Origin of the sequence: Nocardia flavorosea, from assembly GCF_015477805.1 — a bacterium.
Classification (GTDB): Bacteria; Actinomycetota; Actinomycetes; order Mycobacteriales; family Mycobacteriaceae; genus Nocardia; species Nocardia flavorosea_A.
Genome location: NZ_JADLQL010000002.1, coordinates 632,909 through 688,038 on the forward strand (window position 1 = coordinate 632,909; position 55,130 = coordinate 688,038).

Annotated in this window: 64 protein-coding genes (1 of these 64 cut by a window edge); 38 read left to right on the forward strand and 26 right to left on the reverse strand. The window is 65.9% G+C overall.

Going from position 1 to position 55,130, the window contains the following annotated elements; translation table 11 throughout:
- Positions 1-92: 92 nt before the first annotated feature.
- Both IU448_RS11785 and IU448_RS11790 read right to left on the reverse strand, forming a co-directional pair.
- The gene (locus IU448_RS11785; RefSeq protein ID WP_195055599.1) at positions 93-1,004 is read right to left on the reverse strand and encodes an SDR family oxidoreductase; all 912 of its coding nucleotides are present in this window, start codon (positions 1,002-1,004) and stop codon (positions 93-95) included.
- 58 nt (positions 1,005-1,062) lie between these two features.
- Entirely contained in the window at positions 1,063-1,854 is a 792-nt protein-coding gene (locus IU448_RS11790; protein ID WP_195055600.1) for an SDR family oxidoreductase, read from the reverse strand.
- 66 nt (positions 1,855-1,920) lie between these two features.
- Here IU448_RS11790 and IU448_RS11795 point away from each other — a divergent pair, with 66 nt between their 5' ends.
- The 8 genes from IU448_RS11795 to IU448_RS11830 all read left to right on the forward strand — a co-directional run bounded on the left by IU448_RS11795 (position 1,921) and on the right by IU448_RS11830 (position 8,188).
- Positions 1,921-2,685 carry an enoyl-CoA hydratase family protein gene (locus IU448_RS11795; protein ID WP_195056242.1) on the forward strand — a complete coding sequence of 255 codons (765 nt, stop codon included), beginning with the start codon at positions 1,921-1,923 and terminating at the stop codon, positions 2,683-2,685.
- A 16-nt stretch (positions 2,686-2,701) separates the two neighbouring features.
- The gene (locus IU448_RS11800) at positions 2,702-3,583 is read left to right on the forward strand and encodes a CoA transferase subunit A (RefSeq protein ID WP_195056243.1); all 882 of its coding nucleotides are present in this window, start codon (positions 2,702-2,704) and stop codon (positions 3,581-3,583) included.
- Positions 3,580-4,338 (forward strand): CoA-transferase subunit beta, encoded by a 759-nt coding sequence (locus tag IU448_RS11805; RefSeq protein WP_195055601.1) that lies wholly within the window; start codon positions 3,580-3,582, stop codon positions 4,336-4,338. The genes IU448_RS11800 and IU448_RS11805 overlap by 4 nt, the downstream gene beginning before the upstream one ends.
- On the forward strand, positions 4,335-5,417 hold the full coding sequence (locus IU448_RS11810) for an NAD(P)H-dependent flavin oxidoreductase (protein ID WP_195055602.1): 1,083 nt from the start codon (positions 4,335-4,337) through the stop codon (positions 5,415-5,417). The genes IU448_RS11805 and IU448_RS11810 overlap by 4 nt, the downstream gene beginning before the upstream one ends.
- Before the next feature lie 79 nt (positions 5,418-5,496).
- Positions 5,497-6,387, forward strand: a complete 891-nt coding sequence (locus IU448_RS11815) for a hypothetical protein (RefSeq protein WP_195055603.1) — start codon at positions 5,497-5,499, stop codon at positions 6,385-6,387.
- A 109-nt stretch (positions 6,388-6,496) separates the two neighbouring features.
- Positions 6,497-6,916, forward strand: a complete 420-nt coding sequence (locus IU448_RS11820; protein WP_228812631.1) for a hypothetical protein — start codon at positions 6,497-6,499, stop codon at positions 6,914-6,916.
- Positions 6,917-7,014: 98 nt separating this feature from the next.
- Positions 7,015-7,659: a maleylpyruvate isomerase family mycothiol-dependent enzyme gene (locus tag IU448_RS11825; protein ID WP_280459198.1), complete on the forward strand. Its 645-nt coding sequence runs from the start codon at positions 7,015-7,017 to the stop codon at positions 7,657-7,659.
- A gap of 133 nt (positions 7,660-7,792) precedes the next feature.
- Positions 7,793-8,188: a VOC family protein gene (locus IU448_RS11830; protein WP_195055605.1), complete on the forward strand. Its 396-nt coding sequence runs from the start codon at positions 7,793-7,795 to the stop codon at positions 8,186-8,188.
- Positions 8,189-8,251: 63 nt separating this feature from the next.
- Here the strand turns inward: IU448_RS11830 and ampC are convergent, their stop codons facing one another.
- Entirely contained in the window at positions 8,252-9,427 is a 1,176-nt protein-coding gene (gene ampC, locus IU448_RS11835) for a class C beta-lactamase (RefSeq protein WP_416383004.1), read from the reverse strand.
- Positions 9,428-9,617: 190 nt separating this feature from the next.
- On the reverse strand, positions 9,618-10,358 hold the full coding sequence (locus tag IU448_RS11840) for a group II truncated hemoglobin (RefSeq protein WP_195055607.1): 741 nt from the start codon (positions 10,356-10,358) through the stop codon (positions 9,618-9,620).
- Between the two features lie 53 nt (positions 10,359-10,411).
- On the opposite strand from IU448_RS11840, the gene IU448_RS11845 reads away from it, so the two are divergent.
- Positions 10,412-10,774, forward strand: a complete 363-nt coding sequence (locus tag IU448_RS11845) for a winged helix-turn-helix transcriptional regulator (protein WP_280459196.1) — start codon at positions 10,412-10,414, stop codon at positions 10,772-10,774.
- Between the two features lie 110 nt (positions 10,775-10,884).
- Here the strand turns inward: IU448_RS11845 and IU448_RS11850 are convergent, their stop codons facing one another.
- The 7 genes from IU448_RS11850 to IU448_RS11880 all read right to left on the reverse strand — a co-directional run bounded on the left by IU448_RS11850 (position 10,885) and on the right by IU448_RS11880 (position 18,140).
- Positions 10,885-11,826 (reverse strand): esterase/lipase family protein, encoded by a 942-nt coding sequence (locus IU448_RS11850; RefSeq protein ID WP_195055608.1) that lies wholly within the window; start codon positions 11,824-11,826, stop codon positions 10,885-10,887.
- Between the two features lie 101 nt (positions 11,827-11,927).
- Positions 11,928-13,238 carry an MFS transporter gene (locus tag IU448_RS11855; protein ID WP_195055609.1) on the reverse strand — a complete coding sequence of 437 codons (1,311 nt, stop codon included), beginning with the start codon at positions 13,236-13,238 and terminating at the stop codon, positions 11,928-11,930.
- Positions 13,235-13,705: a MarR family winged helix-turn-helix transcriptional regulator gene (locus tag IU448_RS11860; RefSeq protein WP_324188573.1), complete on the reverse strand. Its 471-nt coding sequence runs from the start codon at positions 13,703-13,705 to the stop codon at positions 13,235-13,237. Before IU448_RS11860 ends, IU448_RS11855 begins: the two co-directional genes overlap by 4 nt.
- Before the next feature lie 315 nt (positions 13,706-14,020).
- On the reverse strand, positions 14,021-15,175 hold the full coding sequence (locus tag IU448_RS11865) for an acetyl-CoA C-acetyltransferase (protein WP_195056247.1): 1,155 nt from the start codon (positions 15,173-15,175) through the stop codon (positions 14,021-14,023).
- A 43-nt stretch (positions 15,176-15,218) separates the two neighbouring features.
- On the reverse strand, positions 15,219-15,779 hold the full coding sequence (locus IU448_RS11870) for a TetR/AcrR family transcriptional regulator (RefSeq protein ID WP_228812970.1): 561 nt from the start codon (positions 15,777-15,779) through the stop codon (positions 15,219-15,221).
- Between the two features lie 406 nt (positions 15,780-16,185).
- Positions 16,186-16,983, reverse strand: a complete 798-nt coding sequence (locus IU448_RS11875) for an SDR family oxidoreductase (RefSeq protein ID WP_280459193.1) — start codon at positions 16,981-16,983, stop codon at positions 16,186-16,188.
- Complete coding sequence (locus IU448_RS11880) at positions 16,980-18,140, reverse strand: acyl-CoA dehydrogenase family protein (protein ID WP_195056248.1); 1,161 nt, start codon at positions 18,138-18,140, stop codon at positions 16,980-16,982. The genes IU448_RS11875 and IU448_RS11880 overlap by 4 nt, the downstream gene beginning before the upstream one ends.
- Before the next feature lie 180 nt (positions 18,141-18,320).
- Here IU448_RS11880 and IU448_RS11885 point away from each other — a divergent pair, with 180 nt between their 5' ends.
- From IU448_RS11885 to IU448_RS11905, 5 genes are all read left to right on the forward strand, one after another.
- Positions 18,321-19,901 carry a FadD3 family acyl-CoA ligase gene (locus IU448_RS11885; RefSeq protein ID WP_195055612.1) on the forward strand — a complete coding sequence of 527 codons (1,581 nt, stop codon included), beginning with the start codon at positions 18,321-18,323 and terminating at the stop codon, positions 19,899-19,901.
- Complete coding sequence (locus IU448_RS11890) at positions 19,901-20,812, forward strand: enoyl-CoA hydratase (protein WP_195055613.1); 912 nt, start codon at positions 19,901-19,903, stop codon at positions 20,810-20,812. Before IU448_RS11885 ends, IU448_RS11890 begins: the two co-directional genes overlap by 1 nt.
- Positions 20,813-21,952 (forward strand): acyl-CoA dehydrogenase family protein, encoded by a 1,140-nt coding sequence (locus tag IU448_RS11895; RefSeq protein WP_195055614.1) that lies wholly within the window; start codon positions 20,813-20,815, stop codon positions 21,950-21,952.
- Complete coding sequence (locus IU448_RS11900) at positions 21,949-22,983, forward strand: acyl-CoA dehydrogenase family protein (protein ID WP_195055615.1); 1,035 nt, start codon at positions 21,949-21,951, stop codon at positions 22,981-22,983. The genes IU448_RS11895 and IU448_RS11900 overlap by 4 nt, the downstream gene beginning before the upstream one ends.
- 143 nt (positions 22,984-23,126) lie before the next feature.
- A complete protein-coding gene (locus IU448_RS11905) occupies positions 23,127-24,179 on the forward strand; it encodes an acyl-CoA dehydrogenase family protein (RefSeq protein ID WP_195055616.1) in 1,053 nt (350 codons plus the stop codon).
- A 7-nt stretch (positions 24,180-24,186) separates the two neighbouring features.
- On the opposite strand, the gene IU448_RS11910 is transcribed toward IU448_RS11905, so the two are convergent.
- Together IU448_RS11910 and IU448_RS11915 are read right to left on the reverse strand one after the other, a co-directional pair.
- Positions 24,187-24,561 (reverse strand): type II toxin-antitoxin system VapC family toxin, encoded by a 375-nt coding sequence (locus tag IU448_RS11910; protein WP_195055617.1) that lies wholly within the window; start codon positions 24,559-24,561, stop codon positions 24,187-24,189.
- Complete coding sequence (locus IU448_RS11915; protein ID WP_195055618.1) at positions 24,558-24,812, reverse strand: type II toxin-antitoxin system Phd/YefM family antitoxin; 255 nt, start codon at positions 24,810-24,812, stop codon at positions 24,558-24,560. Before IU448_RS11915 ends, IU448_RS11910 begins: the two co-directional genes overlap by 4 nt.
- A 153-nt stretch (positions 24,813-24,965) precedes the next feature.
- On the opposite strand from IU448_RS11915, the gene IU448_RS11920 reads away from it, so the two are divergent.
- Positions 24,966-25,250 (forward strand): hypothetical protein, encoded by a 285-nt coding sequence (locus IU448_RS11920; protein ID WP_195055619.1) that lies wholly within the window; start codon positions 24,966-24,968, stop codon positions 25,248-25,250.
- A complete protein-coding gene (locus tag IU448_RS11925; protein ID WP_195055620.1) occupies positions 25,247-25,627 on the forward strand; it encodes a hypothetical protein in 381 nt (126 codons plus the stop codon). The genes IU448_RS11920 and IU448_RS11925 overlap by 4 nt, the downstream gene beginning before the upstream one ends.
- Positions 25,628-25,639: 12 nt before the next feature.
- Here IU448_RS11925 and IU448_RS11930 read toward each other — a convergent pair whose 3' ends face one another.
- The 3 genes from IU448_RS11930 to IU448_RS11940 all read right to left on the reverse strand — a co-directional run bounded on the left by IU448_RS11930 (position 25,640) and on the right by IU448_RS11940 (position 28,706).
- Entirely contained in the window at positions 25,640-27,061 is a 1,422-nt protein-coding gene (locus tag IU448_RS11930; RefSeq protein ID WP_195055621.1) for a hypothetical protein, read from the reverse strand.
- Between the two features lie 72 nt (positions 27,062-27,133).
- Complete coding sequence (locus IU448_RS11935; RefSeq protein WP_195055622.1) at positions 27,134-27,463, reverse strand: hypothetical protein; 330 nt, start codon at positions 27,461-27,463, stop codon at positions 27,134-27,136.
- 1 nt (position 27,464) lies between these two features.
- Positions 27,465-28,706, reverse strand: coding sequence for a Rieske 2Fe-2S domain-containing protein (locus IU448_RS11940; RefSeq protein WP_280459187.1), 1,242 nt, complete (start codon positions 28,704-28,706; stop codon positions 27,465-27,467).
- Between the two features lie 262 nt (positions 28,707-28,968).
- Here IU448_RS11940 and hsaA point away from each other — a divergent pair, with 262 nt between their 5' ends.
- The 4 genes from hsaA (at position 28,969) to hsaB (ending at position 32,624) form a co-directional block, all read left to right on the forward strand.
- Positions 28,969-30,132, forward strand: coding sequence for a 3-hydroxy-9,10-secoandrosta-1,3,5(10)-triene-9,17-dione monooxygenase oxygenase subunit (gene hsaA, locus IU448_RS11945; RefSeq protein WP_195055624.1), 1,164 nt, complete (start codon positions 28,969-28,971; stop codon positions 30,130-30,132).
- On the forward strand, positions 30,132-31,010 hold the full coding sequence (hsaD, locus tag IU448_RS11950; protein ID WP_195055625.1) for a 4,5:9,10-diseco-3-hydroxy-5,9,17-trioxoandrosta-1(10),2-diene-4-oate hydrolase: 879 nt from the start codon (positions 30,132-30,134) through the stop codon (positions 31,008-31,010). Before hsaA ends, hsaD begins: the two co-directional genes overlap by 1 nt.
- A 2-nt stretch (positions 31,011-31,012) precedes the next feature.
- Positions 31,013-31,912: an iron-dependent extradiol dioxygenase HsaC gene (hsaC, locus tag IU448_RS11955; protein WP_195055626.1), complete on the forward strand. Its 900-nt coding sequence runs from the start codon at positions 31,013-31,015 to the stop codon at positions 31,910-31,912.
- Positions 31,913-32,009: 97 nt separating this feature from the next.
- Entirely contained in the window at positions 32,010-32,624 is a 615-nt protein-coding gene (gene hsaB / locus IU448_RS11960; RefSeq protein ID WP_280458754.1) for a 3-hydroxy-9,10-secoandrosta-1,3,5(10)-triene-9,17-dione monooxygenase reductase subunit, read from the forward strand.
- A 79-nt stretch (positions 32,625-32,703) separates the two neighbouring features.
- On the opposite strand, the gene IU448_RS11965 is transcribed toward hsaB, so the two are convergent.
- The 3 genes from IU448_RS11965 to IU448_RS11975 all read right to left on the reverse strand — a co-directional run bounded on the left by IU448_RS11965 (position 32,704) and on the right by IU448_RS11975 (position 33,859).
- Complete coding sequence (locus tag IU448_RS11965; RefSeq protein ID WP_195055628.1) at positions 32,704-32,871, reverse strand: hypothetical protein; 168 nt, start codon at positions 32,869-32,871, stop codon at positions 32,704-32,706.
- Positions 32,868-33,059, reverse strand: a complete 192-nt coding sequence (locus tag IU448_RS11970; RefSeq protein ID WP_195055629.1) for a hypothetical protein — start codon at positions 33,057-33,059, stop codon at positions 32,868-32,870. Before IU448_RS11970 ends, IU448_RS11965 begins: the two co-directional genes overlap by 4 nt.
- A 380-nt stretch (positions 33,060-33,439) precedes the next feature.
- Positions 33,440-33,859: an Hsp20/alpha crystallin family protein gene (locus tag IU448_RS11975; RefSeq protein WP_195055630.1), complete on the reverse strand. Its 420-nt coding sequence runs from the start codon at positions 33,857-33,859 to the stop codon at positions 33,440-33,442.
- A 156-nt stretch (positions 33,860-34,015) separates the two neighbouring features.
- Here IU448_RS11975 and IU448_RS11980 point away from each other — a divergent pair, with 156 nt between their 5' ends.
- Positions 34,016-34,330 carry a MerR family transcriptional regulator gene (locus IU448_RS11980; RefSeq protein ID WP_195055631.1) on the forward strand — a complete coding sequence of 105 codons (315 nt, stop codon included), beginning with the start codon at positions 34,016-34,018 and terminating at the stop codon, positions 34,328-34,330.
- Between the two features lie 141 nt (positions 34,331-34,471).
- Here IU448_RS11980 and IU448_RS11985 read toward each other — a convergent pair whose 3' ends face one another.
- Positions 34,472-35,047, reverse strand: a complete 576-nt coding sequence (locus IU448_RS11985; protein ID WP_195055632.1) for a TetR/AcrR family transcriptional regulator — start codon at positions 35,045-35,047, stop codon at positions 34,472-34,474.
- Between the two features lie 93 nt (positions 35,048-35,140).
- On the opposite strand from IU448_RS11985, the gene IU448_RS11990 reads away from it, so the two are divergent.
- The 3 genes from IU448_RS11990 to IU448_RS12000 are packed head-to-tail and all read left to right on the forward strand — an operon-like array spanning position 35,141 to position 36,630.
- Positions 35,141-35,530, forward strand: coding sequence for a hypothetical protein (locus tag IU448_RS11990; protein WP_195055633.1), 390 nt, complete (start codon positions 35,141-35,143; stop codon positions 35,528-35,530).
- Positions 35,531-35,532: 2 nt separating this feature from the next.
- Entirely contained in the window at positions 35,533-36,147 is a 615-nt protein-coding gene (locus tag IU448_RS11995; RefSeq protein WP_195055634.1) for a pyridoxamine 5'-phosphate oxidase family protein, read from the forward strand.
- Between the two features lie 27 nt (positions 36,148-36,174).
- A complete protein-coding gene (locus tag IU448_RS12000) occupies positions 36,175-36,630 on the forward strand; it encodes a nuclear transport factor 2 family protein (protein ID WP_195055635.1) in 456 nt (151 codons plus the stop codon).
- A gap of 110 nt (positions 36,631-36,740) precedes the next feature.
- Here IU448_RS12000 and IU448_RS12005 read toward each other — a convergent pair whose 3' ends face one another.
- Positions 36,741-37,616, reverse strand: a complete 876-nt coding sequence (locus IU448_RS12005; protein WP_195055636.1) for an NAD(P)-dependent oxidoreductase — start codon at positions 37,614-37,616, stop codon at positions 36,741-36,743.
- Positions 37,617-38,033: 417 nt separating this feature from the next.
- Here IU448_RS12005 and rsgA point away from each other — a divergent pair, with 417 nt between their 5' ends.
- The 3 genes from rsgA to IU448_RS12020 all read left to right on the forward strand — a co-directional run bounded on the left by rsgA (position 38,034) and on the right by IU448_RS12020 (position 40,418).
- The gene (gene rsgA, locus IU448_RS12010) at positions 38,034-39,116 is read left to right on the forward strand and encodes a ribosome small subunit-dependent GTPase A (RefSeq protein ID WP_195055637.1); all 1,083 of its coding nucleotides are present in this window, start codon (positions 38,034-38,036) and stop codon (positions 39,114-39,116) included.
- A gap of 131 nt (positions 39,117-39,247) precedes the next feature.
- On the forward strand, positions 39,248-39,760 hold the full coding sequence (locus tag IU448_RS12015) for a GNAT family N-acetyltransferase (RefSeq protein WP_195055638.1): 513 nt from the start codon (positions 39,248-39,250) through the stop codon (positions 39,758-39,760).
- A 244-nt stretch (positions 39,761-40,004) separates the two neighbouring features.
- A complete protein-coding gene (locus IU448_RS12020) occupies positions 40,005-40,418 on the forward strand; it encodes a winged helix-turn-helix transcriptional regulator (RefSeq protein WP_195055639.1) in 414 nt (137 codons plus the stop codon).
- 36 nt (positions 40,419-40,454) lie between these two features.
- On the opposite strand, the gene IU448_RS12025 is transcribed toward IU448_RS12020, so the two are convergent.
- Positions 40,455-40,832, reverse strand: a complete 378-nt coding sequence (locus IU448_RS12025; protein WP_195056249.1) for a MerR family transcriptional regulator — start codon at positions 40,830-40,832, stop codon at positions 40,455-40,457.
- 65 nt (positions 40,833-40,897) lie between these two features.
- On the opposite strand from IU448_RS12025, the gene IU448_RS12030 reads away from it, so the two are divergent.
- Positions 40,898-42,001, forward strand: a complete 1,104-nt coding sequence (locus IU448_RS12030) for an alkene reductase (RefSeq protein ID WP_195055640.1) — start codon at positions 40,898-40,900, stop codon at positions 41,999-42,001.
- A gap of 86 nt (positions 42,002-42,087) precedes the next feature.
- Here IU448_RS12030 and IU448_RS12035 read toward each other — a convergent pair whose 3' ends face one another.
- Positions 42,088-42,768 (reverse strand): GyrI-like domain-containing protein, encoded by a 681-nt coding sequence (locus IU448_RS12035; protein ID WP_195055641.1) that lies wholly within the window; start codon positions 42,766-42,768, stop codon positions 42,088-42,090.
- On the opposite strand from IU448_RS12035, the gene IU448_RS28895 reads away from it, so the two are divergent.
- From IU448_RS28895 to IU448_RS12060, 6 genes are all read left to right on the forward strand, one after another.
- Entirely contained in the window at positions 42,658-43,227 is a 570-nt protein-coding gene (locus IU448_RS28895) for a Scr1 family TA system antitoxin-like transcriptional regulator (protein WP_324188575.1), read from the forward strand. The two genes, IU448_RS12035 and IU448_RS28895, sit on opposite strands and share 111 nt — an antisense overlap.
- A gap of 110 nt (positions 43,228-43,337) precedes the next feature.
- Positions 43,338-43,655 carry a WXG100 family type VII secretion target gene (locus IU448_RS12040; RefSeq protein ID WP_195055642.1) on the forward strand — a complete coding sequence of 106 codons (318 nt, stop codon included), beginning with the start codon at positions 43,338-43,340 and terminating at the stop codon, positions 43,653-43,655.
- 23 nt (positions 43,656-43,678) lie between these two features.
- Entirely contained in the window at positions 43,679-43,984 is a 306-nt protein-coding gene (locus IU448_RS12045; protein ID WP_195055643.1) for a WXG100 family type VII secretion target, read from the forward strand.
- Between the two features lie 6 nt (positions 43,985-43,990).
- Positions 43,991-45,394: a hypothetical protein gene (locus IU448_RS12050; RefSeq protein WP_195055644.1), complete on the forward strand. Its 1,404-nt coding sequence runs from the start codon at positions 43,991-43,993 to the stop codon at positions 45,392-45,394.
- Positions 45,394-45,747 (forward strand): DUF6086 family protein, encoded by a 354-nt coding sequence (locus IU448_RS12055; protein ID WP_195055645.1) that lies wholly within the window; start codon positions 45,394-45,396, stop codon positions 45,745-45,747. The genes IU448_RS12050 and IU448_RS12055 overlap by 1 nt, the downstream gene beginning before the upstream one ends.
- Before the next feature lie 442 nt (positions 45,748-46,189).
- Complete coding sequence (locus tag IU448_RS12060; RefSeq protein ID WP_195055646.1) at positions 46,190-46,663, forward strand: DUF4351 domain-containing protein; 474 nt, start codon at positions 46,190-46,192, stop codon at positions 46,661-46,663.
- Here IU448_RS12060 and IU448_RS12065 read toward each other — a convergent pair.
- The gene (locus IU448_RS12065; RefSeq protein WP_195055647.1) at positions 46,638-48,269 is read right to left on the reverse strand and encodes an FAD-binding protein; all 1,632 of its coding nucleotides are present in this window, start codon (positions 48,267-48,269) and stop codon (positions 46,638-46,640) included. The two genes, IU448_RS12060 and IU448_RS12065, sit on opposite strands and share 26 nt — an antisense overlap.
- A gap of 102 nt (positions 48,270-48,371) precedes the next feature.
- Between IU448_RS12065 and kstD the strand changes: the two genes are divergently transcribed.
- The 4 genes from kstD to IU448_RS12085 all read left to right on the forward strand — a co-directional run bounded on the left by kstD (position 48,372) and on the right by IU448_RS12085 (position 53,505).
- Entirely contained in the window at positions 48,372-50,081 is a 1,710-nt protein-coding gene (gene kstD / locus IU448_RS12070) for a 3-oxosteroid 1-dehydrogenase (protein WP_195055648.1), read from the forward strand.
- A gap of 14 nt (positions 50,082-50,095) precedes the next feature.
- On the forward strand, positions 50,096-50,959 hold the full coding sequence (locus tag IU448_RS12075) for a MaoC family dehydratase (RefSeq protein WP_195055649.1): 864 nt from the start codon (positions 50,096-50,098) through the stop codon (positions 50,957-50,959).
- 280 nt (positions 50,960-51,239) lie between these two features.
- Complete coding sequence (locus IU448_RS29575; RefSeq protein WP_195055650.1) at positions 51,240-52,460, forward strand: cytochrome P450 family protein; 1,221 nt, start codon at positions 51,240-51,242, stop codon at positions 52,458-52,460.
- Positions 52,461-52,512: 52 nt separating this feature from the next.
- Positions 52,513-53,505, forward strand: coding sequence for a helix-turn-helix domain-containing protein (locus IU448_RS12085; RefSeq protein ID WP_195055651.1), 993 nt, complete (start codon positions 52,513-52,515; stop codon positions 53,503-53,505).
- Positions 53,506-53,582: 77 nt separating this feature from the next.
- Here the strand turns inward: IU448_RS12085 and IU448_RS12090 are convergent, their stop codons facing one another.
- A complete protein-coding gene (locus IU448_RS12090) occupies positions 53,583-54,332 on the reverse strand; it encodes an esterase/lipase family protein (protein WP_228812637.1) in 750 nt (249 codons plus the stop codon).
- Positions 54,333-54,463: 131 nt separating this feature from the next.
- Positions 54,464-55,130 carry the 3' portion of an SDR family NAD(P)-dependent oxidoreductase gene (locus IU448_RS12095; protein WP_324188576.1) on the reverse strand. 263 nt of this gene lie beyond the right edge of the window, so the window shows 667 of its 930 coding nt (coding positions 264-930); the start codon falls outside the window, past its right edge; the stop codon is at positions 54,464-54,466.

Here is a 55,130-nt window from a genome sequence, read left to right on the forward strand (position 1 = left end):
GCAGACTCGGTGAGCTGTTTGTTCACCGCGCGCGGGCGAGCCCGGCGGGCGCAGACTCGACTATGCGGCCCGCCGGGCGCTCCGGAGGGGGTCTACGCCCCGTAGACCGGTTCGGGCGGGGTGCCCTTCGAGATCAGTTCTGCGACCACGGTGCCGAGTTCTGCCGGATCCCAGCGGGTTCCGCGATCCACCGGGACACCGTGCCGCCAGCCTTCGGCGAGGGCGATCCGGCCGCCCTCGACCTCGAACATCCGGCCGGTGACCCCGGCCGATTCGGAGCTGCCCAGCCACACCACGATCGGCGAAATGTTCTCCGGCGCCATGGCGTCGAAACCTTCGTCCGGTTTGGCCATCATGTCGGCGAAAACCGTTTCGGTCATCCGAGTGCGGGCCGAGGGCGCGATCGCGTTCACGGTGACGCCGTAGCGGCCGAATTCGGCTGCCGCGGTGAGGGTCAGGCCGGCGATACCCGCTTTGGCGGCGCCGTAGTTGCCCTGGCCGACGCTGCCCTGCAGGCCGGCCCCGGAGCTGGTGTTGATGATCCGGGCGTCGACCGGGCGGCCGGCCTTGGACTCCGCGCGCCAGTACGCAGCGGCGTGCCGCATGGTGGCGAAATGCCCCTTCAGGTGGACCCGGACCACCGAATCCCATTCGTCTTCGGCGAGGTTGACGAGCATGCGGTCACGCACGAACCCGGCGTTGTTGACCAGGACATCGAGGCCGCCGAAGGTGTCCACGGCCTGCTGGATCAGCCGCTGCGAACCGTCCCAGCTCGCCACATCGTCGCCATTGGCGACCGCCTCGCCGCCGGCGGCGCGGATTTCGGAAACGACCTGTTCGGCCGGGGTTTCCGCGGTGGATTCACCGCTGAGGCTGGTGCCGATGTCGTTGACCACCACTTTCGCGCCCGCGGCCGCGAAGGCCAGTGCGTGCGCCCGGCCGATTCCCCGGCCGGCGCCGGTGATGATGACTGTCCGTCCGGCGCAGATGCCCTCGGTTGCCATATCCGTTCCTATCGTCGATGGTCGTAACTGGTGATGTCGCGTCGTGGCGCCGGCCGCGTCAGGGTTTCGTGGGGGAATGGGCGGCGTTGGCGGCCGAGAGGAACGCCGGTGGTTCGCCGCCGCCGTGGATCTGCAGGGTGGCGCCGCTGATGTAGCCGGCGAGCGGGGAAAGCAGGAACGCCACCCCGTTGCCCACGTCGCCGGGCCGGGCCATCCGGCCCATCGGAATGGTCTGCCCGACGGCGGCCACACCGTCGGCGTCGCCGTAGTGCAGTTCGGCGAGTTCGGTTTCCACCGCGCCCACGATCAGCGAATTGATCCGCACCTGCGGCGCCCATTCGGCGGCCAGCGAGACGGTGAGCGCGTCGACCCCGGCCTTCGCCGCACCGTAGGCGGCGGTACCGGGTGAGGGCCGGTGGCCGCTGAGGCTGGAGATATTGACGATCGACCCGCCGGTTTCCTGTTCGCTCATCACCGCGTGCGCCGCCTGCGCGACGTGCAGGGCGGCGAGCAAATTCAATTCGATGATCTTGGTATGGAATTTCGGGCTGGCATCGGCGGCCAGCGCGTAGGGCGCTCCCCCGGCATTGTTGACTGCCGCGTCGAGCCGCCCGTACCGGCGCACGATCTCCGCGATCATCGCCTGGACCGCGTCGGCGTCGCGCACATCGCAGGGCAGGAAGTCGATGGCGCGCCCGTCCACCTCCACCGGCGTTTCTGCCGGTCGGCGCGCGCAGGCCACCACAGTCGCGCCGGCGGTGAGCAGGACCCGGCTGATACCGGCGCCGACACCGCGGACGCCTCCGGTTACCAGAACGACGCGATCGGACAGGTCGATTTCGAGTGCCACCGTGTTAACCTACCAAGCAATTGCTTGCTTAGCCAAGATGCTCGAGAATGCGAGATGGGATACGCGATGGGGATCACCCGCCATTCGGAATCCGCCGGTATCGCCGTGGTCACGGTCGACTATCCGCCGGTCAACGCCATACCCTCGGACGGCTGGTTCGCCCTCGCCGACGAGATCCGCGCCGCCGGGCGCGACCCGCAGACCCGGGTGGTGGTACTGCGCGCGGAGAACCGGGGCTTCAACGCCGGCGTGGACATCAAGGAAATGCAGCGCACACCGGGCCACCAGGCGCTGATCGACGCCAACCACGGCTGCTTCGAAGCCTTCGCCGCCGTCTACGACTGCCCGGTCCCGGTCGTCACCGCGGTCCAGGGCTTCTGCCTCGGCGGCGGTATCGGCCTGGTCGGTAACTCCGACATCATCATCGCCTCCGAGGACGCCACCTTCGGTCTCCCCGAGGTCGACCGCGGCGCGCTCGGCGCGGCCACCCACCTTTCCCGGTTGGTGCCCCAGCACCTGATGCGCGCGCTGTTCTTCACCGCGAGCACAGCCACCGCCCAGCAGCTGCACCACTACGGCTCGGTACTGAAGGTGGTCCCCCGCGACGAACTCGACGCCGCGGCACTCGAGGTCGCCAAGGATATCGCCGCCAAGGACGGCCGCGTGATCCGCGCCGCCAAACGCGCGCTCAACGGTATCGATGTACAGGATGTGCACCGCAGCTACCGCTACGAGCAGGGGTTCACCTTCGAACTGAACCTCTCCGGCGCCTCGGACGAAATCCGGGATCGTTTCGATGAAGACCTGGCAGCGCAGAAGGACAAGAACTGACATGGAGCGGAAAACCATGCGAGACAAGCGGAAAACGCTGGACGAGATCGTCGGCGAACTGCGCAGCGGAATGACCATCGGCATCGGCGGCTGGGGCTCGCGGCGGAAACCGATGGCCCTGGTACGGGCGCTGCTGCGGTCCGATGTCACCGACCTCACCGTCGTCACCTACGGCGGCCCCGACCTCGGCCTGCTGCTGTCGGCCGGCAAGGTCCGCAAGGCCTACTACGGTTTCGTCTCCCTCGACTCGGCCCCCTTCTACGATCCCTGGTTCGCCAAGGCACGCACCTCCGGGCAGATCGTGGCCCGCGAGATGGACGAGGGCATGCTCAAATGCGGCCTGGAAGCGGCCGCGGCGCGACTGCCGTTCCTGCCGATCCGCGCGGGTCTCGGCTCGGACGTGCCGAATTTCTGGGACGGCGAACTGAAAACCGTCACCTCGCCCTACCCGGGCCCGGACGGCAAATCCGAAACCCTGCTCGCCATGCCCGCACTGAACCTGGACGCCGCGCTGGTGCACCTGAACCTCGGTGACGCGCACGGGAACGCCGCCTACCAGGGTGTCGATCCCTATATGGACGACCTGTTCTGCATGGCCGCCGAAAAGCGCTACCTGTCGGTCGAGCGCATCGTGGACACCGAGGAACTGGTGAAAACCGTTCCACCGCAATCGCTGCTACTCAACCGCATGCTCGTCGACGCGGTGGCCGAAGCGCCGGGCGGCGCGCATTTCACCCTCGGCGGAGAAAGCTACGGGCGCGACGAGAAGTTCCAGCGCCACTACGTCGAATCGGCCAAGTCGCCGGAAACCTGGCAGACCTTCGTCGACACCTACCTCAGCGGCTCCGAGGACGACTACCAGGCCGCCGTCGCGCGATTCAAGGAGGAGCAGTCGTGACCAGCACCGAAACCATCACCCGGGCCGAGGTGTGCGCGGTCGCCTGCGCCGAGATCTTCCGCGATGCCGGGGAGATCTTCGCCAGCCCGATGACGCCGATGGCCCAGTTGGGCGCCCGGCTCGCGAAACTCACCTTCGAACCCGATCTGCTGCTCTCCGACGGCGAGGCGTTCTTCCTCGCCGAAACCCCGCCCATCGGCGGTAAGGCCCCGATCGAGGGCTGGATCCCGTTCCGCCGGGTCTTCGATGTGCTGGCCTCGGGCCGCCGCCACGTAGTGATGGGCGCCAACCAGATCGACCGCTTCGGCAACCAGAACCTCTCCGCCTTCGGCCCGCTCCAGCAGCCGACCCGGCAGATGTTCGGTGTCCGCGGTGCGCCCGGGAATACGATCAACCACCCGACGAGCTACTGGGTCGCGCGGCACACCAGGCGGGTGTTCTGCGAGAAGGTAGATATCGTCGCCGGTATCGGCTACGACAAGATCGACCCCGAGAACCCCGCCTACCGGTTCATGAAGGTCCACCATGTGGTGACCAACCTGGGTGTTTTCGATTTCGGCGGACCCGGTAACACCATGCGGGCGCTGAGCCTGCACCCCGGCGTCACCGCCGAAGAAGTCGCGGAGAACACCTCGTTCGAAATCGCCGACCTGGGCACCGCCGGCGAAACCCGGTTGCCGAGCACCGAGGAACTGCGGATCATCCGCGAGGTCCTGGATCCCAAGAAGATCCGCGATAAGGAGGTCCCGCAGTGACACCCCGGCTGCGGACTCCGCTGACCGAACTCGTCGGGATCGAACATCCCGTCGTGCAGACCGGTATGGGCTGGGTGGCGGGCCCGAGCCTCGTTTCGGCCACCTCCAACGCGGGCGGTCTGGGCATTCTCGCCTCGGCCACCATGACCTACGACGAACTCGAAACGGCCATCGCCAAAACCAAGGCGCAGACCGATAAACCGTTCGGTGTGAACATCCGCGCCGACGCCTCCGACGCACCCGAGCGGATCGACCTGCTGATCCGCGAGAACGTGAAAGTTGCCTCGTTCGCGCTGGCGCCGAAGAAAGATCTCATCGCCAAGCTGAAAGATGCCGGCGTGGTGGTGATCCCGTCGATCGGCGCCGCCAAGCACGCGGTGAAGGTCGCATCGTGGGGCGCGGACGCCGTGGTCGTCCAGGGCGGTGAAGGCGGCGGGCACACCGGCCCCGTCGCAACCACCCTGCTGCTGCCGTCGGTACTGGACGCCGTCGATATCCCGGTCGTCGCGGCCGGCGGTTTCTACGACGGACGCGGCCTGGCCGCCGCCCTCGCCTACGGTGCCGCCGGCGTCGCCATGGGCACCCGGTTCCTGCTCACCCAGGAGAGCAGCGTCCCGGATTCGGTGAAACAGGAGTACCTGCGCCGACAGCTCGGCGAAACCGTGGTGTCGACGAAGGTCGACGGTATGCCGCACCGGGTGCTCAACACCGAACTCGTGCAGAAGCTGGAGGGTTCGGGCCGTATCCGCGGGCTCACCGCGGCGGTCGGCAACGCGACCAAGTTCAAGAGTATGACCGGCATGAAATGGTCGACCCTCGTCCGCGACGGCCTGGCCATGCGCAAGGCCAAGGACCTCACCTGGTCGCAGGTCATCATGGCGGCCAACACGCCGATGCTGCTGCGTGCCGGCCTGGTCGAAGGCAATACCGAAGCCGGTGTGCTCGCGGCCGGTCAGGTGAGCGGCATCCTGGACGATCTGCCGACCTGCCAGGAACTCATCGACCGGGTCGTCACGGACGCGGTCGCCCGGATCGGCACCCTCGCCGCCCTCCCTCAGAGAGCCGAATCGGCAGGCTGACCGAAGTGAACCCGTGGCCCGCCCCCGACTGTGGGGCGGGCCGCGTTTTTTGTCGGTACCGATCACTACCTTGCCTCTCATGCCCTCGACCCCGCATGAAGTGGTGATCGACATGTTCACGGAGAGACCGGATCTGGTCCCTCCGCTACTATCCGCGCTCGGCTGCGAGCTACCCGACTACGAGACCGTGAAAACCCGATCGGAGCGAGCCGCGGTCGTCGCGCCCACCGAGTACTACGCCGACGCGGTAGTGGCGTTCGAGCGCGGCGGTGCGACGGTGCTGGCAGTAGTGGTGGAGATCCAGCTACGCCGCGACCCGGACAAACTGTGGTCCTGGCCGGTGTACACGGCGTCGCTGCGGGCACGGATGAAATGCCCGGTGTTGCTGCTGATCGTCTGCCCGGACAATCGCACGGCGAAATGGGCGGCCCAGCCGCTGGCATTCGGGTACGGCAGCCCATCCACCACCTTGTGCCCGCTGGTCCTGGCCCCTTCCTCGGTTCCGGTGGTCACCGATCCGGCTGTAGCGACCGAACTGCCGGAGCTGGCCGTGTTGTCCGCGGTGGCCCACCCCCAACACCCCGACCACACCGAGATCTGGCAGGCATTGGCCGCCGGTTTCCGAACTCTCGGCGAAGACCCCGCCCTGCGATACCATGATTTCATCCTGACGATGTTGCCGCGTGCTGTTCGTCCTGCTTGGGAGGCGTTTATGTCCACCGGTCTGCGTGACTACAACTTCACCAGCGATTTCGCCCGCAAGTACCTCGCCGAAGGTCGAGCCGAAGGTCGAGCCGAAGGTCGAGCCGAGGGCGAAGCCAAATCGATCCTGACCGTCCTCGACGCCCGCGGAATCGAAGTACCGGACCAGGTGCGGAAAACGATCACCTCCTGCGACGACCTCGACCAACTGCAGAAATGGCTGCGACGAGCCCTGGAAATCAACCGCGCCGACGAACTGCTCGCATGACGATCCGAACGGAGTTTCGGTCGTTCCCGTAACTCCCATCGAGGTACATATCCACCTGCACGTTGCATAAGCAGACCAACTCAGCGATGTTCCGGCTCCCCGACATGGTGTGGTAAACCCAGGCCAGGTCGGGGAGCTCGGTGCCGCTGACCCCGATGCCCCGGTCGTCGCCATAGCCTTCGTACGGGCAGCGGGCCCCACCACTCCCACGACAGTGCACCCGGCACCGAGCCAGAACGGCAGCGAGATGCGTGACTACAACTTCACCAGCGACTTCGCCCGCAAGTACCTCGCCGAAGGCCGAGCCCAGTTTCGAGCCAAGGGCGAAGCCGAAGGTCGAGCCATATCGATCCTGACCGTCCTCGACGCCCGCGGAATCGAAGTACCGGACCAGGTGCGGGCAACGATCACCTCCTGCGACGACCTCGACCAACTGCAGAAATGGCTGCGACGAGCCCTGGAAATCAACCGCGCCGACGAACTCCTCGACGGTTCGGGCGGTGCCGCCACCGGTCGCGGCGCCGTGTGACCGGACCTCGAGCCCGGTCGATTGTTGATTCAGCGATGAGTTTCGGACTCGCTGCGCGTCCTATTCGGCAGACGCGTTGGTCGAGCGAAGGAGAGACCGTGGCGAAGGACGTTTGGTCGAGGGTGCACGCCGAGCGGGCAGCACTGATCGCCGACCTGACGAATCTCGATGACGAGCAGTGGGGAACGCCGTCGTTGTGTGACGGGTGGACGGTGCAGGATGTGGCCGCCCACCTGGTCGATAGTGCTCGGGCGACGCGCCTGGGTTTCGCGGTCGACCTCGTCCGGTCGCGGTTCGACTTCCACCGTTTGAACGCACGCGGTGTACAGCGCGAGCGCGGTGCCTCGCCGCAGGAAACGCTGGATCGGCTTCGCCAGGTCGCAATGCGGCGTTCGGCCCCTCCGACACCGCTGGACAGCAGACTCGTCGAGGAGATCGTCCACGGTGAGGACATACGCCGGCCCTTGGGACTTTCCCGCTCCTATCCACAGGACGCCGTTGCCCGAGCGCTGGGCTTGCAGGCTCGCACCCCAGTGTCCTTCGGCGGAGCCAAAGAGCTGGTGACCGGGATCCGGGTGGCATCAGCAGACGCCGACCTGTCGATCGGGGACGGTCCGGAAGTGAGTGGAACCGCACTGTCGCTGCTCCTGGCCATCTCCGGACGACGGGGAGCACTGGAGGAACTACACGGGCCCGGAGTCGCCACGTTGACCGACCGGCTACACAACGGCCGGAAACTCTGAGATTCTGTCACGGGCGAAGCCATGGCGGGCATCATAATCGAATGATATTGCTGCATAACTTTTTCTGGCCGGTCTTGTTCCGTGGTGGCGGACATGCCTTGGCCGAAAAACAGTCGATCAGTAGATTTCGGAGATGCCTCTAGGACACATCGGCGTCAACGTCACCGATCTCAATGCGGCCCGCGCGTACTACGACAAGGTCATGCCGCTGCTCGAGTACGAACCCTTCCTGGCCGACGATACGCAGTTCGCATACCGGCCCGCAGGCGGGAAGGTCGGAACGTACGTGTTCTTCTATCCGGCCTCCGGACCCGGTTACCGGCCCGGTAGCGCCGGATTGCAGCACCTGGCGTTCATGGTGCGCACCCGCGCCGAAGTCGACAGCGTGCATACCTGGGTATTATCGCGTGGCGACGAAATCATCCACGCCCCACGAGAATTTCCGCAGTACCCGCCACCCTATTACGCCACCTTCTGGACCGGGTATGACGGCATCATGCTCGAAGCGGTCTGCCACAAGGAGTTCTGACAATCGGGGCCGCCTCGAGCTGAGGGCGCCACGGGGGCTATGCCGGCCGGACCGGTCTCGGGGTTATGCCGTCTGCGTTGAAAGCTGCTGCAGAACGGCGTGGGCTGCGGCAACACGTGCGGCGATGGGAAAGTTCTTGTTCGCAAGCACGACAATACCGATCCGTTCCTCGGGCACGAAAGCGGCGTATGCGCCGAACCCGCCAGTGGAGCCGGTCTTGTTGAACAAGGTCGGACGCGATGGCGATTGCGGAGTGACGGACGTGGCCGGATTGGGCTTCATAGCCGCGACGGAGTTTCCGGCCTGTAACCGATCCAGGCCGACGGGGTACGGGTATTGCTCCCAGCCGAGCCCCTGGACCATAGGGCCGACCTCGAAGTATCCGATATGCGTTCCCTCGACGGCATCGCGCAGCGGCGGTTCGAGGGTATCGGGCGCGATATTGGCCTCGATGAACCGCAGCATATCGACGGCAGAGGTTTTGACGCCGTAGGCTTCGGCATCCAAAACGCCCGGGTTCACCCGGACCGGCGCATTGTCCTTGCCATATCCCCATGCGTAATTGTCCATCTGGTCTTTCGGGACGTCGATGTAGCTATGGGACAGTCCCAGATCAGGAAAGAGCTGCCCTTGGAGCAGATCAGTGAAATCCCCGTCCATCGCGAGGGCCGTGAGATGGCCCAGCAGACCGATGCTGGGGTTCGAGTACCGGCGCTGCCGGCCGGGAACGGCGTCGGGCGACCACCGCTGGAAGTAGCCCGGCATCTGGGCGTTGTCGATGACTTCGGGCGGAAACTGCAGAGGCAGCCCACCAGCCGTATAGGTTGCCAAGTTCAGCAGTGTGGCCTTGTCGATGGCATGTCCGGCCAATTGCGGCAGGTAGGTACTGGGGTGATCGTCGAGCGAGATCCGGCCGAGTACTTGCGCGTAGGACGCCAGTGTGGCGGTGAATGTCTTGCTGATCGAACCGATCTCGAAAAGGGTGTCGGGTGTCACGGGAGCACCGCTTTGCCGGGAGGCAACACCATAACTGAAGTAGTGTTCGTCGCCGTCGACCGTCACTGCTACGGCCATACCGGGCACGTCGTACTCGGCCATGAGCGGTTGAAACGCATCGTCCACAGCGCTCGCGAGGGCAACCGATCGGCCGGTGCAGGCGGTCACGCCGGCGAGCGTGCAGCAGAGGGCGATCACCATGAGTAACCGGGTGATAGTCCGCAATCGACGTCGTCCCTTCATACTGCGAGCCTGCCTCGCCACACCGCCTCGACGGATGGCAGCCTCAGGGGCAAGCGAACTCGCCGGCGGCGACGCCTTCGCGAAAGCGACCCATTCGTCACAGTTGTACACCAGCGCCACACCGGCTCCGGTGATTGTGGCTCAGCCACGGCTGGGCACTGGATAGTCCGGCCGTAGCGCAGTGACGCGATCAAGTTCGCGGCCAGGGGCGCACTTCGCCCCAGCCCCAGGTAGGCATGGGTTCGGCTACGGAGTCCGGGGCGTCCGCTCCGGAGAACAGCGTCGCCATGCGGGTTCCCCATTCCAGATATCCCACGAAGGCCGACCGGAACTCGGCGTCGGCGGGTAGCCCGACCTTGTCGGCGGTATCGAGCAGCAGGCTCGTCCAGCGCTGCCGTTGTTCCTCGGTCAACTCCCGGCCGCGGTGCCGGGAGACCATGTGCTGGTGTCCGCCGTGCCGTTCCGAATAGACAGCGGGGCCGCCGAAGACCTCGCCCAGCCAGGCGGCCACATGCTTCGGATGATCGGGGTGCATGCCCGCGAACACCGGTGCCAGCACCGTGTCCTCGTCGACACGGCGATAGAAGGTGACGAACAGGTTCTCGAATGCCTCGGCGCCACCGGCCCATTCGTACAGCGACGGCACCAGCGCGACCGGCTCGTAGTGCCGCATCTCCTCGATATCGCTGACGTAGTCCTTGATCTCGGCGAAGAATGCCCGGAATTCTGGGCTGCCGCGGAACTTCTCCAGGTGATCACCGGCCGAAGTCCAGGTCAGCTGGAGGATGTACACCTCCGGTTCCTCGGCACACCGCGCCAGGTCATAGGTCCGGCAGTAGGGCGAGGACTGCAGGGCCACCGCCGCCCGCCGGTACGCGGCCTCGAATGCCGCCGAATCGGCGACGCGGTACCGGATGTACTCGATGATCATGGTTCCAGTCGACCCGCTTGGCGGCGCGAGCACAAGTACGTACTTTATGGTGCGTGAGCGTGCAACGGGCCGGCTATTCCTGCCCGGTCGAACTGGCGGTGGATACTATCGGCGGGAAGTGGGCGGTAGTCGTCCTCGGCCATTTGAAAGAGCGTCCGTTGCGCTACGGCGAGTTACGGCGTCGCGTAGCGGGCATCACGGAGAAGATGCTCACGCAGCGGCTACGCGAACTCGAAGCCGCGGGACTCGTCGAGCGCACCGTCCACGACGGTGTGCCCGCTGCCGTGACCTACCGGCTCGCCGATCCGGAACTGCGGCCGGTACTCCAGGCGCTCTACGACTGGGGCGGTGCACTGGCAGCTCGTCGCAATATTTCGATCGGCCCGGTGGAGACCGGATCTGCTGCACCGGACTGAATCGGATTGCGCACGCTGCCGGGTGCTGTCCCGTCCTCTCATCCGAACGGAATTCTCGGTCGCTTCGGGAGTTCGCGGCCGATGATCGGCGCGATTCGGCGGGCCGGCTCTCAGAAAGGCGCACCCGAGAATGGGGCTGCGCGATCGCACGGTACGGGTTGCCGATGTTCGGGGTCGAGGGCGTTGAGGACGAAATAGGCCGCTCGGCGGGATCCGGCGATTCCCGCGTGCTCCGTGTAGTCGACCGGGCAGCCTTCTTGGACCACGATATTTCGGACATTGCTGCCGCCTGGCTGGAGACCGGAGGTGTAGGGGACGATGAGCTCGTCGTATTGCGTGGCGATATTGGTGTATTCGATCTCGGGCAGGTAGTGCCCGCCCGCGCGGATCGCCTGCATGAACGCCGAACCGGGGTCCAGTTGCAGGCATGCGTGACAGATCGGGAAATTCTCCGGTTGTACGCCGAGCCGCCGGGCGGTTTCGGAAATGACATCCGCACCGGCCACCGTGGTGCCGTTCCAGGCGGGAGCCAGCGAGACGTACTTGTCGATCTTGTCTCGGCCGCCGAGGTACTTCGCGTAGTACGCCGGCATCACCGTGCCCTGCGAATGGCCGACGATATCCACCTCGGACGCACCGGTGGCGGCGAGAACACCGTCGACGAACACGCCCAACTGGCGGGCGCTCTCGGTGATCTCGCCCATTCCGCCGACGGCCGTAACCGGCCACGGCAGACCGGCCGGCGCACCGTAGGTGATCGAGAATACGCAGTACCCGGCATTTTTCAGCAAAGGAACGTAGGCACCCCAGTTGGTCTGTTGCGACCCGCCCGTGCCGTGAACCAGGACCACCGGGTCGGGATGGGTCGGTGAAGGGACACATCCGTAGTCGTTGGAACCGGGCAGTGAGCCCCCGGGGTTCGCGAGTTCGGGTCCGATTCCGGCGAAGAAATTGAACTCGACGGGAAGTTCGTCCGCGGCGGCCGGGCCGGCTCCGGCGGCCACCGCCAGCCCTGTCACGACCGCACCGACGACTGCCAGCAGCTTCCTCATGTGCGGAACCTAGCAAATGCTTGGTGCGTCCGGGCTGGTTTTCGATGCGAAAAGCAGGCCCCGCCGATGGGCGGGGCCTGCCGATGGACCTCTCGTGAAGGTCAGTCTCCAACCGTCACAGCTTGCGCTTCCTCCACGCTGTGCGGGGCGGGATCGTGATCGTCGATATGCGCGAGAGCGCTCCGGCCGACCAGCAGCACCACCACACCTACGGCGGTACAGGCGGCGCCGACCCAGAACGGCAGGGAGATGCTGGTTTCGCCGAGTTTTCCTGCCAGCCACGGTGCGGCGGCGCCGCCGGCGAAGCGGACGAAACTGTAGGCAGCGGATGCGGTGGAGCGTTCCACCGGTGCCGAGATCATGACGGCCTCGGTGATCAGGGTGTTGTTCACACCGAGGAACAGTCCGGCGACGACCACTCCGACGATCAGCACCGGCTTGTGCTCGGCGAACAGTGCCATCACCGCCAGATCGGCGGCGAACAGTCCGACCGCGAGCGCGATCATCGGCAGCGTCCCGAAACGGGCCTGCAGTTTCGGGGCTACGAACACCGAGGAGATCGCGAGCAGGATGCCCCAGCCGCAGAAGATGAATCCGATGGCGTAGGTGCCCATATCCAGCGGGAACGGAGTGTAGGCGAGCAGGGTGAAGAAGCCGAAGTTGTACAGCAGCGCGGTGATGCTCACAACGAGCAGCCCGCGATGGCGCAGCGCCTTGAAGGGGGCTGCCAGCGAGGTCGGTTTCGCGGCACGCGGACCGTCGGGGAGGAGTACGACGATGGCGACGAGCGCGATGGCCATCAGCACCGAGACACCGAAGAACGGCCCACGCCAGCTGATTCCGCCCAGCAAACCACCTACCAGCGGTCCGGTGGCGATACCGATACCGAGTGCGGCCTCGTACAGGATGATCGCCCGCGCGACTCCACCGGTCGCGGAGCCGACGATGGTGGCGAGCGCGGTGGCGATGAACAGCGCGTTGCCCAGCCCCCAGCCGGCGCGGAAGCCGACGATCTGCCCGACCGTATCCGACAGTCCGGCCGCCGCCGCGAAGACGATGATCAAGGCCAGCCCGGCCAGCAATGTTTTCTTCGCGCCGAACCGGCTGGAGATCACGCCGGTGACGAGCATCGCGACGCCGGTGACGAGCATATAGCTGGTGAACAGCAGCGATACCTGCGATGGGGAGGCGTTGAGCTGTTCGCCGATGGGCTTGAGGATCGGATCCACCAGGCCGATGCCCATGAACGCGATAACGCTGGCGAAGGCGACCGCCCACACCGCTTTCGGCTGCCTGTCCGGTTTGCCCTGGCGATCGGGTGCGGAGCCTGCGTGCTTGTGCAGCGCTGACGCCGCCGGGCCTGGTCCGCTCGTAGCGTCCGGCGTGGTGGCCGTCCGGGTGGAGTTGCTCATCGATGTTTCCTCGGTTGCGTGTGGTTTCCTGTCGTTTCGCGGATCACCGCCAGTAGTTCCCGCAGGTCGGCGGCGAGTCCGGTGAGTCGTTCGGCATCGAATCCCGGTAGCGGGTCCGGCAATGCTGCACGGATGGCCGCGCGGGACGCGGCGAGCCGGGCCCGCCCCGTCGGGGTGAGTTCGACGACCACGGCCCGGGAATCGTCCGGATCGCGGCGACGGGAGACATAGCCTTCCCGCACCAGCCGGGCGATGAGCGTGGTCGCCGTGGGTTGCGAGGTGCGGTCGATTCGGGCGAATTCGCTGATACGCAGCGGACCGCGCTCTTCGAGTGCCGCCAGCGCCCGCACGGTGGCATGCGGCAGAATCTCGGCGCTGAGCATTCCCGCCGCGCGCGTGAGCCGACCCGCGGTGACCAGTAGATCGACGACACTGTCGTCCACATCGGTACCGCGGTTCGGCTGCACCCCGATATTATTACATAGGCTAACTATTTATTTCCAGGCCCGTCACGGGGATACACGACACACCACCTGTCCCGTACAACCGAGGCGGCCTGAGTGATCAGTGGCGCCGGCGGCAAGGGTTGCGCCTGTTGTGGCGCTTGCCGGCAAAGCGCCACAACAGAGCACCGGCCGGAAACAGAAAGACCTCCGGTAACCGCCCGTAGGGGCCGATTACCGGAGGTCTTTTCCCGCGTACCGCCGCGACCTCGAGTCCGCGCTCCGGCCGCGGACGGGGTAGCCCCCGCCGGGAGATCCCGCGCTAGCTCCGCGCAGCGATCACCGCTCGATACGCTCGATGATGGTCGCGTTCGCCGTACCGCCGCCTTCACAGATGGTCAGCAGACCGTAGCGGCCGTTGATCCGCTCCAACTCGTTGAGCAGGGTCGCGAACAGCTTCGCGCCGGTCGCCCCGAGCGGATGGCCGAGGGCGATCGCGCCGCCGTTGACGTTCACCTTCTCCGGATCGGCGCCGGTCTCCTTCAACCAGGCCAGAACCACGGGAGCGAAGGCCTCGTTGATCTCGATCGCGTCGATATCGTCGATGCTCAAGCCGGTCTTCTCCAGCGCGAACTTGGTCGCCGGGATGGGCGCGGTGAGCATGTAGAGCGGATCGGCGCCGCGGGCGCTGACGTGGATAATGCGGGCGCGGGGGGTCAGGCCGTATTCCTCGACCGCCCATTCCGAGGCCAGCAGGGTCGCGCTGGCGCCGTCGGAGATCTGCGAGGCCACCGCCGCGGTCAGCGGGCTGCCCTCCTCCAGAGCCGGTAGCGTTGCCATCTTCTCCAGGCTGGTTTCGCGCGGCCCCTGATCGATCCAGAAATCGCCGACCGGCACGATTTCTTTGTCGAACCGGCCGGCCTTGATGGCGGCGCGGGCCCGTTCGTGGCTGCGCAGCGCCCAGCGTTCCATATCCTCGCGGCTGATCCCCCACTTCTCGGCGATCATCTGCGCGCCGCGGAACTGGGACACCTCCCCGGTGCCGTACCGGTGATCCCAGCCCTTCGCGCCGACGAACGGGGAATCGAAACCGTATTCCTTACCGGCGAGCATGGCCGCGGAGATCGGGATGGCGCTCATGTTCTGCACCCCACCGGCCACGATCACCTCGGCGGTACCGCTCATGATCGCCTGAGCGCCGAAGTTGATCGCCTGCTGGCTGGACCCGCACTGCCGGTCCACCGTCACACCGGGCACTTCCTCGGGGTATCCGGCGGCCAGCCACATGGTCCGGCCGATATTGCCGGCCTGCGGGCCGACGTTGTCGACGCAGCCGACGATCACATCGTCGACATTCGCCGGATCGATCGGGTTACGCGACATCAGGCCCTGCAACGCGGCCGCACCGAGATCGGCTGGATGGACCTCGGCCAGCGCGCCACCGCGCTTACCGACCGGGGTGCGCACCGCGTCGACGACATAGGCCTCGCGCAGCGGCGTGTAGGGGCGGCGGGCGGCTGTAGCCATGGGTTTTCTCCTAATCGGTATGGCCCGGCACGGTGAGCCCGTCGAGCACAATGGTGAGGTACTGCTTGGCGAGGGTGTCGACAGTGACCGATCCGCCACCCGGTTGATACCAGCGCACCGCCACCCAGACGGTGTCGCGCAGGAACCGGTAGGCCAGATCGATATCGAGTTCGGGGCGGAAGCTGCCGTCGGCTACACCGCTGGAGAGCACGCGCCGCCACAGTTCCCGGAATTCGCGGTTGTATTCGCCGATATAGGCGAAACGTTCGGAGCTCTGCAGCCGTTTGGCTTCGGACTGGTAGATGGCGACCGCGGCATGCGAACGATCGATCGCCTCGTAGGAGGCCAGCACCAGAGCTTCCAGGGTGGCGCGGGCGCTCAGGCCCGCGTCGGCGATTTCGCGGTAGCGGCCGAAGAGTTCGTCGAGGAACCCGCGCAGGATCTCGTCTACCATTCCCTCTTTCGACGAAAAGTGGTGATAGAGACTGCCGGAGAGGATCCCGGCCGCGTCGGCGATATCTCGTACCGTGGTCGCGCGCACGCCCCGTTCGGCGAACAGCTCGGCCGCCATCTCGAGGAGTTCGGTTCGCCGGGCCGATTTGGTGGGGTCGGGTGCGGTCACCCGGCCATAATACAACCAAGCATTTGCTTGGGTCCATGGTACCGCGAAACGCGACGGGCCCGGACTTTCCGGCTCCCCCCTCATGAATCGGAGCCGGACCCGCCGGGCCCGATACGTGGAAGAGCACGACCGCACTACTTTCCGATCTGATTGGACGCGCAGATCAACGAACCGGTTCCATCGATGCGATGCCCGGTGGATTGCGGCCATGACACAGCCGTTTCCGCAATGGCAGTGAGGATCGCTGGGCAGCGCCCTACTTCGGCCGGCAGGCAGGCTCGCTGCCACAACCGCCGACTCCTGAGCGATCCGCTGACCCGGCCGGCACGCGCTGAGCGCACCGGCCGGTTACATATCAGGCGCGCTGGCTGCTGACCGAGACGACCTCGCCGGTCAGATAGGTCGTGTAATCGCTGGCCAGCATGGCGATGGTGGCCGCGACCTCCCACGGCTCGGCGGCCCGGCCGAAGGCTTCGCGCTCGGAGAGCGAATCGAGCAGATCGCTGGAACTGACCTTGTCGAGGAACGCGTGCCGGGCGATACTCGGCGCCACCGCATTGATCCGGACCCCGAACTCGGCGGCCTCCACCGCACTGCACCGGGTCAACGCCATCACGCCGGCCTTGGCGGCGGCGTAGTGGGCCTGGCCGTACTGAGCCCGCCAGCCCAGCACACTGGCATTGTTGACGATCACGCCACCGTGTTTCGCGTCCCGGAAGTAGTTCAGCGCGGCGCGGGTGCAGCGGAAGGTGCCGTTGAGGGTGATATCGAGGACTTTGTCCCACTGCTCATCGGTCATATCGACCACCGGCGTCTCACCGCCGAGACCGGCATTGTTGACGAAGATCTCGACCCCGCCCAGCGCCGCGGCGGCGCCACGGACGAGTTCGTCGACCTGCGCGGTGCTGGTCACATCGCAGGCGATCGCGTGCACCTTACGGTCGGCGAACTCCTCGGACAGCTCCGCGCGAGTCGCTTCCAGACGCCGTTCGTGCCAGTCGGAGACCACCACGTCCGCGCCTTCGCTGAGCAGCCGGCGGGCGGTGGCGGAACCGATTCCGGTTCCGGCGGCCGCGGTCACCACGGCGCGGCGGCCGGTGAGCAGCCCGTGACCGGGGGTCTGGGCCGGGGGGACCGACAGCGGCCCGCTCACTGCCGGGCCTCGCGGGGCAGGCCGAGCACACGCTCGGAGATGATGTTGCGCTGCACTTCGTTCGAACCTCCGTAGATCGTATCGGCGCGGGTGAACAGGTACAGCCGCTGCCATTCGTCGAGATCGTCGTCGGCGGCGACCAGGCCGGCCGCGCCGCGCACCGCCATGGCGAGTTCACCGAGACCGCGATGCCAATTCGCCCACAGCAGTTTGCCGACCGAGGCCTGTCCCCCGTCGTCGGCGGTTTCGGCCATCGTGCGCATGGCGTGCGCACGAAGTACCCGCAGGCCCACCCAGGCGCGATCGACCTGTTCGGCGAGCAGCGGGTCGTCGAGGGCGCCCGATTCGCGGGCCATCTCCTCGATGGCCGCCAGTTCCCGGGCGAAACGGATCTGCTGGCCGAGGGTGGAGATACCGCGTTCGACGTTGAGTGTGCCCATGGCGACGCGCCAGCCGTCACCGGGATCGCCGACCACCAGATCGGCTTCGGTGCGGGCGTCGTCGAAGAACACCTCGTTGAACTCGGAGGTGCCGGTGAGCTGGTTGATGGGCCGGACCTCGATCCCCGGCTGGTTCATCGGGACCAGCAGGTAGGACAGCCCCTTGTGCCGTTTCGACCCGGGCTCGGTGCGGCATACCGCGAAGCACCAGTCGGCCACATGGGCCAGCGAGGTCCAGATCTTCTGGCCGTTGATCGACCAGTGGTCGCCGTCGAGGCGAGCCGAGGTCGATACCGCGGCCAGATCGGATCCGGCGCCGGGTTCGGAGTAGCCCTGGCACCACAGTTCGGTGACCGTACGGATACCGGGCAGGAACCGGTCGCGCTGGGCGTCGGTACCGAAGGCCAGCAGCGTCGGGCCGAGCAGTTCCTCGCCCACATGCGAGACGCGGGCCGGCGCGTTCGCCTTCGCGTACTCCTCGTGGAAGATGATCTGCTGGGCCACGCTTGCCGCCCGGCCGCCGTATTCGACGGGCCAGCCGAGGCAGGTCCAGCCCGCGGCGGCCAGGGCGCGGTCCCATTCCAGGCGTTCGTCGAATGCCTCGTGCTCGCGGCCGGGCCCGCCGAGGCCGCGCAACTCGCGGAATTCACCGTCGAGTTGTTCGTCGAGCCAGCCGCGGACCTGCGCGGCGAATTCGCTGTCGCTCAGGGCGGCCACGCTGGTCCGCTCGACGGCAACACGCGGCGCGGCGGCCGCTTCGGCCGTTTGCGGCCCGCCGTCGCGACCGGTACCGGATTCTGAGGTCTGGATAGCACCCACGCCGGTAGGATAACCTACCAAGCACTTGCTTTGTAGACTCCGTTCGAGACCGCGCGCACCGCACACGGCCGCACGACCATGAGGACACCCGTGACAACCCCTGCGCAAACCCCGCCGGTGGCACAGACCATCCCCGCGGCACTGCACGCCGCCGCCCAGACCTACGGTTCGGCGCCCGCACTGGCCGACGGACCCGTCCGGCTCGACTGGACTCAGTTACTCACCGAGGTCCAGGACGTGGCCCGCGCGCTGATCGCCCGCGGAGTACAGGTCGGCGACCGGGTGGCGATCTGGTCGCCCAACACCTGGCACTGGGTGGTCGCCGCGCTGGGCGCGCACTACGCGGGCGCGACACTGATACCGCTCAACACCCGCTATGTCGCCGACGAGGTCGTCGATGTGCTGCGCCGGGTGGACGCCAAGGCACTGTTCATCGCCGGAACGTTCCTGAAACGCGATCGCCTCACCGAACTGCGCGGGGCCGCGCCCGACCTGCACATCGACACCGTCGTGGTAGTACCCGTCGAGGGTCCGCAGGATCGAGTCGAGGGCGCGCTGAACTGGTCGGATCTGGCCGAAACCGCCGCCACGGTGAGCCGGGAGCAGGTGATCGAACGGGGCGAATCCGTCAGCCCCGAGGACCTGTCCGACATCCTGTTCACCTCCGGTACCACCGGCCGTAGCAAGGGCGTACTCATCGCGCACCGGCAGACCCTGTCGACGGCTCGCGCGTGGGCCGAATGCGCGACGCTGAACAGCGCCGACAACTACTTGATCGTGAACCCTTTCTTCCACAGCTTCGGCTACAAGGCGGGGATCATCACCTGTCTGCTGACGGGCGCCACCATCGTGCCGCAGATCGTCTTCGATGTGCCGACCACCATGCGCCTGATCGACCAGGAGAAGATCACCGTTCTGCCCGGCCCGCCCACGATCTACCAGACCATCCTCGATTTCCCGGACCGCGGCGAATTCGATCTGAGCGGGCTGCGGGTGGCGGTCACCGGTGCGGCGCAGGTCCCGGTAGCGCTGGTCGAGCGGATGCGCGCGGAACTCGATTTCGATGTGGTGCTCACCGCATACGGTCTCTCGGAATCTTCCGGCTTCGGCACCATGTGCCGGGTCGACGACGACGCCGAAACCATCTCCGGCACCAGCGGCCGGCCCATTGCCGGATTCGAACTGAAGTTGAGCGATGTCGGGGAAATCCTGCTACGCGGCCCCAACGTGATGCTCGGATACCTCGACGATCCGGAAGCCACCGCGAAAACCGTCGACGCGGACGGCTGGCTGCACACCGGCGATATCGGTGTGGTCGACGAACGCGGGTACCTGAAGATCACCGACCGGCTGAAGGATATGTACCTCAGCGGCGGATTCAATGTGTATCCCGCCGAAATCGAACAGGCTCTCGCCAAGCTCGACGGTGTCGCCACTGCCGCGGTGATCGGAGTCCCCGATCACCGCATGGGTGAAGTGGGCAAGGCATTCATCGTCCGCAAACCGGGCGCGACGCTCACGGAGGACCAGGTGTTCTCTTACGCCACCAAGGCGCTGGCCAACTTCAAGGTGCCGCGGTTCGTCGAATTCCGCGACGAACTGCCCTACAACGCCGGCGGCAAGGTGCTCAAACGTCAGTTACGTGAGGAGAATTCGTAATGTCGGAGAACCTGTCCCCGACCGGAAACGGGAGTATTCCCTACGAACCCGATGTGGTGACCTATGAGCGCCGGGGCGCTGTCGCGGTGGTCACCCTGAACCGGCCGGACTATCGCAACGCGCAGAACTCCGTGATGACCTACGCGATCGACGCCGCATTCGAACGTGCGGTGGAAGATCCCGAGGTAAAGGTCATCGTGCTGGCCGGGAACGGGAAGCATTTCAGCGCCGGCCACGATCTGGGCACACCGGGTCGCGACCATCACGTGAAATACCAGAACAAAGCCGCGCTCTGGTGGGACCATGTGGACCGCCCCGGCGGCGATCAGCGTTTCGCCCGGGAGACCGAGGTGTACCTGGGGATGTGCCGCCGCTGGCGGGAGATCCCCAAGCCGACCATCGCCATGGTGCAGGGCGCCTGTATCGCAGGTGGGCTCATGCTGGCCTGGGTCTGCGATCTGATCATCGCCTCCGACGATGCCTTCTTCTCCGACCCGGTGGTGCGTATGGGTATTCCGGGCGTCGAATACTTCGCTCACCCGTGGGTGATGGGCCCGCGCGCCGCCAAGGAATTCCTGTACACCGGTGATCGTTTCGACGCCGCACAGGCCAAGGAATGGGGCATGGTCAACCGGGTGGTTCCGCGGGCGGAGCTGGAAACCGAAACCATGGCCCTGGCCGAGAAGATCTCGGCCATGCCGCAGTTCGGGCTGGCATTGACGAAGAAGGCGGTCAACCAGTCCGAGGACCTCATGGGTATGCGCGCCGGAATGGATTCGGTATTCGGCCTGCACCATTTCGCGCACGCCCACAATGCCGAAGTCGGCACCGACTCGCTCGGCGGGCTGAACGCCAAATCTATGAAAGCGCAGGCGACAACCGCCGCGGATACGAACGACGGGAAAGCCTGAATGGATCTCGATCTCGACGAAAGCACCCGGGAATTCCAGCGGGAAGTCCGCGAATTCCTGGCGGCCAATGTTCCCGCCGAACCACTGCCCTCGATGGATACGGCGGCAGGATTCGAAGCGCACCGGGAGTGGGAGCACAAGCTGGCCGAGGCCCGCTTGTCCGTGGTCTCCTGGGCGCCCGAATACGGCGGACGCGATGCGTCACTACTGGAATGGGTGCTGTTCGAACAGGAATACTATGCCGCCGGCGCGCCAGGCCGGGTGAGCCAGAACGGTATCTTCCTGCTCGCCCCCACCCTGTTCGAGCACGGCACACCGGAACAACTCGAACGGATCATGCCGCGGATGGCGCGCGGCGACGATATCTGGGCGCAGGCCTGGTCGGAGCCGGAAGCCGGTAGCGATCTGGCCGGTATCCGCTCCACCGCGCGCCGAACCGACGGCGGCTGGGTGCTGAGCGGGCAGAAGACCTGGAGTTCGCGGGCGGCGTTCGCGGACTGGGCGTTCGGCCTGTTCCGCAGCGACCCCGAAGCCGAACGGCACCGCGGGCTCACCTACCTGATGTTCCCGCTCGACGCCGACGGTGTGACAGTGCGGCCGATCCCCCAACTCGACGGCGAACCGGGTTTCGCGGAGATCTTCCTCGACGATGTCTTCGTCCCGGACAGCGATGTGATCGGCGCGCCCAACGAGGGCTGGCGGGTCGCGATGAGTACCTCCAGCAACGAACGCGGCCTGTCGCTGCGCAGCCCCGGCCGGTTCAGCGCGACCGCGCAGCGGCTGGTCGACCTGTGGACCGAAACCGGCGATACCGGCACCGCGGCCCGTGATGCGGTAGTGGACGCCTGGATCGGCAGCGAAGCCTACCGGCTGCACACCTTCGGCACCGTCACCCGGCTGAACGAAGGCGGGAAGCTCGGCGCGGAATCCTCCATCACGAAGGTGTTCTGGTCCGAACTCGATATCGCCATGCACGAAACCGCCCTGGACCTGCTCGGCGCCGAAGCCGAACAGGCGAGCCGCTGGACCGACGGTTACCTGTTCTCCCTCTCCGGCCCGATCTACGCCGGCACCAACGAAATCCAACGCAACATCATCGCCGAGCGGCTCCTCGGCCTACCACGAGGAGGCAGCCGATGAAATTCGCGCTCAGCCCGGAGCATCTGGACTTCGGCGCCAGTATCCGCAAACTCTTCGAATCCGGTTCCACCACCGCCGCGGTGCGGGCGTGGAGCGGTGACGATCCGGCGCCCGGCCGCGCCCTGATCGAACAGCTCGCCGCCGCCGGCGCCTTGGGCCTGACGATCGCCGAGGATTTCGGTGGCCTCGGTGCCGAACCGCTCGACCAGCTGGTCGCGTTCATCGAGATCGGCCGGTCCGCGGCACCCGGCCCGCTGGTGGAAACCGCGGCGGCCGTTCCGGCGCTGCTGCAAGCACTGGCGGAGACCGACCCCGCGCCGGCGCAACGCTGGTTGCCCGGAATCTCCGAAGGCACCGTATCGGCCACCATCGCCTTCGCCGGGGCGGGCGGCCGCGCGGTCGCGGTGGACGCGGATCGTGCCGACCTCGTACTCCTCGCCCAGGGTGACCGTCTGTCGACGGGCCGGGTAGGCGAACCGGTGCGGTCGGTGGATCCGGCCCGGCGGCTGTTCGTCGTGGAGGCCGACGAGACTGTCGCCGAAGGAGCGCAGGCCCGCGCGGCCATCGCGGCGGGATTCGATTTCGGCGCGCTGGCCAATGCCGCACAGCTGCTCGGCGCCGGTAAAGCCCTGCTCGATGCGTCGACGGAGTACGTCAAGCAGCGCAAGCAGTTCGGCCGGCCGATCGGTGAATTCCAGGCGGTCAAACAGAAACTGGCCGATGTGTTCATCGGCCTCGATCTGGCGGAACCGCTGCTCTACCGGGCGGCGCTCACCACCGGTGGGCCGAACCGGATCCGCGATATCTCCGCGGCTGCGGTGGCCGCTGCCGATGCCGCCTACCGGGCGGCCCGGACCGCGCTGCAGGTACACGGCGCGATCGGCTACACCGCCGAATACGACCTGTCGCTGTGGCTGACCCGGGTCACCGCCCTGCGGTCCGCCTGGGGCACCCCGGACCTGCATCGCGGCCGGGTCGCCGAGGCGCTGCGGGCGGGCGCCGTGGTGGACCCGGCGGGCGCGCTCACCTGAGAACACAACAGTCCCGGTCTGCTGCCGGGCGAGCACACAACCGGAGTCTCCGGCGCGCTCGCCCGGTAGGAGAACCGGCGGACAGTGGTAACAACCGGACGTAGGCGCCTCGGCATCCGTCCGTCAGACCTACGGAGGAAGAGATGATCAGCGAGGAACAGCAGGAGCTGGTGTCGGCGGTCCGGGGACTGCTCACCAAACGCGACGCCCGGGCCGGGATCCGCCAGGCCATGGACACCGATCTGGGTTACGACCCGCAACTGTGGGCGCAGCTGTGCGAACAGGTCGGGGTGGCCGCGTTGGCGATTCCCGAGGAGTACGGCGGCTTCGGCGCCGGCCTGCCCGAATCCTTGCTGGTCGTCGGTGAGCTCGGCCGCACACTCGCCGATGTACCGATGCTCGGTTCGGCCGTCCTGGGCGCGCAGGCAGTATTGCTGTCCGGCGACAGCGAAGCCTGCGAGCGGCTGCTGCCCGGTGTCGCCGAAGGTAGCCGCACTCTCGCCGTCTGCTGGGCCGGGGTCGCGGGCTGGGACGAGTTCGGGGTGCGGGCCGACGGCGAAACGCTGAACGGTACTGCGCACTACGTCCTCGACGGCACCGTTGCCGATACCTTGATCGCGATCACGGAGAGCGGACTGTTCGAGGTCGAGCCGTCAGCCGCCGGGGTCGAGCGCCGACGGGTGGCGGCCATGGACCCGTCCCGCACGCTCTCCGAGATCACTTTCACCGGTGCCGCGGCCCGCCGGCTCGGCACCGGTGATCCCGCGCCGGTGCTCGACCGGCTCCGGCAGATCGCCTGGGCCGCGCTCGCCGCCGAACAGGTCGGGGCCGCCGAATACTGCCTGGAAGCAACGGTGGAGTACACCAAGTCACGGGTACAGTTCGGCCGGGCCATCGGCAGCTTCCAGGCGCTCAAGCACCGGATGGCCGATATGTACGTGCTGGCCGAATCCGCCAAATCGACCGCCCTGACCGCCGCCCTCGCCCTGGCCGAGGAAAGCCCCTCCGCCGCCGAGGACGTCTGGGTGGCGCGCCACCAGTGCACCGAGGCATTCTCCACGATCGCGGCCGAAACGATCCAGCTGCACGGCGGTATCGCCATCACCTGGGAACACGACGCCCACCTGTACTTCAAACGCGCCCACGGCGACGCCCACCTCTTCGGCACCCCGAAGAGGCCGGCCGTCCACGGCTGACAGGCCGTTATACAGCCAGGATCGGTACCTCGTATTTGTGGCACCACGGATCGCGGGTGACCAGCGTCAACTCTTCTGCTTTCGCCTGAGCCACCAGCATCCGGTCGAACGGGTCGCGGTGAATCAGGGGAAGGCGACCGGCAGCGATGGCATGGCCGGAGCTGATCTCCAGCGTCACCAGACCGCTGTCACGAATACGTTCGGGCATATCGAGCGGGCCGCCGAGTTTTCCGGCGGCCTGCTTGATTGAAACTTCCCACATCGAGACGACACTGACGAATACATCCGGATCGTGGTCGAGCCGATCCTTCAGTTCGTCCGACAAGCTCGCGTCATCGGTGAGCCACCACAGCACCACATGCGTGTCGAGCAGCAAGCTCATCGCGGAATACCGAAATCGTCCGCAATCGCCGCATTTGTCGCGTCGGAGTCCCAGTCGGCCCCGAGGTCGACACCGCGCAGCGAGCCCCGGGCAGTGCGGTTCGCCCGCCGCACCAAGGGAACCACTTTGGCCACCGGATGACCGGCCCGGCTGATCACGATCTCCTCGCCCCGTTCGACTCTTTCCACGATGCGCGACAGGTTCGTCTTCGCCTCGTGGATATTGAACTGTTCTGCTGCGTTGCCGGCCATACCCACCTCCTTAGCTAAGATGTTAGCCCACCTTTCCGGCACAGGCATCGCAGAAGAACACGCCGGTCCGCACCTGCTCTGCGCCTGTCGAACGCCGCGGACACCGAGGCCGAAACGCGCACCCTGGAGGCGCTGTCACAGCTGCTCGCCCTGTTGATCGACGACGAGATGCTGGAACGGATCGTCTCCCGACTGTCTATTACCTTCCCTTGGGCAGATCTTCTGCCTGCACACATCCGCCCGGAGTTCGTCTCCGAGTTCTTGAAAGTTGCCCGGGCTTGCCTCGCTGTGGGACGGTTCGACCGGCTCACGATCACTCTCGAAGCGTGGCGGAGCACCGCCGAAGCATACGCAGATCCGGCAGTAGCCGTCGATGCCTCGGATCTGCACTACTTCGACGCCCCCGAGGCTGTACCGGACCCCCGGACGGGCGAATGAGTAAGAGCCGCGATGTTCCGAGACCACTGAAACGCTCACCGAGACCACTGAAACGCTCCGAATACGCCATCACCTTCATCTCCCGCGAGGCGCAGAAGGGCTGGACGGACTGCCTCGCGATGGCACGCAACGCAACCGTCGACGCCTGGGACGCGCTGACCACTCAGCCGGCGACGGAGTCCCCGCGGCTCTACCGTCTGCGGGGCGATATGCGCTACGGCACGTATCAGGGACGAACCTACGAGCGCTACCAGTACAAAATCACCGACGGTGCGCGGATCTGGTATTTCGTCGAGCCCGGGGCCAAGGGTACGAAATGCGCGGGGACGGTTCTCCTCGAACGCTGCACCCCCGGACACCCGAAACAGACCGAATGATGCGGGGCCGGGTCAGCGGAAGCGCATGATGCCGGTGATGGTGCCCTGCCAGAGTTCGCCGTTTGTCGTGGTCAGGCCGGCCATCTGGAGGGTGTCGGCGACGATCGTGGCCGATATCGGCTGTTTCGCGGTGATGTCGCCGGTTACCGGGTCGATGACCCCGTAGGCATAGCCGTCCAGCGGGGTGGTCAGGCCGAGGCCCAGGCGGAGGACGGTGTAGATATTGCCGTCGGCGGCGGACATTTTCGGTACCGCGGCGCTGCGGACATCGTTTTCCCAGACGGTGTGGCAGCCTTGCTCGTCGATATCGACCCGGGTCATTCCGCCGGTGAACGGCGCGATGGAGGGTTCGGCGGGGCCGGCGTCGTCGGGGGCCGTCGGGTACGGGTAACCGTAGGTGCTCGCCACGAACACCGAGCGGCCGATGCCGATGGGGGAATTCTCGCTGCCGGGGCCGCCTTCGGTGAGAACCGGCTGCCTGCAGACGAGTTCGCCGGTGCCGGCGCGGTAGACCAGCAGATGGACCTGCTCGCCGGCGTTGTCGACGATGGTGAGGTATTCGGTACCGTCGCCGGGCCCGAAGTAGGTGGGTGTCGAGCCGGTGCCCCAGCTGAGCTGGCCGGGTTTCCGGCCCGGGCCGCGGTCGTAGGTGGCGCGCCATTTCACCTTCGGCGCACCGGATCCGGCCGTGGCGAACTCGTAGAGTGCGTGCGTGGTTGCGACAGCCACCCCGTCCGGTGACGCCGAGATACTGTTGGCCACCCGCTCCCCGGCCGGCAGCTGATGGGTGGTCACCGCACCGTTGCGCCCGGCCTTGCCGACCAGTCCCGCGCCGGTGGCGAACCACACATTGCCGGCCCAGTCCGGTACGAGCCCGGTAACCGCGTCACCCTCCGGGATCGCCGCGGTCAGATCGGTGTTCTCGGCTACCGTCAGACTCCATTTCCCGGCGGCGTCGCGTTCGTGCGCGATCCGCAGCAGCCGTCGCTGCCCGTCGACGACCACCAGGCGGTTCTCGTTGTCGAGGTAGGCGTAGACGCCGCCCAGCAGGCTGCCCTTGGTGAGGCTCATCTTCGCGGCCGGTGGACCGATGGGTCCGGTCGCGGGGTCGAAAAGATAGACGGTCGGGGCCCGGTCGGCGATCGCCGTGCACAGGGCGACGATCATCTCGTCCGACCCTTGCAGGATGGTGGGGCAGGCCGCGGCCATCAGGTCACCGGCGGGCGTCACCGGGTCCGTGCCCGGTCCGGCGAGCGGGGTGACATCCGAGGAGCCGGCGTCGCCGTGCATGGTGGCGGTGCCGAGTGGGCCGAGATATGGATTGGCCGGCCCCAGCGGACCCCAGCCCGGTGCTGCGCTGGACGGAACTGCGGTCGCTACAAGGGCGGCAGCGAGCACCGGCAGCGCTCGCACGACGGAACGGGCTGTACGCATGGCGGCATATTATTGGAACCCGTTCTAGTTCGGGCGAAATCGAATCATCCCGGCCGCAACACCGCCGGACCGCTACTTCGGGACGTCCAGCACGCCCTCGTCGACGGCCCATTTGATGGTCTTCTGCAACCGTTCGCAGGTGTCCGGACGGCCCGGACCACGCCCCTTGGCGCTGATCTCGGCGAAGACCGGGCACTGGGCCGCCGGATCGCCGGTCCACTGCACGGAGGTCTGCCGGGAACTGCTCTTACGGACCAGCACCTCGGTATGGCAGGCCTGACACCGCAGCGGTGTCAGGCCGTCCTCCAGGTAGCGCTGCCGGTCCACGACCGTCTGGGCCCGCACCGCGTCCCGCCGCGCGGGCTGGTCGGCGAAGTCGGGTGCTTTCGCCCAGCTGGGCATCTCAGACTCCCGCCTCCGCCTGGTCGGCGTCCGCGGCGGCCGCTTCGGCCTCACGCTTACGCCGCAGATTCTCTTCGACCTCGGCTTCCCATGCCTCGTTCGCCTTGGTCGTGTCGACCTCGAACTCGAAACGCTGGGTCATCTTCTCGGTGACGTCCGCGGCGTCGACGTAGAACTGCTCGTACCAGCGCCGCAGCTGGTAGACCGGACCGTCTTCCTCGCAGAGCAGCGGGTTCTCGACCTTGGACTTGTGCTTCCAGATCTCCACGTCCTGCAGGAAGCCGTCGCCGAAGAAATCGGCCATGGTCATGGCCAGCTTCTGCGCGGTGTCGTCGTCGAGGCCCTTGGGCTTCTCGACGGTCAGGCCCCATTGCAGCATGAACGAATCCTGGGACACCGGGTAGTGGCAGTTGATCAGGTTGACCGTGATCTCGTAGCCGCCGTAGGTGTTGACCAGCGGGTTGATCATGTAGGAGGGCCCGAAGTAGGATGCCTCCGATTTCAGGAGCTGATCACCGGCGTACTTGGCGCCCATCCCGATATCGGGACGCCCCTTGGTCTCCAGGAACTGAGTGGCGACATGGCCCTCGAAAACGTTCTTGAAGTAGGTGGGGAAGGCGTAGTGGATGTAGAAGAAGTGGGCCATATCCACCACGTTGTCGATGATCTCGCGGCAGTTCGCGCCTTCGATCAGCAACGAGTTCCACGTCCACTGCGTCCAGCCGCTGTCGAGTTCTTCCACCGGGTTGCCGTCGGCGTCGGTGTAAGGGCCCTCGATATACGGGATGGTGACCTCGGGCGGCGGTTCGTTGCCCTCGTGGTCGTGCCAGACGAACAGCTGACCGTTACGTTCCAGCGTGGTCCAGCGCCGCGTCCGGGCCAGCGGCGGAACCCGCCGGGCGTAGGGAATGGACGTGCACTTGCCGTTCGCGCCCCATCGCCAGTCATGGAAGGGGCAGGCGATATCGTCGCCCTTCACCTCGCCCATGCTCAGGTCACCGCCCATATGACGGCAGAAAGCGTCGAGTACGTGCAACTCGCCGGCGCTGTCGGCCCAGATCACCAGCTTGGTGCCGAATGCCTGCACCGAATGCGGTTTGCCGTCCCGGAAATTCTGCGCCAGGCCCAGGCAATGCCATCCGCGCGCGTACCGGGTGGGTGTCGAACCGACGTCGAGCTCCCGCACCTTCGCACCACCGCTGTGCACATTGGTCGCCGCGCGGGTCCCTCCGTGGTTACGCACGCTGCCTCCTCCGGGCCCATCGCTCGGCGACGCCGGGGTTACTGCCATCGCGATTCCTCCTCCTGCTGTACTAGAACACGTTACAAAACTGGCGCTCCAAATGCCAGCCTATTCCCACTACAGCCAGCACAAGTCCCATATTCGCAGCACACAGACACCGGTTCTCGACATGAACAAGAACCTGTTCTAGTCTCAGAGGTAAATTCTGCGCCGAGCAGATGACTACCGGTTAGCAAACGACCAGGCAGGAGCAGGGCCGGAGATGACGCGAGAAGTGACCGAACGGGTCGAAGCGCTATTGCCCACGCTGCGCGCCCGCGCACAGGAAGCCGAAGATCTTCGGCAGATACCCGAAGAATCGATCAAGGATCTGCAGGAAGCCGGATTCTTCCGGCTGCTGCAGCCCAAGCAGTGGGGCGGACTCGCGGCCGACCCGGTCGTCTTCTACGACACGGTCCGCAAGATCGCCAGTGCCTGCGGTTCCACCGGCTGGGTGGCCGGGATCATCGGCGTGCACAACTGGCATCTGGCGCTCTTCGGTCAGCAAGCCCAGGAAGAGGTGTGGGGCGAGAACACCGACGTCCGGATCTCCTCCTCCTACGCGCCGATGGGTGCGGGCACCGTGGTCGACGGCGGCTACCAGGTGAGCGGTTCCTGGGCCTGGTCGTCGGGTTCGGGCCACGCCGATTGGACCTTCGTCGGCGGACCGGTGATCAAGAACGGCAAACCGGTCGATTTCGGCAGCTTCCTGATCCCGCGCTCGGAATACGAGATCGACGATGTGTGGAACGTGGTCGGCCTGCGCGGCACCGGATCCAACACCCTCGTGGTGAAGGACGTTTTCGTGCCCACGCACCGGTTCCTCAGCTACAAGACCATGAACGATCTGGCCTCGCCCGGTCTGGAGCGCAATACCGATCCGGTCTACAAGATGCCGTGGGGCACCATTCACCCCACCACCATCTCCGCACCGATCGTCGGTATGGCCTATGGTGCGTACGAGGCGCATGTCGAACACCAGGGCAAGCGGGTCCGCGCGGCCTACGCCGGTGAGAAGGCCAAGGAAGATCCATTCACCAAGGTGCGGATCGCCGAGGCGTCCAGCGATATCGACGCCGCCTGGCGGCAGCTGTCGGGCAATGTCGCCGACGAATACGCGCTACTGCTCGAGGGTAAGGAAATCCCGTTCGACCTGCGGGTCCGCGCCCGCCGCGATCAGGTCCGCGCGACCGGCCGGGCCATCGCCTCGATCGACAAACTGTTCGAGAGCTCCGGCGCCACCGCCCTGGTCAACGGCACCCCGCTGCAGCGGTTCTGGCGGGACGCGCACGCCGGCCGAGTCCACGCCTCCAACGATCCGGAACGCGCCTACCTCATGTACGGCACCCACGAGTTCGGTCTGCCGGTATCGGACGGGATGGTGTGATGACCTCGACCGCCGAACTCACCTATGCGTCCACCTCGAAGTTCGCGCAGGTCCGGCCGGACCTGAAACTGCATTATCACGAGGCCGGGGTCGGCAACGGTCCCACCATCGTGCTGCTGCACGGCGGCGGGCCGGGGGCGTCGTCGTGGTCGAACTTCTCCCGCAATATCCCGGTGCTGGCCCGCGATTTCCATGTGATCGCCGTGGACCAGCCCGGATACGGCCAGTCGGACAAGCCCACCGAACATCCGCAGTACTTCGTGCACAGTGCGTCGGCGCTGAAGGATCTGCTGGACACCCTCGAGATCACCGACCGGGTTCATCTGCTGGGCAATTCGCTCGGCGGCGGGGCTTCGGTGCGGTTCGCGCTCGACTACCCCGACCGGGCCGGGAAGCTGATCCTGATGGGTCCGGGCGGGCTGAGCACGAACCTGTTCGCGCCCGACCCCACCGAGGGTGTGCGGCTGCTGTCGAAGTTCACCTACGAGCCGACGCGGGAGAACATCGAGGCGTTCCTGCGGATCATGGTCTTCGACCAGGCGCTGGTCACCGACGAACTGATCGACGAGCGATTCGAAGCGGCCAAGAAGCCCGAATCGATCGCGGCGATGCGCGCGATGGGCAAATCGTTCGCCAGTGCCGATTTCGAGAAGGGCATGCTCTGGCGCGACGCCTACAAGCTACGCCAGCCGACCTTGCTCATCTGGGGTCGCGAGGACCGGGTCAACCCGCTCGACGGTGCGCTGGTGGCGTTGAAATCGGTGCCGCGGGCCCAGCTGCACGTGTTCGGCGGCTGCGGGCATTGGGCGCAGCTCGAGAAGTTCGCGGAGTTCAACCGGCTCGCCACCGATTTCCTGCTCGGCGTCGAGGAGAAATGACGATGAGTATCAAGGCACTCGGCTATATGCGGATCGAAGCCACCGATATGGCGGCTTGGCGCGAGTTCGGGCTGAAAGTGCTCGGCATGATGGAGGGCTCAGGGGCGAATCCCGACGCGCTCTATCTGCGCATGGACGATTTCGCTGCGCGTCTGGTGATCGTGCCCGGAGAAAAGGACCGGCTGCTGGTCTCCGGCTGGGAAGTCACCGACGGTCCCGCATTGCAGCGGCTCCGGGAGACCCTCGAAAAGGAGGGCATCCCCTACACCGAGGGCACCAAAGAAGAACTGGACGAGCGTCGCGTCGAGGGCATGATCCGGTTCCAGGATCCCTCCGACAACACCCTCGAGGCGTTCTACGGTGCGCAGTACCTCGGCCGCCGGTTCGTCAGCCCGTACGGCCACAAGTTCGTCACCGCGGAGCAGGGCCTCGGGCATGTCGTGCTGACCTGCACCGACGATGCGGCCGCGCAGGCGTTCTACCAGGACGTCCTCGGCTTCCGGCTACGGGACTCGATGCGACTGCCACCGCAGATGGTGGGCCGTCCGGAAGACGGGGACCCGGCCTGGCTGCGCTTCTACGGTTGCAATCCCCGTCACCACGCGTTGGCGTTCCTGCCGCTGCCCAACCCCACCGGCATCGTGCACCTCATGGTCGAGGTGGAGAACTCCGACGATGTCGGCCTCTGCCTGGATCGCGCGCAGCGCAAGAAGGTGAAGATGTCGGCCACCCTGGGCCGGCATATCAACGACAAGATGCTGTCGTTCTATATGAAGACCCCGGGCGGATTCGATGTCGAATTCGGTTGTGAAGGTCTGGAAGTCGACGACCACAGCTGGATCGCCCGGGAATCCACCGCGGTGAGCCTGTGGGGACACGACTTCTCCGTGGGATTCAAGTGATCTACGGCCGGCCCGGTGCGATACTCGCCCCGGGCCGGCCGCAATCCGGCGGTCCGCCCGCCGGCAGCTTTCGTGAACCAGCAAGGACGGTATGAACGTGACGGCATCAGCGGATCCGGCGGACGGCGCCCCCGAAACGGCAGCCCAGCCCACCATCGACCCCCGGCAGTTCCGCAATACCATCGGACAGTTCTGCACCGGTATCACGGTGATCACCACCTTCACCGACGACAACACCCCGATCGGCTTCGCCTGCCAGTCCTTCGCGTCGCTGTCCCTCGACCCGCCGCTGGTTCTGTTCTGCCCGACCAAGGGCTCACGTTCCTGGGCCGCGATCGAGGCCAACGGCCGGTTCTGCGCGAACGTACTGGCCGAGGAACAGCAGCCGGTCTGTGCGAAATTCGGGTCCCGGGAACCGGACAAGTTCGCCGGGACCGATTGGCATACATCCGAATTGGGTCTGCCCCGGCTCGACAACTCGCTGGCCACCATCGAATGCGAAGTCGACCGCGTGGTGGATGGCGGCGATCACTACATCGTCATCGGCCGGGTCCTGGCCATGACGGAAACCGCCGCGACGGCCAACGGCCGCCCGCTGCTGTTCTACCGCGGCCAGTACACCGCCATCGAACCGGAGAAGACCACCCCGGCCCCCTGGCGCGCCGACCTGGATGATTTCCTCACCACCACCACGCTGGACACCTGGCTATAGTGCCGGCGACCGATCCGCTGCACTGGCCGGCCGTTGACCGCGGCCACACAATCGAAATCGCCGTCGCGGTGCGGAAGCGTCATGGTGACCGCGGGGAGGTGGCCGGCAAGATCGGCGCGGGCGAGTCGTGGATGCGGTGGCAGCGCATTTCCCACCAGATGGTCAGCGCTACTGTGCCCCAGGCGGCTACGGCCGCGGCGCACGACAGCCCCGCCGCGGCGAGGGCGAGGGTCAGTGCGGTGTTCACGCCGGGCTCCGGCGCGACGGCGCGGTCGGCAGGTCGTGAAGGTGGAGGCCGGGGCCGGCGTCGCGGGCCCGAGCAGGTGTGACGCCGTCCATTATTTCGGTCCACCAACCGTCGAGGGGGCTGGGCTCGGGCCAGCAGACGATACCGGTGTCGGCGGGTCCGGCAGTGGGGGCGGTGGATTGGGGCATGGGCGCTCCTGGCAGGACGTTGCGGTGCGTTCAGGTGGTATTGCGTCGGCATCGCGGTCGGTAACACGGTCATGGGGTCCCGCTCGAAGAGGGCTGTTACGGGACGGGATCGGTGGCCGGGCAGCCGCCCGGCCACCTGGACCGAAGAGAAACTTGTTCAGCTCACTGAAAGAGTGGATCTCGGGATTGCGCATCACCTCACTTCGGGACTGTGATCGGAACGGGGATAGCGCAGCCGCACAGCCGCGGCGGAGAGCTGCGCTGAGTTGGTGCTCACCGAAACGCCACCGGCCGGGCGAGCAGCGGGCAGGTCCGCTTTCGGCCAGCTCGGCGTTGTCATACCAGCGAGCGGCAGGCATCATCGGCCCCCGCCCCGCGCCTCAGGCGTTGATGGCCTGACGTTCGCCGTGGCGGGCGACCTCGATTTTGCGCGGTTTGGCCTTCTCGGCCACCGGGATGACCAGCCGAAGTACCCCGTCGCGGTAGTCGGCACGGATAGCGTCGGTGTCGAGGTTCTCGCCCAGGAACAGCTGCCTGCTGAATACGCCGCGGGTGCGTTCGGCCGCGATCATCGACCGGCCCGAGTCCAGATCCGGTCGCGACGCACGCACGGTCACCACATTGCGTTCGACATCCAAGTCCAGCGAATCAGCGTCGATGCCCGGGAGGTCGAGCTCTACGAAGAACTCGTCGCCGTCGCGCCAGGCGTCCATCGGCATCGCCGCCGGCCGGGCCGGTGTCCCGAACACTTGCTGGGTCAGGCGGTCCAGATCCCGGAACGGATCGGTACGCATCAGCATCGTCGCCACCTCCGACTCACTCCAATCTCGGTAGATTCCGCGTCAGATAACCTATGTCATCTGACACAGATATTATCTAGCACTCAAGCTAGAAGAGTGCAAGTCGTTGCTACCAGATAATCTCGATGCAGACCTGGATTGCGAGGTGAGGAACCGATGGCCCCACAACACGAAACCCAACCGGCGGCCGGACACGCTGTGTATGCGATCTCAGTGGCCGCGGAGCTGGCCGGGATCGGTGTCCAGACCCTGCGCCTGTATGAACAACACGGCCTGCTCACCCCCGCTCGCAGCGCAGGCGGGACCCGCCGCTACAGCGGCGCCGACCTCGCCCGACTGGCCCGCATCACCACCCTTACCAGCGAGGGCGTCAACCTGACCGCAGTGGCCCGCATCCTCGAACTCGAAGACACCGTGGCACGGCTCCGCGAACAGCTCAGATCTTCCCAGCAGCCACCGCACACCCCCTAACTGCCGAGCGGGCCTGACAAGCCGTCTCAGAGCGCGGCCGGGGCCGGCGATCGAGGCATCCCGCCAACGCCTTCGATCGGAACGGCGTCGGTCACCACCTCTCCAGTGACAGCCCCCGAGAAGCGCAGTACCGCAGAGTGTTTACGAGATCTCGCGGTGTTCGGCCGCGGCCAGCAAGGTCGCCGCCGCGGCGCGCGCATGCTGCGCCGCACGCGGACCATCACCCTGCACGGCAGCCGTGGCCATAGCGCCGTTGGCCAGGATCATCAGCTGATCGGCCAACTCCGGCGGGAATGAGCATTCGGCGACGAGTTCGGCCAGGTAATCGCGCATCGCGAGTTTGTGCCGGCGGGCGATCCGGCCGATATCGTCGGAAGTTCCGCCCAGTTCCCCGACGGTATTGATGAACAGGCAGCCGCGGAATGCGGGGTCGGCGAACCATTCGAGCAGGTAGTCGAATACGGCCAGGATCCGCTCGTGCGGCGTTTCGGCCCGGGCCTGCACATAGTCGGCGATCGCCGTGCGTACGTCGCGGTCGCGCTGTTCCAGTACCGCGCACACCAGCGCGGATTTGGACGGGAAGAGCCGGTAGAGCCGTTTCAGCGGCACATTCGCGGCGTCGCGGATGCTGTCCATCCCGACCGCTTGCACCCCGCGATCGTTGAACAGGCGATCGGCCGCCGCGAGCACCTGCGCCGCCTCGGTTTCCGCCGCCACAGCAACCTCCTTGCGTTGAGAACCCTCGTTCTCATAGACTACAGACGCCCATGAGAACGACCGTTCTCATGCAAGGCCCCCAAGGAGACACCAATGAGTTCCGGCACCGCGAGCAAGACCGCAGTTCTCGTACTGAGCGACCCGAACAGCGGCGACGAAGCCCTCGGCCGCATGTTCAACGCCCTCGCCGCCGCCTACGACTTCGACCAGGCAGGCGACGAAGTCCGGGTGCAATTCCAAGGTGCGGGCACCCGCTGGCCCGAACTGCTGGAATCGCCGGACCACCCCGCCTACGACCTCTACCAGGCAGTGCGGCATACGATCGCCGGCATTTCCTGCGGCTGCAGCGATCTCTTCGGCGGCGGGGACGGCGCCCGGGCCGCCGGCCTCGAACTGATCAAGGACAACCCCCTGCCGGGGACGTCCGGAGTGGCCAGCCTGCGCCTGCTCGCCGACAACGGTTATTCGATTCTGACGTTCTGACCATGCAACATTTCTTCGCGCTCACTTTCGGAGCGGACGAGCAAGCGCACCAGCGCCGGAAAGGCTCATTCGACCGCTACGAACACGCGCGCTCCGCCGCGCCCGGGCCCACCGGCCTGGGCGCGGCGGAAGCCGAGTTCCTGCAACGCCGCGACAGTTTCTACATCGCGTCCACCGGCAGCAACGGCTGGCCCTACGTGCAACACCGCGGTGGCGCACCCGGTTTCGTCAAGATCACCGGACCGACGCAGTTGACCTGGGCGGAAAGCACCGGCAACCGTCAATACATCACCGCCGGGCACCTCGACCACGACGACCGGGTCGCGATCATCGCCGTGGACTATCCGAATCGCAAGCGGCTCAAGATACTCGGCCACGCCCGCTTCGAACCGGATCCCGCACCCGAGATACTCGAACAACTCGGCGCAAGCGGCCGGCTCGAAGGCATTCTGACCGTCGAGGTGGTGGCCTTCGACTGGAACTGTCCCAAGTTCATCACTCCGCGATTCACCGTGGCCGAAATGCGGGCCGCCACCGAACCACTACGAGAACGAATCAGCCAACTCGAGACGGCGCTGGCCGCACAGCAGGCCGCAACCGGCCGGCCGCCGTCGTAACCGCGGCACACCACGAGAGGTTCACCCATGACCGACACCCGTCCGCCGTATCCCCCGTTCACCGCGGAAACCGCACTTCAGAAGGTTCTGGCCGCCGAGGCGGCATGGAACACCCGCGACCCACAGCGGGTGGCCCTCGCCTACACCCCGGACTCGGTCTGGCGCAATCGCGATCAGTTCGTCACCGGACGAGAAGAGATCGTCGCCTTCTTGACCGCCAAATGGGAGCGGGAGCTGGACTACGTACTCCGCAAGAGCTTGTGGAGCTACGACGACAACCGCATCGCGGTCCGCTTCCAATACGAATGGCACGACATCGCGGGCCGGTGGTGGCGTAGCTACGGCAACGAACTGTGGGAGTTCGACGAGCACGGCCTGATGCGACGCCGGGAGGCAAGCATCAACGATGTCGCGATAACCGAATCCGACCGCCGGATCCACGGCCCGCGAACGGAGCACGAGGTCGATATTCCGCTCGAGTAGGAGTACCGTGCGGACGGCCGGGACCGTGGACCGTCCGCACGATTCCACTCGCGATGCGGCCACCACGCGGCGCAGGCGACCGCCCGATTGCGCCGACAGCCACGACGCGGCTACGTGCGAGTGCCGGCCAATTCTTCCACGATCCGCTCCAGCCCTTCCCCCGCTCGGCCGTCGGCGATCTGCCGGTCGATCAAGTTCTTGATCGGGCCGACGATATCGAGACCTACCCCGGCATCGCGGCTGGCCCGGACGATCGCGTCGAAGGCCGGTTTGTGGAAGCTCGCGGGCTGGACCTCATCGGTGTAGTCCCCGCTGTCGATCACCTCGGCGTAGGCAGGGATCAATTCGGCCATCGCGGTGACGTAGGCCGCTGCCCGGGGCGCGAACGACGCGGCGTTCACACCTGCCGACCGCACCATGGCGGCACCGTGGAAGAAACCGGTGAACATCGCGTACATACCGGCCAGCAACGCGAAGTCGTACAGCGCGGCGGTACCGGCATCGTCACCGAAATAGTCCGCAGCACCCAGCTTTTCGAAAATCGGGCGGAACTTGTCGAACGCGCCGGATCCGCTGTAGAGGATCGAGGCGCCCGGGCCGCCGATCATCGGCGGCACCGCCATGATGCCGCCGTCGAGGAAATCGATACCGTGGCCGGCGGCCCAGCGGCCGAGTTCCCGGGATTCCTCGGGGGCGGTGCTGGTCAAGTTCACCAGCGTCTTACCCGTCAGCCGGTCGGCCACCGGATCGAGTACCGCGTGCACCGACGCATGGTCGCTCAGCACGGCGATCACCAGATCGGCCGCACCGATCGCCGCGGCGGCATCCGGGCCGCTCTCCGCGCCGAGACCGACCAGGTCGGCGTCCTTACCGGGCGTGCGGTTCCACACGATGGTCCGGTATCCGCTCTTCACCACAGCCGCGGCGATGGCGCGCCCCATCGGCCCGAGACCGAGCACGGTCACGGTTGTCTCGTTTGCGGTCATATCCGTCGACTCCCTTGCTGAGAAGCGAATGCTTCGGTGAACACTGCGTTCGGCGCGCCGTGACCAACATTCGCCGACATCGAATGTCGGTGACAAGTACCTACTATTCGGTGGGGTACTTACGAACAGGTATGTGAACAGGCAGCGAGGCCGGTGCGAGGGAGAATCACATAGCAATTGCGAGTACTGCCGTCCGGTGTTAAGCTCGCGTGTCCGAGTTCGACATAGTGAGCGAGAATGGGAGGTGAGATGATGATCGCGGTGAAGACCGCTGCCCTGCGCAGCGCCCGGACCATTCTCACGTCCCGGGCTCCGGTCTGACCGATTCCCATCGCCGATAGCAGCGCGAGTCGTATCGACTCGTAGCCGCAGCGAATTCGGCGTTCGTGCCGGGGCCCCTTCACCAAGGGTCTCACTATGTATTCATCTTCTCCATCCTCATTCGATTTGTCCGCACTCGGTTGGGACGAATCGTTCGCAGCGCTGTTCGTAGCGCATGCTGCCGATGGTCTGGTTCCGGCCCGCGTCGTGCGGGTCGACCGCGGCCGCTGTGACACGCTGACCGCATCGGGTCCCGTCCGCGCGACCAGCACGGCCGTGGCCTCCCCAGACCCTGCCCGCACTGTGTGCACGGGCGACTGGGCAGCACTGCGCCCGCAGCCGGAGCCGGAACTGGTGGCGCTGCTGCCACGGCGCAGCGCGATCACCCGGGCCTCGGCGGATCGAACCTCCCACCAGCAAGTTTTGGCGGCGAATGTCGACACCGTCGCCATCGCTGTCCCACTCACGGCACCGCTGAACCCGGGCCGGGTCGAGCGGCTACTGGCGCTGGCCTGGGACAGCGGTGCGAGGCCGGTCGTCGTACTCACCAAAGCCGACGCAAACGGCGATCTCGACGCGGTCTCGGCCGCACTCACCTCGCTGGCACCCGGCGTGGACATCGTCACCACCAGCGCTACGACAGGCGCGGGTCTGGAGCTTCTGTCGGAGGTGGTGACCGGAACCACGGTCCTGCTCGGCCCGTCGGGTGCGGGAAAGTCCACCCTTGCCAACGCATTGCTGGGTCGAGAGCATATGGACACCAAAGAAGTCCGAGCCGTGGACGGCAAGGGCCGGCACACCACTGTGCACCGCGAGTTGCTGCCGCTGCCCGGCGGCGGAGTGCTCATCGACACTCCGGGCTTGCGCGGTATCGGCTTGCAAGATGCCGCGGACGGGGTCGAGCGGGTCTTCGCCGAGATCGAGGCCTACGCCCGAGACTGCGCTTTCCGTGACTGTGAACATCGCAGTGAACCCGGCTGTGCGGTACAGGAAGCCGTGATCGCCGGCGTGCTGGATGTGAGCAGGCTCGACCGGTACCGCAAGCTGCTACGCGAAAGTGCCCGGGCCGCGGACCGCGGAAACGCCCGCGAATCGAGCAAGCGCAGCAAAACCAAAAAGGCGATCACGCGCGATCTACGCGCAACCTACCGATTCCGCGACCGCCAGCGCGAACGCTGACGCCGCTCGCGGCACCACGCATCCGGGGACCTCCCGGCTGCACCGGTCGCCTGCAGTAGGCACTGCGGGCCCCGCAGACCTGCCGCTCTCCCACTGAATGATCCACCACTTCGAAAACGGAGAAAACTGTTTTGAGCACGCATTCCAACTGGACCACCCGCGCCGAGACCGTCGGCGATATCCCCGCGATCCGCAAGATCAACCTCGCCGCATTCGACACCGCCGAGGAGGCCGACCTCGTCGAGGCTCTGCGCGCCGATCCGGCGTGGATAGGCAGCTTGTCCATCCTCAGCGCAGCACCCGGCGGCGAGCCCGTCGGTTACGCATTGCTGACTCGCTGTCACGTCGACGACACCCCGGCGCTGTGCCTGGGGCCGTGCGCGGTACTGCCCGAATACCAGCGGACGGGGGCCGGCTCCGCTGCGATCCGTGCCGCTCTCGAGGCCGCTGAGCAGGCGGGCGAGCACTTCGTGATCGTTCTCGGGCATCCGACCTACTACCCGCGGTTCGGGTTCACCCGCGCGTCGAAGTACGGTATCCGGCTCAGTATCGATGTTCCTGACGACGCACTGATGGCACTGAGTCTCGATTCCGAACAGCTGCCGAGCGGCACGGTCCGCTACGCAGCACCTTTCGGCATCTAACCGAGCCGGAGCACTCCGCTCCGCCCTGTCCGGTCGTCCTGGACCGGCTGCCTGCAGATATAAAGGCGGCCGGTCCAGGACGCGCCGATCTTCCTGCCTCCACAGGATTCCGCATGAAACGACCGACCCCGATCAGGCATGGCCGAGTCCATCTTCACCCAGTGAGAACAGCCTTGATGTCGGCCTCCTCGCTCCACTTCACCAGCCCGGATCACTGCCCCTTTCGTGTAGCCTCACAACTGGGATGGGCGAGAAAAGATTCGGGCCGTATTTCTGTGGTATCGATGCCGCGATGGATGTCATCAGCGGTAAATGGAAGGGGCTCATACTCTGGGAACTGGAGAACTACGGTGTGCGCCGTTTCGGTGAGCTGCGCCGTGGATTACCCGGAGTTTCGGAGAAGATGCTGATCCAGCAGTTGCGCGAACTCGAGGAAGACGGTCTCGTCGAGCGCACGGTGTATCCGGAGGTGCCGCCGCGGGTCGAGTACCGGCTCACCGATCTCGGCCGCTCACTCAACACGGCCCTCGAACCGCTCGGCGCGTGGGGACGCGACCGCATCGAACGGATCGGTGCGGAACGGGTGACACCGCCGACGGACACCACCGAACCCCAGCGAAACGGAGCAGAGACAGATCGGCACGCGGCCGCCGGTTAGACCCGATCGGCGTATCGGTTGCGGTTCGTACCCGGATTACCTCTGTGCGGCGGCGAGACCCGTGCCGGCCCGCTCGATGACCTCGTCGAGCACCTCCCGGGACCGGATGAGGTCGGCGATCATCCCGTTGATCCGATCTCGTTCGACCTCCAGTTCGGTCACGAGCTCGGGCGTGGCGGATTCGCCCGCGCCGCCGTCCGAATCGCGCATACAGGGCAGAATCTGCACTATCTTCTTACTGCACAGCCCGGCCGCGAAAAGCTCCTGGATATGGATCACCCGGTCCACCGCCGGTTCGGGGTAGTCGCGATGGCCGCCAGGCGTACGGTCGACCGTCAGCAGTTTCTGTTCCTCGTAGTAGCGCAGTGATCGTTCACTGACTCCGGCGCGCCGCGCCAACTCGCCGATTCGCATTCTCACCTCGCAGTTCGTCATTCGGACTTGAATCTCACATTGATGTGAGGTCTTACCGTCCAGACATGACAACCACAGCAACCGGCCGTCTATTCACCCCGGCCCGTCTCGGTGAACTCGAACTGTCGCACCGGCTGGTGATGGCGCCGCTCACGCGCAACCGCGCGGCCGCGGACGGTACACCGACCGACCTGATGACCACCTACTACGCCCAGCGCGCCACGGCCGGATTGATCATCGCCGAGGCCGCCACCCCGAACCCCGTCGGCCAGACCTACCCGAACATTCCCGGCATCCACCGCGCGGAACATATCGCGGGCTGGCGACAGATCACCGAGGCCGTACAGCGCGGAGGCGGCCGGATGTTCCTGCAACTGCAGCACGGTGGCCGGGTCGGGCATCCCGACAACAGCGGGCTGGCACCCGTCGCTCCCTCGCCGATCGCGCTACCCGAAACGATTCACACGCCGTCCGGCCGCCAGGAACCCGTAGTCCCCGAAGAATTGTCCGCCGACGAGATCCAGCGGACGGTCGCCGATTTCGCGGCCGCCGCCCGTAATGCTGTCGCCGCCGGGTTCGCCGGGGTCGAGGTACACAGCGCGAACGGTCATCTGCTGCATCAATTCCTGGCCTCGAACACCAACCGGCGCACCGATGCCTACGGCGGTACGGTCGCGAACCGAATCCGATTCACTGTAGAGGTCGTCGAAGCGGTCGCGGCCGCCATAGGCGCGGACCGCGTCGGGTTGCGTATCTCCCCGGCCAATCCCGTCAACGGAATCGACGAAGAGGACACCGCGGACCTCTATCCGGCCCTCGTCACCGCACTCGCCGACCGGGGACTCGCCTATCTGCACATAGTCCAGGCCGAGCCGGCCGACCCGCTGCTGCGCCGGCTTCGCGACAGCTGGCCCGGCACCCTCATCGCCAACCCCGCGAAGTCGGGCGATTCCCGCGATCCCGCGGCCATCGTTTCCGCGGCCGAAGCCCTGCTCGCCGCCGGTGCCGACTTCATTGCCCTCGGCCGCGCCTTCTTGACCACCCCGGACCTGGTCCGGCGGCTGCGTACCGGCGCGCCGCTGAACGAAATACGCGAAGCCCAGCTGATGTATGTGGGCGGACCGGATGGGTACATCGACTACCCGGCATTGCCGGATATCGCCGCCTGATGACGCGCACCGCAACCTCGGCCGGAAGTTACGCGCCCAGCCATCCGCCCGGAGCCGACGGCCCCTCGAATACACCGGAGTGACGTTCAGTCCGCCGAGTCCGATGAACTTTCGATCGGACCGGACTTCGGGTCGGTCGGGGGACTCGGCGAGTCGTCGACCGGCTGCCGGAGGATGGTCCGCAACTTTTCCGGCGCGACCTTGCGGAAGTCGCTCAGGTAGATCTCGTGGTGCCTGCCGGCCATCCGCAGTCCGTTGTCCGGGATGAACTCCTGATGCATGCGCGCCAGCACCTCGGCTTCGTCGTCGAACGAACCGATATGCAAGGTCTGCACACAACGTCCCTCGGACAACGACTCCAGCCGCACATCGTCCAGCCGCGCCGGGCGGTTCTTCGCCCCAGCCTGTTCGACGGCGGCCGTGAACATCTCCCGGTCGATCCAGTCCGGGACCATGATCATCAAAGTCCAGTCCCATCGCGCCTTGTCCCGCGCCGCCGTGAAGGAATCCATATCCTCGGCCCACCACAACCCCTCCAGCGGCATCACCACATAGTCGCGGCCGAGGCCGCGTTTACTGGCGAACTTCAGCTTGTAGGCCACCGGATACAGGGACTCGACGGCCGCGGTGAACTCGGGCGCGGTGTTCGGGTCGCCGTGGCCGTCGATCATGAGGTATTGCAGGTCGGGCACCTCCACAACGCGGAAACGGCCGCGTTCGGCCTGGTAGGCGTCGAGGGTCCGCTTGAAGTCGAGCTTGTCCGTCATCGGGCACCACCATCCGGATCGGTCACGCACGCCAAGGTAGCGGTCATAGCGGTCAGGTCTTGTCCGGAAACCGCTGCAGGTGCACTGTCGTGTCCCGGGGTAGCGCCGGGACGGCCTAGTGCGCGACTTCCGGCGGCGATCGTTACTCGTAAGGCCGATCCGGTCCAGCTCGAACTGCTGTTACACGAACCTGCACTGCATCGGCTCATCGGTGGACCTACCGTAATGGCAACTCAGCTCCGCCATCTTGCGGAGATCGGCAAGCGGCCGAACGTCAGCAGCCGACATCCGGATCCACCCGTACAGTGCCGGACGCACTCGAGAGCTTCTGCATGCCCTGTCTTTTGCTCCCGAAGCGTGGCCCATCCACAACCGTCCACGCCGTCCAGACCACCGCCGACCTCGCCACCACCTCCAGAGCCTTCTCGACCGCACGCTGAGCGACCACCGCGAAAATGACGAGATATGGGCCATATCAGGGTTCCGTGCGTCACATCCGTCCGGTTGACAGAGACCACCGTGCCAGTAGTGTTGATCAAGCGATTGTTCGATGAGTTCGGGGGGAAGTCTTGTCAGAGGGGACGCCGGATCCCGGCTTACAGGTCATTCCTGATCACGTCCTCGACGCAGGTGGGTTCGTGCAGCTCACCGCCGACCAACTGGTGAACGCCCTGCACTCTCTCGACACCGATATCGACGCCGTGCTCGCGGTATGGAAAGGTCACTCCGCCAACGCTTATCGTTCGGGCTGGGATGAAACCAAGCGAGGCGCAGTCGAAGTACTGGAAGCCTTGTCGACCATCGCCGAACTCCTGGGCGTCACCACCGAATCGTTCGTCGAACAAGATGACACCAATTCCCAGAGCTACCCATCGCTGAACCTTTAGCCATATCCCCGGGGGGACCCATCGTGCCCGACGATTCACAAGCCTTTCAGGTCGACCTCGACCAACTCGACAACCTCACCGCCCGCGCCGCGAATTTCGTCGGTTTCCTCAACGACAGCCTCACCAGCCTCCAGCAACGCATGGACGCCCTGCAACACACCTGGACCGGCGACGCCGCCCGCGCCCAATCCGACGCCTACCGGCAATGGGCAACCGGCGCCACCGACGTGAGCGAGGGCGTCGACGCCATGCGCCAGGCCGCCATCGACGCCCATACCCGGTACACCACCGCCATCGATACGGTGCAACGCATTCTCGGGCCGCGATAGCGGCCGATGAACTACATCAACGTCGACCCGGCCACCTATTACGAAGCCGCGAAAATCGTCAACCAGGCCACGGCCGCGTTCTTCACCACCTACGCCCAGCAACTGAAGGCCCTGGAATCCACCAACGAGATGGCCGGCAGCGTAGGCCCCGGCGGAGAGTGGGCCATCTCCTACGACGAAAAGGTCCGCGACACCAACAACCTCGTCAGTGCCTTCACCATGCTCGCCGACCGATACACCACGGCCCTCAACCAGATCGGCCACACCTACGCTCTCGGCGACCACGATCCCACCACCGGCACCCCGCCACCGGCCAAACCACCCAGCCCACCCTTGGCGTTTTCATCCTGCCCCATCCCGCCACCCTCGGCCGGCGGCCCCGGCAGCGGCCTGGTCGACGACGGCCTCGAACTCGCCGAGAAGATCGGCCTCGACCTCCCCGTCCCCGACGGCGACACCGACAAACTCCACACCGCCGCCACCGTATGGAAAGCCCTCGCCCACGCCCCGGAGGTCACCGACCTTCCCGCCGAGTTGGAACGCGCCGCCGCACTGTTCCAGACTGTCACCACCCCGGAAGTCGACACCATCGACGACGACCTACGGGCCATGAAAACCGCCGCCGAAGACCTCATCACCACCTTCACCGACCTTGCGAACGAGTGCGCTGCGCAAGAAGCCGCGCACGACAAGATGCGCGTCGACCTCCAAGACGTCCTCGGCTGGTTCGCCGAAGAACTCCGCGACTACGTACTGGTCACCGCCGCCTTCGCCGTCGCCGCCTCTTTCCTCTCCTTCGGCGTCGGCGGCGCCGCCGTCACCGCCGTCCGCGCAGGCAAAGCCGTCGACCTCGTCAACGACACCATCCGCAAACTCCGCCACATCGTCTCCATCGCCGGCGTCCGCAAAGTCGTCGCGCTCACCCGCAACACCACCGACACCCGCACCAAACTCGAACGCATCCACGATGCCATCGAAACCGCCGAAGACACAGTCGAAGCGCAAAACAACAGTGCCGGAGTGACTTTCGATGACACTAAGCGACCGCAACTGGGGAGTGATGGGAAATATCATGTGCAAGATGGAGACACAGAAGTAAAGATAGACGAACCAGGAAATCTTTCACGTACCATTACCGATATAGACCTCGTAGAAAACGGCGTTCTATGGGAGGAGAAATCAGCAGTCAGTTCACCTAACCCCGAGAAATGGGTAGAAAAACACGTTACCAAGAAGTTGGAGTCCTTCCTCGAAGCCCGCCAGTATATCGCGGGCCATGAAACGGCACCAATCGGACTCCGGTTTACGCAAGCTGGGGCTGATCCCCAGTTCAAAGCAGCAGTTGAGAAGGCTGTTGGCGACCTGCGTGCGAAACATCCCGACACTGAAATACACTTGGAGTGGGCGTAATGAGCTACATATTCGATGTCAACGATGAGACGGTTTGGAGCCCAGCTTTGCGCGCTGGAAGGCTTTATACGCTGATGGCAGAAGACATCGCGGACGTCCTTGGAACAGAGACAGGAATGACGGCAATAGCATCGGATTTTTGGGATATCAATATTGATAAGTTCGAGATTTTCGTCCACGCTATGTATGAAACGTATTTTTCGAGCAGTCATCCTGTTTTGAAAGGTTTGGTCGGGTCAGTGTTGGCACCTTCTATCGTGGTCTTGGAGCGAGGCGGAAGGGTTATTAGCCCGGCTTCGACAGAGGAACAAGAATTCATAGTTCGTGCCCATGATCTCTCCATGGCGCGATAATAGTAGCTGCCCACACCGCGCGACCCGACAAAATTTCATGAATATTTCCAAAAATGGCCGTAGACCTCCAGAAGGTGATCGACCGTCGTTGATTCCTCGACGCGGCGGTAGAACCGGTTACCCCGGAATCGACGGAAGATCCGACACAGCCGCCCGCGCTGCCGGCAAAGCCGAATGGTTTGAAACATCAACGATGGAGCATAGGTGACAGAGGGTTCAATACCTGGACAGGCAGATTTCGAACTCACCTTCGGATGAGCATGAGACGCAACGAGGAGATCGAGCAAGATAAACTGAGGCCATTAGGCATAGATCCGAGTGACGCTGAATCCCGATCCCGCAAAGTGAAATATTTCTCGGTTTCGGCCCAGACCGTTTCCTCAATTCGGCCTCCATTTTAAGCATTTCCGCTTCCAAAACAAACACATGCCTGTCCTATCCGTTGAAGCACCGCCAAGAACAGAACCTCGGCCACGATCTGAAACCCTTTCTCGCCGATCTGAGTGAGTCGACCGTGGATGACCTGTCGCGGGTATTCGAGGACATTTTCCTGGAGGGCGATACCGGTCTCGAGGATCTGCACGCCCTGTTGAATCAGCTCGGTCCGCGAGCCAAGGAGGTAGCTGTGACCACCGCAGAACGACTCCGCGCCGAAGGTCGCGCTGAAGAGGCGGCTCGGATGCTGCTCAAACTGTTGGCCGCCAAATTCGGGACGCCGCCCGCCGAGACGGTCCACCGGGTCCGCTCCGCCGACACCGACGAACTGGAAGCATGGATGCCGCGCGTACTCACCGCCACCACCCTGAACGAGATCTTCGCCCCCTCCCGAGCCGGGCGCAGAGTGCTCTTCCGGCCTTGTGCAGCGAGGTTCCGGGCAGCTGTGCCCCTCGTCAATCCATGGCAGGACGGGCGGTAGCAGGCGTGGTGGCGGCAGACTGCTCACCTGCCGCGCTGCGACCTGCGCGGCGGCCGGCGAAAATGCAGTCGGACAGCGACAGTCCGCTGACGTAGGAGTTCACGCAGATTCCGGCGGCGGTGCGGCCGGCGGCGTACAGACCCGGGATATCGGCGCCGTCGGCGCCTTTCACCGCGCCGGTGTCCTCGTCGACGACCAGCCCGCCGACGGTGAACATCGGGCAGGGGTTGGTCAGGCTTCGTTTGATCGAGACATCCACCAGCCAGTACGGGCCGGCCCCGACGGGACGGACATATTCGGCGGGTTTGCCGACCGGGTCGGGGGCTCCGGTGGCGTAGGCGCTGTTGTGTGCGGCGACCGTTTCCCGGAGTCCCTGCGCATCGATGCCTGCGGCGGCCGCGACCGCGTCGAGTGTATTGCCTCGCTTGGCTTTCCGGCGCATGACCTCGAACTGCATCCGCTGGAACCAGGCGGCCTGCGGGCCGATCTGCGAGATGGCCTTGCGCATGAGTTCCTCGTCGGCGAGCAGGAAACCGATACCGTCGTGGCGGTTGATCAGCGCGTCACCGACGGCGGCGCCGTAGCGGGTCTCGTCGATGACCCGCTGTCCTTTCCCGTCGACCAGCAGCGCACCGGTGAACGAGCTCGGCGGCAGCAGGAACCGCCACGCCGAGACGTTGCCCATCCGGGCGGTGGCGGCACCGACACTGCGACCCATTTCGATACCGCTGCCGTCGTCACCGGAGCTGCCCAGCGGCAGCCCGTTCGTGTAGGCGGGGGCGTGGGCGCGCACCATTTCCCGGTTGGCGATGAAACCGCCCGCGGTGAGAACCACACCGCGCCGGGCCTGTACTCGGAGAATGGTGCCGTACCGGCGGTCGAGGCGGGCGAGCTGTTTTTCCAGTACGCGGCGCAGGGGCGGGTAGTAGATGCCGGGTTTGGCGGCGATGGCGGCCATCCGGATATAGCGCGCGCGGACCTGCGCGGGCGCATCGCGCAGGGTGCGGCACTGCACCCCCACCACGGCACCGGTGTCGTCGGTTAGCAGCGCGGTCGCCGTGGTGAGCGTTTCGACGCGGACGCCCCTGTTCGCCGCGGACCGGGCCAGCGGCGCGAACAGCTTCTTTCCCGAAGTACCCCACCCCTTCACTCGGTGGCCGCGCTGGGCGGGAGTGATGTCGTTGAAGGCGCCGGAGATCTCGCTACCGGAGTAGTAGAGGTAGTAGTCGTTGTTCGGGTACGAGGTCTTGTACGGGCACAGCGACGCCTCGAACGGCACTCCGTGCCCGGTCAGCCAGTCGATCATGGCCGGGCTGCCGTCGACGAACCGGCGCAGGGTCGCGGGCGCGACCGCATCGCCGACCTCACGCTCCAGGTAGGCGAGCATCTGTTCGGGAGTGTCCTCGACCCCGCCCGCTCGCTGCACCCAGGTGCCGCCGCCGGCGTAGATGATGCCGCCGGACAGCGCGGTCGCTCCCCCGCCGGTGAACCGGTCCAGGACCAGTACCTGCGCACCGTCCTCGGTGGCCTGCAGCGCCGTCGCCGCTCCGGCCGCACCGTATCCGACGACCACCACGTCCGCGGTCAGATCCCATTCCTGCGCCATCGAGCCACTCCACCAGAATTGAAACGAGTTTCGCTGCGTTATACGCGGCATAGCAAGTCTTCTGCCACACAACATAGACCAACAGCGCCCTCATTCTATAACGTGTTCTACATGAACGATCGGGAATACGATGTGGTGGTGGTCGGCAGCGGCGCCGCCGGGATGACCGCCGCCCTCACCGCCGCGCACAACGGGCTGAGTGTGGTGATCCTGGAGAAGGCGCCGTACTACGGTGGGTCCACCGCGCGCTCGGGCGGCGGGGTGTGGATCCCCGGCAACAAGGCCCTGCGCGAGACGGGCGGTCCCGACGACCGCGAGGAAGCGCGCAGGTATCTGCACAGCATCATCGGCGACGTGGTGCCCGCCGAACGTATCGATACCTATATCGACCGCGGCGCGGAAGCCCTCGACTTCGTGCTGGACCACAGCCCACTGAAGATGGAATGGGTCAAGGGGTACTCCGACTACTACCCCGAAGCGCCCGGCGGCCGGGCCGGTGGCCGTTCCTGTGAACCCAAACCGTTCAACGCCATGGTCCTCGGCGACGAACGTTTCAAGATCCACCCGCCCTACTCCAAGGCTCCACTGAACGTCGCCGTAACCCAGGCCGATTTCGTCCGGCTGAACCTGATCCGCCGCCATCCCAAGGGCATGATCCGGGCGCTGCGGGTCGGGGTGCGCACCTACTGGGCCAAGTTCACCCGCAAGCACCTGATGGTGATGGGTCAGGCCATCATCGCCGGTATGCGCAAGGGCCTGATGGAAGCGAACGTGCCCCTGCTGCTCGATACCCCGATGAACAAACTCGTGATCGAGGAAGGCAAGGTCACGGGCGTCGAAGCCACCCACAACGGCGAAAAGGTGCGCTTCACCGCCCGCCACGGTGTGGTGCTGGGCAGCGGCGGGTTCGAGCACAACGCCGAGATGCGCGCCAAGTACCAGCGCGAACCGATTACCACTGAGTGGACAACCGGCGCCGCCACCAACACCGGAGATGGCATCCTCGCAGGTATGGACGCGGGCGCCGCGATCGGCTTCATGGAGGACGCTTGGTGGGGTCCGACCATCTTCAAGGGTGGTAAGCCGTGGTTCGCGCTGTCCGAACGCAATCTGCCCGGTTCGATCATGATCAATCCGAAGGGTGAGCGGTTCGGCAACGAATCCGCACCCTACGTGGAGGCCGTGCACACCATGTACGGCGGTGAATACGGGCAGGGCGAGGGTCCGGGCGAGAATATCCCCACCTGGCTGGTGTTCGATCAGCGTTACCGCAACCGGTACATGTTCGCCAGCCTGCAGCCGGGCCTGAAGTTCCCGTCACGCTGGATGGAGAACGATCTGATCGTCAAGGCCGCAACCCTGCAGGAACTGGCCGAGAAGATCGGGGTCCCCGCCGATAAGCTGGCAGCCACGGTCGAACGATTCAACAAATTCGCCGAATCCGGTAAGGACGAGGACTACAACCGCGGCGACAGCCAGTACGACCGCTACTACGGCGACCCCACCGTCAAACCCAACCCGTGCCTCGCCGCGCTGGTCCAGGGCCCGTTCTACGCGGCCAAGATGGTGCCCGGCGATCTCGGCACCAAGGGCGGTCTCGTCGCCGATACCGCGGCCCGGGTACTCCGCGAGGACGGTACCCCGATCGAGGGCCTCTACGCCTCCGGCAATGTGTCGACCCCGGTGATGGGCCACACCTACGCCGGCCCCGGCGCGACGATCGGCCCGGCCATCGCCTTCGGTTACCTCGCCGTCCACGACATCATCGACCGCAAGAAGGCCGGGTCCGCCGCGTCACCGGCCGAGGCCTGAGCCGAGGAGAAGTTATGCCCATCGATCCACAGGTAGCGCTCGGCGCGGAACTGCCGAGCAAGGAGTTCTCCTGGACTGCTTCCGATATCGCCCTCTACCACCTGGGCATCGGCGCGGGCCACCGCTGGACCGAACCCGCCGAACTGCGCTACCTCGACGATCGCGAACCGCAGGTCCTGCCCACTTTCGCCACTGTCGCGCACACGCTGCGCGATACCGATCCGCCGAAGGTGAAATTCCCCGGCGTCGATATCGACCTCGCCAAGGTCGTGCACGGTGCGCAGGAGATCCAGGTGCACCGGCCGCTGCCCGCCTCGGGTAAAGCGACCCGCACCGGCCGGATCAGCGAGATCTGGGACAAGGGCTCCAATGCGGTGATCGTGCAGGAGTTCACCATCACGGGCTCCGACGGTGCAGCCCTGTGGACCGAACGGTCGTCCATCTTCGCCCGCGGCGAAGGCGGTTTCGGCGGCGAACGCGGCCCCAGCAACAAGGCCGAACTGCCCGAGCGGGACCCGGATTTCGACATCACGACCGCGACCCTGCCGCAGCAGGCCCTGCTCTACCGCCTCTGCGGCGACCGCAACCCGCTGCACTCGGACCCGGAATTCGCCAAGGGCGCCGGGTTCCCGGCACCGATCCTGCACGGGTTGTGCACGTACGGGATCATCTGCAAAACCGCCACCGATACGGTGCTGGACTCGGCGGCGACGCGGGTCACCGGGTTCAAGGCGCGGTTCGCCGGGGTGTTGTTCCCCGGTGAGACGCTGCGATCGCGGATCTGGCAGGAACCGGGCAAATTGACCATCAGTGCCACGGCCGTCGACCGCGACGACGCGCCGGTGCTGGGCGACGTGGTCCTCACCTACTCCGAGTAGGACCTCTGCACCGTGTGGCCGGCGACTTCGATGAGGTCGCCGGCCACACGTCTTCGTACCCGGCCGTTCACGCGTGCGTCGTACCGCACCCCCGGGAAATCGGCGGGTCGCAACCACAATGCGCCACGTACCGGATTCGGCTGCAGCGGCTTTCGGGTTACCGCCCGTTAGCTTCGGGTTCGGGGCACGGTCGTAGCCGAGAAAGGGCAGACCGATCGCGGCGGAGTGATACTTCTGGGCGAACGTCCGGTGACGGCCGGGCCAGTCGAAAGGAATCAACGTGTCGACCGCACTGCCTGCCTTCCCTGCCGTGAACGAGAGTCCACTCGACACCTGCATCCGGCTGCGCGATATCGCGCCCGTCGTCCAGGTGGAATTTCCGGGGGGCGTACCCGGCTATCTCGCGTTGACCCACGAGGCCGTTCGCGAGATTCTCGCCGGTGACAACAGCACATTCGCCCGTGATCCCCGGCATTGGCCCGATCTGCACAACGGAGTCATCCCGCAGGACTGGCCGTTGCGTGCGGTGGTGCAGGGCGATCATTTGTCCACCAAGGACGGTGGCGACCACCGGCGCCTGCGCGGCTTGATCAGCAAGGCATTCACGCCCGGCCGCGTGGCGACGCTCGAACCACGTATCCAGGAAATCATCGACGAACTACTCGACGACGTGGTGGCCGCCGGTGACGGAGTGGATCTCGTGCCCGCATTCACCGAAGCCGTGCCGATGGCGGTGATCTGCGAACTGTTTGGAATCCCCGAGCAGGACCGGCACAAGCTGCGCACATGGACGGCGACCCTGCTGGCGCAGAACAGTTCGCCGGAGCAGGCTTTCGCAGCGCAGAACGGCCTCCAGGGCTATCTGTACGAGCTGGTGCAGCGGAAGTCGGCGGAGCCGGGTGACGATCTCACCACGGGTCTCGTCCAGGCACGGGAAAGTAACGACAAGCTCACCGACGACGAGTTGGTGGCGGTCTTGTGGATCATGCTCGTCGCCGGTCACGAAACCACCGTGCACATGCTGGGACACGCGATCATCGCGCTGTCGCAGCATCCCGATCAGCTACGTGCGGCCAAAGCGGGAGACCTGTGGGCCGACGTCGTCGAAGAGACTGTGCGATACCGGCATTCGGTGATGATGACCAGCTGGCGGTTCACCACGACGGATGTGAACATCGCGGGTGTGGCGATTCCGAAGGGCAATCCGGTGGGGGTGGTCTACCAGGCATGTGGTGTCGACCCGGCCGAATACGGTGAGACCGCCGGTCGGTTCGATATCACGCGCGGGCAGCGGAGCGGGCACCTCGGTTTCGGGCACGGACCTCGCTACTGCATCGGTGCCGGGCTCGCCCGGCTCGAAGGCAGGCTGGCGCTGGCCTCGCTGTATCGACGGCTGCCGGATCTGCAACTCGTGATGGACCCGGCGGATATCGACTACACACCCTCGTTCTTCACCAACGGCCCCCTGTCCATCCCGATCTCGCTCGGCGGAGCACGCTGAAACCGCCGGCGATCGGTCGATGCCGGCGGTGTCATCCGGTAGGACAGACACTGTGGAGTTCTATAGCGTCAGCGCGCGGAGTTCGGCGGCGTGGACCACTGTCGCCGACAGTTTGATGCCGATGGATCACGACTACCACGGAACCGACCGGTGGAGCGCGACGATGTCGGTACAGGAGAGCTCCGGTTACCGCCTGTTGCGCTGGGATCAGCACGGCGCCCGGACATCGACCCGGACCAGGCCGCATATCCGGCGCAATGCCGGCGATGACTTCTACTGGATCGTGCTCCCGGAGCGGGGGGCCTACACCGTCCGGTACCAGAACGGCACCGTCACCGGCGCCGGACCCGGCCGAGGTGCTGTCACTGTCCTCGATACGGTGTGCACTCTCCAGATTCCGCGTTCGTCTGCCTACGCGTTCCAGGTGCCGCGCACGGAAATCGACGGCCTCACCGATCGCTGCGCCACCGCAGAGCTGAATATGTCGAGCGGGCTGGGCCGGATCACCCGCAGCCTCATCCGGAGTACGCATTCCGAAGGGGAGGCGCTGGCGGAGCGGGAATTCGATGCGGTGTGCAAGCGCATCGGCGAACTGTTGTGCATGCTCGCGGTCGGTGAGGTCAGCCCGCAACAGAACCGGCACCGCGAGGTGACCGAGCAGGTCCGGCGCTATGTGCGGACGAATATCGGCCACCGGGATGTCCGGTTGCCCGCGGTCGCCGCTGCGCTGGGCTGGTCACCGCGGCAGGTACGGACCATCCTGCACCGCAGTGGAATCAACTTCCGTGATCTACGGCGTACCGAAGCCCTGCATGCCGCGTGCGCGTTCCTCGAGAATCCCGCCTACGCGACCGTGCCGATCGGTGATCTGGCCGCTCGGTGCGGTTTCAACGCGTCCTGGTTCTCCACCGCGTTCAAAGCGGCCATGGGCGAGACGCCGCGAGAATTCCGGCTGCGCCGGCTCAGCGAACTCGCCGCGGTCGCAGCCGGTGACTCACACGATATCGGTGCCGGACGTGGCGCTGCGAACGGCCGAACACCATGACGGTCCGGCACCGTCGCCGCGCCGGACCGCGCACAGCGGGATGACCGGAGGCGGATGCTGTGCTCGGCGAGCGGCGCCTACCTCGGGCAAGTGGTGGCGAGTGGCCCCCCGCGCAGCGCCGAGACGATCAGCTCCTGGAACGCGCCGTCGCGTGGCTCGTTGCGATGAATGACGTTCCGGCCCGGGCAGAAGTCCTGGACACTGGCGTTGACCGCTCCCGGCAGCGGTTCACGTTCCGCGCCTTGGTCTTCGGAGAACAGATGGTAGGCGGCCAGCCCCGGCGGGACGGCCGGTGGTTGGTTGAGTGCGCGCAAGAAAGGAGATCCCGGCGCGATATCCCGGCATCCGGGCCAGAAGAGGGAGCAGAGAAAACCGAGCGACTGGCCCGAATTCGGCGTGCCCAAATCGACATAGGTTCCGGCGGATTCACCGCCGCCCAGGAACTTGACATAGTGCCGGGCGGCGAGCCCACCCATGGAATGCCCGACCAGGTCGACCCGCGCCGCACCGGTTTCCCGCCGGATCTCGTCCACGGCCTGCGCGACCGCGCCCGCCGATTCGGCGATGGGCGCAGAACCCGTCGGCGCACCTGATAGGGACGGAACCGCAGGAAGAACCATGGAAAAAGCCGAGTATCCCCACTGGTCCAAAGCCTCACGCAGCTTTTCCAAGATCCCCTGGTCGGCATCGAATCCGCCGATCACCAGGACGGGATCCGGTGTTGCGGGGCGGGGTTGGGCCAACGCCGCCGGAGCGGCCACGGAACCGAGGCCGAGGCAGACGAATACCAGGCCGATTCGGACGAGCAGCGCGAAAAAGGTTTTCATCGACCTGCTTTCCTGAGCCGTACACCGACGATCTGCGGAAACCTGCGAAACCAACGACCATGGATGCTAATGCGGCGGCCGGAAAGTCGTGGGAGGCGCGGCGGCTCGCCCGGTGCTCGCTTCGCGACCGATCACTGCGTGGTCAACCTGTCACGGTGCTGCGCGCACAATTCCCAGATGGTGTTCCGCGCGGTCACGTCCGAGACGGCATCCGGCCACCCGGCCCGCTCGGCCTTGGCGTTGAGGTAGGCCCCGTGGATACCGGCGGCCGCAGGACTCGAGGCGAGGTACACGCTGGAACGAGTGGCCCGCAGCAGTGCCCGGTGACCGTAGACGATCGGCATCACGAGGCGCAGGATCGGGACGATCGGACGAGCCGCCGGTGGATAGGTGCCGGTGGTGAGGCCCTTGTTCATCGATGTGTAAGCGTGTCCGGGGTAGGCCACGTTCAACGTCACCCGGGCGCTGTCGAGCTCCTGGACGAAGCGGTAGCTCATCACCATCTGCGCCAGCTTGGTCTGGTTGTAGAACGACAGGCCGACGTAGGACTTCTCGCCTTGCAGATTGTCCAGATCGATCTTCCCCCTCGGAATACCGCCGGTGATATTGATGACCCGGGCCGGCCGCCGAATCGATCCGGCCGCCGTCAGCGCCGGCATCAGCCAATGCGTGAGACAGAACGGTGCGACCACGTTGACCGCGAACGCGGTCTCGAGACCGTCCTCGGTCAGTATCCGGTGTGATCGCGTCGCGCCCGCGTTGTTGATCAGCACATCCACTCCACCGGTCCGGTCACCG

What these genes read in the sequence shown, in the direction of transcription:
- IU448_RS11840 (WP_195055607.1), bottom strand. Translation starts at nt 10,358, where the DNA reads ATGATCATCGAGTACATCCGGTACCGCGTCGCCGATTCGGCGGCATTC.
- IU448_RS11800 (WP_195056243.1), top strand. Translation starts at nt 2,702, where the DNA reads ATGCGAGACAAGCGGAAAACGCTGGACGAGATCGTCGGCGAACTGCGC.
- IU448_RS11795 (WP_195056242.1), top strand. Translation starts at nt 1,921, where the DNA reads ATGGGGATCACCCGCCATTCGGAATCCGCCGGTATCGCCGTGGTCACG.
- IU448_RS12020 (WP_195055639.1), top strand. Translation starts at nt 40,005, where the DNA reads ATGGGCGAGAAAAGATTCGGGCCGTATTTCTGTGGTATCGATGCCGCG.
- IU448_RS11980 (WP_195055631.1), top strand. Translation starts at nt 34,016, where the DNA reads ATGGCCCCACAACACGAAACCCAACCGGCGGCCGGACACGCTGTGTAT.
- IU448_RS11975 (WP_195055630.1), bottom strand. Translation starts at nt 33,859, where the DNA reads ATGCTGATGCGTACCGATCCGTTCCGGGATCTGGACCGCCTGACCCAG.
- IU448_RS12030 (WP_195055640.1), top strand. Translation starts at nt 40,898, where the DNA reads ATGACAACCACAGCAACCGGCCGTCTATTCACCCCGGCCCGTCTCGGT.
- IU448_RS12000 (WP_195055635.1), top strand. Translation starts at nt 36,175, where the DNA reads ATGACCGACACCCGTCCGCCGTATCCCCCGTTCACCGCGGAAACCGCA.
- IU448_RS11895 (WP_195055614.1), top strand. Translation starts at nt 20,813, where the DNA reads ATGGATCTCGATCTCGACGAAAGCACCCGGGAATTCCAGCGGGAAGTC.
- IU448_RS12090 (WP_228812637.1), bottom strand. Translation starts at nt 54,332, where the DNA reads ATGAAAACCTTTTTCGCGCTGCTCGTCCGAATCGGCCTGGTATTCGTC.
- IU448_RS12025 (WP_195056249.1), bottom strand. Translation starts at nt 40,832, where the DNA reads ATGCGAATCGGCGAGTTGGCGCGGCGCGCCGGAGTCAGTGAACGATCA.
- IU448_RS11900 (WP_195055615.1), top strand. Translation starts at nt 21,949, where the DNA reads ATGAAATTCGCGCTCAGCCCGGAGCATCTGGACTTCGGCGCCAGTATC.
- IU448_RS12055 (WP_195055645.1), top strand. Translation starts at nt 45,394, where the DNA reads ATGAGCTACATATTCGATGTCAACGATGAGACGGTTTGGAGCCCAGCT.
- IU448_RS11915 (WP_195055618.1), bottom strand. Translation starts at nt 24,812, where the DNA reads ATGGCCGGCAACGCAGCAGAACAGTTCAATATCCACGAGGCGAAGACG.
- IU448_RS11990 (WP_195055633.1), top strand. Translation starts at nt 35,141, where the DNA reads ATGAGTTCCGGCACCGCGAGCAAGACCGCAGTTCTCGTACTGAGCGAC.
- IU448_RS11970 (WP_195055629.1), bottom strand. Translation starts at nt 33,059, where the DNA reads ATGCCCCAATCCACCGCCCCCACTGCCGGACCCGCCGACACCGGTATC.
- IU448_RS11870 (WP_228812970.1), bottom strand. Translation starts at nt 15,779, where the DNA reads ATGGCGGCCGAGCTGTTCGCCGAACGGGGCGTGCGCGCGACCACGGTA.
- IU448_RS11830 (WP_195055605.1), top strand. Translation starts at nt 7,793, where the DNA reads ATGCCTCTAGGACACATCGGCGTCAACGTCACCGATCTCAATGCGGCC.
- hsaC (WP_195055626.1), top strand. Translation starts at nt 31,013, where the DNA reads ATGAGTATCAAGGCACTCGGCTATATGCGGATCGAAGCCACCGATATG.
- IU448_RS11925 (WP_195055620.1), top strand. Translation starts at nt 25,247, where the DNA reads ATGAGTAAGAGCCGCGATGTTCCGAGACCACTGAAACGCTCACCGAGA.
- IU448_RS11905 (WP_195055616.1), top strand. Translation starts at nt 23,127, where the DNA reads ATGATCAGCGAGGAACAGCAGGAGCTGGTGTCGGCGGTCCGGGGACTG.
- IU448_RS11815 (WP_195055603.1), top strand. Translation starts at nt 5,497, where the DNA reads ATGCCCTCGACCCCGCATGAAGTGGTGATCGACATGTTCACGGAGAGA.
- rsgA (WP_195055637.1), top strand. Translation starts at nt 38,034, where the DNA reads ATGTATTCATCTTCTCCATCCTCATTCGATTTGTCCGCACTCGGTTGG.
- IU448_RS11855 (WP_195055609.1), bottom strand. Translation starts at nt 13,238, where the DNA reads ATGAGCAACTCCACCCGGACGGCCACCACGCCGGACGCTACGAGCGGA.
- hsaA (WP_195055624.1), top strand. Translation starts at nt 28,969, where the DNA reads ATGACGCGAGAAGTGACCGAACGGGTCGAAGCGCTATTGCCCACGCTG.
- IU448_RS12075 (WP_195055649.1), top strand. Translation starts at nt 50,096, where the DNA reads ATGCCCATCGATCCACAGGTAGCGCTCGGCGCGGAACTGCCGAGCAAG.
- IU448_RS11885 (WP_195055612.1), top strand. Translation starts at nt 18,321, where the DNA reads ATGAGGACACCCGTGACAACCCCTGCGCAAACCCCGCCGGTGGCACAG.
- IU448_RS12050 (WP_195055644.1), top strand. Translation starts at nt 43,991, where the DNA reads ATGAACTACATCAACGTCGACCCGGCCACCTATTACGAAGCCGCGAAA.
- IU448_RS11995 (WP_195055634.1), top strand. Translation starts at nt 35,533, where the DNA reads ATGCAACATTTCTTCGCGCTCACTTTCGGAGCGGACGAGCAAGCGCAC.
- IU448_RS11935 (WP_195055622.1), bottom strand. Translation starts at nt 27,463, where the DNA reads ATGCCCAGCTGGGCGAAAGCACCCGACTTCGCCGACCAGCCCGCGCGG.
- ampC (WP_416383004.1), bottom strand. Translation starts at nt 9,427, where the DNA reads ATGAAGGGACGACGTCGATTGCGGACTATCACCCGGTTACTCATGGTG.
- IU448_RS11785 (WP_195055599.1), bottom strand. Translation starts at nt 1,004, where the DNA reads ATGGCAACCGAGGGCATCTGCGCCGGACGGACAGTCATCATCACCGGC.
- IU448_RS11890 (WP_195055613.1), top strand. Translation starts at nt 19,901, where the DNA reads ATGTCGGAGAACCTGTCCCCGACCGGAAACGGGAGTATTCCCTACGAA.
- IU448_RS12035 (WP_195055641.1), bottom strand. Translation starts at nt 42,768, where the DNA reads ATGACGGACAAGCTCGACTTCAAGCGGACCCTCGACGCCTACCAGGCC.
- IU448_RS11850 (WP_195055608.1), bottom strand. Translation starts at nt 11,826, where the DNA reads ATGAGGAAGCTGCTGGCAGTCGTCGGTGCGGTCGTGACAGGGCTGGCG.
- IU448_RS12005 (WP_195055636.1), bottom strand. Translation starts at nt 37,616, where the DNA reads ATGACCGCAAACGAGACAACCGTGACCGTGCTCGGTCTCGGGCCGATG.
- IU448_RS11910 (WP_195055617.1), bottom strand. Translation starts at nt 24,561, where the DNA reads ATGAGCTTGCTGCTCGACACGCATGTGGTGCTGTGGTGGCTCACCGAT.
- IU448_RS11930 (WP_195055621.1), bottom strand. Translation starts at nt 27,061, where the DNA reads ATGCGTACAGCCCGTTCCGTCGTGCGAGCGCTGCCGGTGCTCGCTGCC.
- IU448_RS12065 (WP_195055647.1), bottom strand. Translation starts at nt 48,269, where the DNA reads ATGGCGCAGGAATGGGATCTGACCGCGGACGTGGTGGTCGTCGGATAC.
- hsaD (WP_195055625.1), top strand. Translation starts at nt 30,132, where the DNA reads ATGACCTCGACCGCCGAACTCACCTATGCGTCCACCTCGAAGTTCGCG.